This window comes from Dokdonella sp. (genome assembly GCF_051958935.1).
In the GTDB taxonomy this organism is placed as follows: domain Bacteria; phylum Pseudomonadota; class Gammaproteobacteria; order Xanthomonadales; family Rhodanobacteraceae; genus Dokdonella_A.
Map to the genome: position 1 here is coordinate 1 of NZ_JBQCFP010000197.1, position 55472 is coordinate 55472.

Below are 55472 nucleotides of genomic sequence, written 5' to 3' on the forward strand. Positions count from 1 at the left end.
ATCCGGCAACGGCCACCTCGCGGGCGGCACGCTCGCGGCGGACGTCGATTCTTCGTGGAGCCCGAGCGTGACGCTCGAATACTCGGTGACGGGGAACCTCGGCATCGAGGTGCTCGCGGCGCTGCCGTTCGAGCACGACGTCAAGCTCAACGGCGCCAAGGCGGCGACGGTCAAGCAGCTGCCGCCGACGGTGTCGCTGCAGTGGCACTTCATGCCGGACGCAAAAGTGAGCCCGTTCGTCGGCATCGGCGTCAACTACACGCGCTTCTTCTCGGTCGACGAAGCCGGGCCGCTCGCCGGCGCGAAGCTCGATCTCGGCGACTCGTGGGGTCTCGCGGCACACGCAGGCCTGGACTTCGCGCTCGCGCCGCGCTGGTCGCTCACCGTCGACGCGCGCTGGATCGACATCGACACCGACGCCAAGGTCAACGGCGCGAAGGTCGGCTCGGTCGCGATCGACCCACTCGTGTACGGCGTCGCGCTCGGCTATCGCTTCTGAGATGGACGGCGGCCACGACGCGCGGCCGATCGTCACCGACGCGGTGATCGTCGGCGCCGGTCCGGTCGGCCTGTTCCAGGTGTTCGAGCTCGGTCTGCTCGGCCTCGGTGCCCACGTCATCGACGCGATGCCGCAGGCCGGCGGTCAATGCGCCGAGCTCTATCCGGACAAGCCGATCTACGACATTCCCGCGCTGCCGCGCTGCGGCGCGCGCGAACTCGTCGGGCGGTTGCTGGAGCAGGCGGCTCCGTTCGCGCCCGAGTTCCACTTCGGGCACGTCGCGAGCGGGCTCCAACGCCAATCCAATGGCCGCTGGCGCGTGAGCACGCACAACGGCCTCGTGTTCGATGCCGGCGTCGTCATCCTCGCCGCCGGCCTCGGCGCGTTCATGCCGCGCAAACTCGACCTCGACGAGGCGCGTCGGCTCGAAGGCGTCGCAGTGCACTACAAGGTCGCCGACGTGCGCGCGTTCGCCGGGCGCGAACTCGTGGTCGCCGGCGGCGGCGACGCGGCGCTCGACTGGGCGATGGAACTCGCAGGGCTCGGCGCGTCGGTCGTGCTCGTCCACCGCAGTGCGAAGTTCCGCGCCGCGCCCGCGAGCGTCGCGCGCATGCACGCGCTCTGCGACGAGGCGCGCATGCAGTTCCTCGAAGGCGACATCGTCGGCCTCGACGCCGATGTGGACGGCGATCGCGAAGCACTCCGCGCGGTACGCGTGCGTGCCCGCAGCGGCGTCGTGCAGCGCGTGGGCGCGGAACAGCTGCTGGTGTTCTGGGGCCTGCATCCGGCGCTCGGACCGATCGCCGACTGGGGGCTCGATCTCGAGAAGAACCAGGTCGTCGTCGACACCGCGACGTTCGGCACGGGCGTGCCCGGCGTGTATGCGGTCGGCGACATCAACACGTACCCCGGCAAGAAGAAGCTCATCCTCAGCGGCTTCCACGAGGCGGCGCTCGCCGCGTTCGCGGCCAAGGAATACTTGAGCCCCGGCCAGAAGGTGCCGCTGCAGTACACGACGACGAGCCCGGCGATGCACCGGCGGCTCGGCGTCAGTCCGGATCTCTCCGATATCGCCTGAAGCGCGCCCGCGCGTCCCGCTCGCGATTCACGCGGCCGCCACGCAGTCGGCTGCCGTCGCCAACACGAAGCGCGGCTCGCCGAGCCCGAGCAGCACGGCCTGCGCGCGCGCGCGGTCGATCTCGTCCGGCGTGGGCAGGCGCGCCACGCGCACGGCGCAATCGATCGGCGCATCGAGCCACGGCTGCAGCGCGCCGCGTAGCGCGAGTTGGGCGGAGATCGGAATGCCATCGAGCGTTTCGCTGGCCGGCAGCGCGCTTCCGGTCACGCGCAGCACCGCGCGGGCGCAGCCGTCCGAGCGGACGATGCGCCCGTCGGGCGGGAAGCGCACGGCGCGGCCGGCGCCGGCGATCGGGTCGAGGGCGTCGGCAATGCCGTTGGCGAGCAGGGCGAGGCGCGGATGCGCCACGAGCGCGAGCGGGCTCGCGTGCCGCAGGCCGTGGCGTTCCGCATCGGCGATGAGTTCGGGCGCGATGCCGCGCGCGCTTGCGCGACTGCGCAGCGCGCCGGCCAATGCGACGCGCGCGCCGCCGTCGCGTGCGAGCGACACATTTGCGCGCCAGCAGCCCTCCGCGAGCCATCGGCCGAGGTTGCGCACGAACGCACGCGCCGGCGCACCGTCGTAACGCAGGCCGAGCAGGGCGAGCGCGTCGGCGACGCCGGTCACTCCGAGGGTGGGTCGCGGCGTGGCGAGCGGCGTCGCCGGACCAGGGACCGCGTCGAGCGCGCGCAGGGCGAGGCCGGCGCATTCGGCGAAACGCACGCCATCGAAGCGCGCACCGGGCAGGCCTGCATCCTCGACGAAGCGCGCGGCGTTGACGACCGCACCGGGGTCGATCGGCCACTGCGGCGACGCGTTGCCCGCGCATGCGACGATGCGCTCGCCGAGAAGGATGCGCCACGACGACAGCGCCGCGAGCAGTTCCTGGCGCAGCGACGCGTTGCCTGCGCCGAGCGCGTCGGCGACACGCCGCCACGTGCAGTCGACGGTCATGTCGCGCAGCCGCGCGCCGTCGCGCTGGCGAAACCACGCGTCCCATGCCTCGACCGCCGCGGCATCGATGAAGGTCGTTCTACGCTGCATGCCGATCCTGGCGGCGGACCCGCCGCTACGCCGGCGAGTATCCGCGGGCAGCGCGCGCGCGACTTGCGACAGATCAACTCGCACGTGTTACACGCTGTTACCGAGCGTGTCCGTCACGTCGTCGTCCCGTGCAGGTGGCTGCCTAGACTTTGCGCCAACGAACACGGTGGAGCAGCAGATGTACGCAATCGAAACGGTCGGCACGGGTAACGGAGCGAAGGCACCGGCATTCGAAGCGCGCGACGACATCGGCATCGAAGAGCTGCGCGCGCACGTACAGGTCCTGCGCCGCAAGGTCGCCGCCGGCCAGCACGTATACCGCGCCGGCCAGCCGTTCCACTCGCTGTTCCTCGTCAACTTCGGCTGCCTCAAGACGAGCGAACTCGCCGACGATGGCCGCGAACAGGTGACCGGATTCCGCATGCGTGGCGACCTGCTCGGCGTCGAATCGATCGGCCTCGCGCGTTACGCCTGCGACGTGGTCGCGCTCGAGGATTCGGAGGTGTGGGAACTGCCGTACCCGCCCATGCTCACCGCCTGCCTGCGCGTGCCGGCGCTGCAGGCGCGCCTGACCGAGTCGCTCGCGGCCGAGATCCGCCGCGACCGCCAGTGGATGCTCACCCTCGGTACGCTCGGTGCCGAAAGCCGCGTCGCCGCATTCCTGCTCGATCTCGCCGACCGCCATGCGCGCATCGGCCTCGACCCGCACCGCTTCGTGCTGCGCATGTGCCGCATCGACATGGCCAACTACCTCGCGCTGAAGCACGAGACGGTCAGCCGCGTGCTGTCGCACCTCGCCGACCGCGGCTTCATCGACGTTCGCCGCCGCGACGTGACGATCCTCGACGCGGACGCCCTCACGCGCGTCGCCTCCGACCGGGCGACCTTGAACTAGTCGACAGCGGGTTCTTTGCGCCAGGGCGAAGCGGAGCAGAAGCTTGAAGCACCAAGCGCACGAAGAAAAGCAACTCGGAGAGTGAGAAACGAGGACACCGAGCGCACGGAGGCAGGGCGATCGCCTGCCCTCCTGCGTGCACTCGGTGCTCGCGCTTGCTCACCGTTTCAGTCCTGAAGCTTGCTCTCGCCTTCGTGCGGTGAGCGTGTTTCGTGTTCCGGCTTTTCTGTTTTCCACCGAGAGCACGACTCACGTCCGCACGTCGCGGTCGAACAGGCTATCGATTGCCTCGGCGAGCGCCTCGCGGCGGTAGGGTTTGCGCAGCAGCGGCAGGCGCGGGTCGTCGAGGTCCTCGCCGGTGCGTTCGTAGCCGGAGGTGAGGAGGACCGGCAGGCCGGGTCGCAATTGCCGCGCCTCGCGCGCGAGCTCGATGCCGTTGATGCCGCCGCCGAGCACGACATCGGTGAAGAGGAATTCGATCGACGGGTCCTCGCGCAGCAGGGCGAGCGCGTCTTCGCCGTTGTCGGCGACGCGCGTCGCGTGGCCGAGCGCGCGCATGAAGGCGACGGCGATGCCGCGCACTTCCGGCTCGTCCTCCACCACCAGCACGACCTTGCCGCCGCGCGCCGTGGTTGCGGCGAGCGCGGGCGTGGGGCTCACGCCGTGGCTCGCCACCGGCAGGTAGAGCGCGACCCGCGTGCCGTAGCCGAGCTCGCTCGCGATCGTCATCGAGCCGCCCGACTGGCGCGCGAAGCCGTACACCATGCTGAGGCCGAGGCCGCTGCCGCGGCCCGCGTCCTTGGTCGTGAAGAACGGCTCGAGCGCGCGGGCGAGCACGTCGGCCGGCATGCCCGTGCCGGTGTCGGCGACGCTGACGATGACGTAATGACCCGCGGCGAGGTCGGCGACGTCGCCGTCCGCATCGATGCGCAGCTCGTCGGCCTCGATCTCGAGGTTGCCGCCGCGCGGCATCGCGTCGCGCGCGTTGAGGGCGAGGTTGACCAGCGCCGCGTCGAGTTCGCCGGGGTCGGCATAGACGGCGGGTATCGCGGCGGGGCAGCGGATCGACACCGTGATGCCCTCGCCGAGCGTGCGGCGCAGCAGCGCGTGCAGGTCGGCGAGCCATTCGGCCAGCGCGATCGTGCGCGGCGTCAGGCGCTGCCGCCGTGCGAACGCGAGCAGCTTGCGCGTGAGCGCGGCACCGTTCGCGACCGCGCGCATCGCACCCTGCACGATCTGCTCGCGCTCGGCCCCTTCGAACCCGTCCTGCAACAATTGCAGGTTGCCCGAGATGACCGTGAGCAGGTTGTTGAAATCGTGCGCGACGCCGCCGGTGAGCTGGCCGATCGCTTCGAGCCGTTGCGCATGGGCGAGCTGTTCTTCGCTGTGGCGCCGCTGCAGCGCTGCACTCAGGAGGTTCGAGATCGACTGCAGGAAGTGCAGCTGGTCGCGATCGAACGCGGACGATTCGGCCGCGAACGCGAGCAGCACGCCGTCGGCACCGTAGCGGCCGTGCAGCGGCACCGACGCGGTGCGATGCAGGCCGGCCGCAACGGCCGCGGCGCGCAGTGCCTGGCCTTCGTCGTCGCGCGCGAGCAGGTCGGGCAGGGCGTCCTGCAGCGCCGCCGGCACGCCGAGTGCGGCCTGCACCTGCAAGCCTGCGCGCTGCTGAGCCGACAGCAGCACGGCGGCGCCGTCGATGCCGAGCGCCCCGGCGACCATGCCCGGGATCGACGGCAGCAGCGACTCGACTGCGCGCGATTCGAGCGCAATCCGGCCGGCTTCCGCGACCGCCGCGTCGTAGCGCGCGCGGGCGAGCGCCTGCCGCGCGCGCCGCGTTTCGGAGATGTCGCGGATCGACGCCGCGTACAACGGGTTCGCGCCCGCCTGCACCGGACTCAGGCTGATCTCGACCGGGAACTCGCTGCCGTCGAGGCGCTGGCCGACGAGTTCGAAGCCCGCGCCCATCGGCCGCAGGCGCGGATTGGCCATGTAGCGTTCGCGGTGCGCGACGTGTCCGCCGCGCAGCGCCGTGGGCAGCAGCACCTCCACCGGTTCGCCCGCGAGGCTGCCTGGGCTGCGACCGAACAAAGCTTCCGCCTGCGCATTGGCGAGCACGATGCGCCCGCTGCGGTCGACCACGATCGTCGCATCCGGCGCGGTCTCGAACAGCGTGCGGAAAAGATCGCCTTGAGCGGTGGCGTCGTTCATGCGCGTTCGACCTTCGCCGCGAACAGGTACCCCGCGCCGCGCACGGATTTGATGATCTGCGGATCGGCCGGATCGGCTTCGATCTTGCGGCGCAGCCGCCCGACCTGCATGTCGATCGACCGATCGTAGGGGCCGGCTTCTCGCCCGTGCAGCGCGCCGATGAGTTCGTCACGCGACAGCACCTGGTTGGGGCGCGCGACGAACGCGGTGAGCAGGTCGAACTCGCCGGTGGTCAGCGCCACCGCCTGGCCGTCGCCGTCGCGCACGAGCGTGCGCGACGCGGAGTCGAGCGCAAAGCCGGCGAAACGCGCGACCGCGCCAGCGGGGCGCGCCACGCTCCGCTCCGGACTGCGGCGCAGCACGCTGCGCACGCGCGCGAGCAGTTCGCGCAGGTCGAACGGCTTGGTCACGTAGTCGTCGGCGCCGAGTTCGAGGCCGACGATGCGATCGACGGTGTCGCCGCGGCCGCTCACGATGACGACCGGGCCGCTCCAGTTCGCGCGAAGGTACCGCGTCAGTTCGAGGCCGTCCTCGCCGGGGAGGCCGAGGTCGAGCAGCACGATGTCGACCGGCGACGACGTCAGCGCGCTGCGCATCGCGGCGCCGTGCGCCGCTGCCACGACGCGGAAGCCGTGCAGGCCGAAATAGCGCTGCACGAGTTCGACGATGGCGTCGTCGTCGTCGACGACGAGCAGGGTGGGCGTGGCGTCGGCGGCGGACCTCGCGGGAGTCGGTCGAAGGCGCGTGGATGCGCATCGTAGCACCGGCGCCGCGGGCGCACGCCCGCTCCGCTCACCGACGCGCGGAGCCGTCGGTACGCGCGGCCGCGTCGTCATCGACGAGCGGGGCGAGCGCGGGCGTGTCGAGGTCGTCGTACTGCGCGTCGTCGACGGCCCAGAAGAACGCCGCGACGGCGAGGCCGAGCAGGACGAGGCTGACCGGGATGAGGGCGAGGATGATGTTCATGCGGGTTGCGTCCGGGACAGCGGCGGCGCCGACGCGGCGATGCACGGCCGCCCTGCCTCGCCGCGCGCGCGGCCGATCGCGAACGTGTTCGCGACGACGATCAGCGAGCTCGCCGACATGCCGATCGCGGCGAGCCAGGGTGGCACGAAGCCGAGCGCGGCGAGCGGGATCGCCAGGAGGTTGTAGGCGAGCGTCCAGCGCAGGTTGCGCCGGATGACCGCGAGCATGCCGCGGGCGACCTCGCGTGCCTCGACCAGGCTGCCGAGATCGGTGCCGGTGAGGACGAGGCCGCTCGCGGCCTGCGCGAGCGCGGCGCCGTCGCCGAGCGCGACGGCGACGTCGGCGCCGCCGAGCACCGGTCCGTCATTGACGCCGTCGCCGACCGCGGCGACCGCCTCGCCGCGCGCGCGTAGCCAGGCGAGATGCGCGAGTTTGTCCGCGGGCGTGGCGCGTGCCCGCCACTCGGCAACGCCGAGCGCGGCCGCGACCTGCCGCACGCGCCCGGCATGATCACCGCTGACGATCTCGCAGGCGATGCCCGCCGCGCGCAGCGCGTCGATCGCCGCGTGCGCGCCGGCGCGTACGCGTTCGGTGACCGGGAAGCGCGCGATTTCGCCGTCGTCGTCGGCGAGCACGAGCGCATCGCCGTCGTCGCCCGCGGCGAGCGCGAAATCCGCGCGGCCGAGTCGCAGCGAGCGGCCGTCGAGCCGGCCGAGCACGCCGCCGCCCGCCTCGCGCACATCGGCGATCGCGGGCCGGGTGATGCCGTGTGCGGCGTCGCGTAGCGCGCGCGCGAGCGGGTGCGTGCTCGCCTGCTCGAGCGCCGCGGCCGCGGCGAGCGCCGCCTCGCGCGAGCCGCGGGTGACGCGCATGCGCGCGATGTCGATCGCGGGTTCGGTCAGCGTGCCCGTCTTGTCGAATACGATGCGGTCGACGCGGGCAAGCGCTTCGAGCGCATCCGCGTCGACGACCATGACGCCGCGCCCCGCGAGCACGCCGACCGCGCGCGTCAGCGCCGACGGCGCGGCGAGCGCGAACGCGCAGGGACAGCTGATCACGAGCACCGCGATGGCGCTCGCGAACGCGCGCGCCGGATCGAAGATCATCCAGGCCAGCGCGACCAGCCCGGTCGCTGCGAGTACGCGCACGACGAAGCGCGCCGCCGCCGCATCGGCAAGGCGGGCGACGCGCGGTCGCGCCGCTGCGGCGCGTTCTACCATGCGCGCGAGCGTCGACAGCACGGTATCGGGTCCAACCCGCCGCACCTCGACGTCGACCGGGCCGTCGAGGGCGACACTGCCGGCGACGACCTCGTCGCCGGTCTCGCGCACGCAGGCGGCGGATTCGCCGGTGAGCAGCGATTCGTCGACGCGGCAGCGCGCGGTGCGTAGCACGCCATCGACGGGAATGGTCGCGCCGGCGCCGACGCGTACGATCTCGCCGGGTTCGAGCTCGTGCACGCCGACCGTCTCGCAGGTGCCGTCGACCGAGCGTTCGGCGGTCGCCGGCTGCAGGCGCACGAGCGCGTCGGCGACCTCGCCGGCGCGCTGGCGGGCGCGCAGTTCCACGTAGCGCCCGAGCAGCAGCAGGAACACGAACATGCTGACCGAGTCGAAATAGACGTCGCCTTCGCCGAGCACGGCGGCGGCGACGCTGCCGGCGTAGATCGCGCCGATCGCGAGCGCGACCGGCGTGTCCATCGACAGGCGCCGCGCGCGCCATTCGCGCAGCGCGCCGGCGAAGAACGGTCGCGCCGCATAGAGCACGACCGGCGTCGCGACGAGCATGCCCATCCAGCGCATGAAGGCATGCACGGTAGAATCGATACCGTCGAAGGCGCCCGCGTACAGCGCGACCGCGTACATCATCGCCTGCATCGCGCCGAAGCCGGCGACGACGAGGCGCTTCATCGCTGCGCGCCGTTCGGCCGTGCGCAGCGCGTCGACGCGATCGCCCTCTAGCGGGTGCGGGCGATAGCCGAGCCGCGCGAGCGACGCGAGCAGCATGGACAGGCGCGCGCGACGCGGATCGAAGACGATGCGCACGCGCTGCACCAGCGGCGACACCGTCGCCTCGAGCACGCCGTCGCGGCCGGCGAGGGCGCGCTCGATCAGCCAGGCGCAGGCCGAACAACGCATGCCCTCGACGAGCACGGTCGCCTCGGCGCGATCCGCGACGATGTCACGCACGTGCCGACGCGCGAGCCGAGGGCGGTCCCATTCGGCGAAATCGTCCGCGGGCGTCGCACGCTCGCCGACGCCCTCGCGCAAACGGTAGTAGTCGGCGAGCCCGAGCCCATCGATCCATTCCACCGCGGCGCGGCATCCGATGCAACAGACCGGTTTCGTATCCGTTCCGATCGAGGCGAGCAGCGGTGCGCCGTCGCCGATCGCCTCGCCGCAGTGGAAGCAGCGGTCGGCCATCGCCTTCAGGGCCTCGCCGTCGCGGCCGTCGCAGGACGCGCGGGCGGCTGGTGGCTCGGACGCGGCGCGTCGTTCGGCACGACGACATGGGCGTCGGGGTGGCGAACCGCGGTGACGACGAGCGACAGGGAACCCACGACGGTCGCGCCGAGCAACACGAGCATGAGCCAGACCTCGCCGACGCGGTACCAGCGCATCGGCGTGGCGGAGGTGGATTCGGTCGTGCGATTCATGGGGCCTCCGGGGCGAAGAATTGCGCCTTCGCGCGGGCGAGCTCGCTGCCGTCGGCGGCGACGACGACGATCGTCACCGGTTTGCGCCCGCGCACCGAGCCGCGATCGGCGCGCAGGGTCAGCGGCAGCGAGAACACTTCGCCCGCGTCGAGCGACACGCTCGCGCTGCCGATCGTGCGCAGCGGCAGCGTCGTGTCGGTGCGCAGGCTCAGTGCGACCGCGTGGTCGGACTTGTTGGCGAGCTTGACCGCGTAACTGTTCTCGATCGCGCCCGCCGCGACGGTGCGGAACAGCGCATTGCGATCGTGCAGCACTTCGGCGATCAGCGGCGCGCGCGCGGCGACACCCCACGAGAACGCGGCGACCAGCGCGCACAGCACGCCCGCGTAAAGGAACACGCGCGGGCGCAGGATGTGGCGCGGCCTGCCGCCGAGTTCGTTCTCGGTCGTGTAGCGGATGAGGCCGCGCGCGAGGCCGACCTTGTCCATGACCGCGTCGCAGGCGTCGATGCATGCGGCGCACGCGATGCAGTCGATCTGCAGGCCGTCGCGGATGTCGATGCCGGTCGGGCAGACCTGCACGCAGGCGCGGCAGTCGATGCAATCGCCGAGCGCCTTCGCCGCCGGTACCGAGACCGCCGCGTCGACGCTGCGCAGCTGCGCGCGCGAGCGGTGCCCGCGCGGCTCGCCGCGCGCGACGTCGTAGCTGATCACGAGCGTGTCGCGGTCGAACATCGCGCTCTGGAAGCGCGCGTACGGGCACATGTACTTGCACACCTGCTCCCGCAGCATGCCCGCGTTGCCCCAGGTCGCGAACGAATAGAACAGGATCCAGAAACTCTCCCAGCCGCCAAGGCGCAGCTGCAGGACCTCGGCACCGAGTTCGCGGATCGGCGTGAAGAAGCCGACGAAGGTGAAGCCGGTCCACAGCGCGAAAACGACCCAGGCGACGTGCTTGGCCGCCTTGCGCACGACCTTGGCGCGGCCCCACGGCTCCTTGTCGAGCCGCATGCGCGCGTTGCGGTCGCCCTCGATGCGCCGTTCGATCCAGAGGAACACCTCGGTCCACACCGTCTGCGGGCAGGCGTAGCCGCACCAGAGCCGGCCCGCGAGTGCGGTGAAGAAGAACAGGCTCAGCGCCGCGATGATGAGCAGCAGGGTGAGCAGGTAGAAGTCCTGCGGCCAGAAGGTGAGGCCGAACACGTGGAATCGGCGCGCGGGCAGGTCGAACAGCACGAGCTGCTGCCCGCCGATGCTGATCCACGGGAATGCGTAGAACATGCCGAGCAGCCAGAACACCGCGGCGATGCGCAGGCGCTGGAAGCGACCGTCGATCTCGCGCGGGTAGACCTTCGGCTGCTTCGCGTAGAGCGCGCCGCCGCCGTCGACGACGCGCACGTCGATCTTGCGCGAGCCCGCGTTCATCGCCGCGCTGCGCCTTGCGCGGGCGCGCGCAGCAGCAGCGCGGTGAACGTGCTCGCCGACGCGGTGCAGAGCCAGAACATGAAGAAGCCGACCGTGTAGCCGAGTTCGCGCGACAACGCGATGCGCGGCCAGGTGATCGTCGCGAGATCGAGCGGGTCGACGACGCCGAAAAACACCATCGTCGCGACGCCCGCGGCGAAAAACGACGGCCAGAGGATCGCACCGAACCAGTGGATGCTCGCGCCGCGCATCGTCATTGCGCTCCGCCCGCGGGCGCGGCGGCCGGAGCCGTCGCGTCGTGCGGGTTCTGCGACAGCAGCCAGGCGACCGCGAGGCGTGCGCGGTCCTCGCCGAGCACGGCGCCCCATGCGGGCATCGTGCCGCACCGCCCCTCGACGATCGCGTTGCGCACCGCGGCGACGTCGCCGCCGCCATGCAGCCAGATGTCGTCGGTGAGGTTCGGCGCGCCGAGCGCGTGGTTGCCCTTGCCGTCCTTGCCATGGCATGCGGCGCAGATCGTCTCGAAGCGCGGCTTGCCGACTTCGGCGAGGCGCGCGTCGTGCGGCCGGCCGGACAGGCCCATGACGTAGTTCGCGACCTGCTCGACGCCGCCGTCGGGCAAGGTCGCCGCGAGCGGCGGCATGACGCCGTGGCGGCCGCGAAGCACGCTCGCGAGCATCGTGTCGCCGTCGCTGCCGTAGAGCGCGTCGTCGTCGACGAGGTTGGGGTAGCCGACCGCGCCGCGCGCGTCCGAACCGTGGCACGCGGCGCAGGTGTTGGCGAACACGTTGCGACCGATCTTCACCGCCTTCGGGTCCTGCGCGAGCTCGGCGAGCGGACGTCCGCGGAAGGTGGCGTAGAGCGCCTCGAGTTTCGCATTCGTGTCCTTGAGTTCGTCGGTGACGGCGCCGGTCGATGTCCAGCCGAGCCGGCCGGCGAAATTGCCCATGCCCGGGTACAGCACGAGGTAGCCGATCGCGAAGATCACGGTCAACACGAACAGGCCGAACCACCAGCGCGGCAGCGGGTTGTTGAGTTCCTCGAGGTCGTCGTCCCAGACGTGGCCGGTGGTCGCGCGCGCGTCACCTTCGCCGGCCCGCCGGCGCGCGGTCGCGAACAGCAGCACGACGAGGCCGACGATGTTGACCACGACGATGGCGATGATGAACCAGCTCCAGAACGCACTCATCGGCGATTCTCCGCATGCAGGGGGGCGGCCGCGTGCTCGAGCGCGAGCGCCGCGGCTTCGTCGAAGGCTTCGCGCCGGCGCGTGCTCCAGGCCCACGCGAACAGCGCGGGGAACAGCACGAGCATCAGGGCAATGAGGATTCCCGAGATCATTTCGCGGCCTCCGGTGCGGGTGCCTGCACGTTCGTGCCGAGCCCTTGCAGGTAGGCAACGAGCGCATCCATTTCGGTCTGGCCGGTGACGGTATCGCGCACGCTCGCGAAGTCGGCATCCGTGTACGGCGTGCCGAGCAGCTTCAGCGCGTGCATCTTCTTGGTGACGAGATCCGGATCGACGAGCGCCTGCGACAGCCACGGGTAGCCCGGCATGTTCGATTCGGGCACGACGTTGCGCGGGTTCTTGAGGTGCACGCGGTGCCAGTCGTCCGAATAGCGGCCGCCGACGCGCGCGAGATCGGGTCCGGTGCGCTTCGAGCCCCACTGGAACGGGCGGTCGTACACCGACTCGCCCGCGGCCGAGTACGGCCCGTAGCGCAGCGTCTCGGACGCGAGCGTGCGGATCATCTGCGAATGGCAGCCGTAGCAGCCCTCGCGCACGTAGACGTCGCGGCCCGCGAGCCGCAGCGGTGAATAGGGCTTCACGCCCGGCGCCGGCTCGACCGCCTGCGCCTGGTACATCAGCGGCACGATCTCGGCGAGACCGCCGCTCAGGATCGCGACGAGGATGAGCACGGCCATGAGGCCGACGTTCTTTTCGATGAAGGCATGCAGCATGGCGGCGACCTCAGGCGTGGACCGGCAGGGGAACGGCGACGACCGGCACGGCCCGGCGCGGCAGGCACGTCTTCCACGCGTTCCAGCACATGATCAGCATGCCGCTGAGGAACAGCAGGCCGCCGAGCGCGCGCGTGACGTAGAACGGATAGGTCTGGCGCAGCGACTCGACGAACGTGTAGGTGAGCGTTCCGTCCGGGTTCGTGGCGCGCCACATGAGGCCCTGCATCACGCCCGCGATCCACATCGCGGCGATGTAGAGCACGACGCCGATCGTCGCGACCCAGAAGTGCACGTCGACCGCGCGCGTCGAATGCATGCGTTCGGCGCCGAACAGCTTCGGCAGCATGCTGTACACCGCGCCGATCGTCACGAACGCGACCCAGCCGAGCGCGCCGGAGTGCACGTGGCCGATGGTCCAGTCGGTATAGTGCGACAGCGAATTGACCGTCTTGATCGACATCATCGGCCCTTCGAAGGTCGACATGCCGTAGAACGACAGCGAGACGATCATGAACTTGAGGATCGGGTCGGTGCGCAGTTTGTGCCACGCGCCGGACAGCGTCATCATGCCGTTGATCATGCCGCCCCAGCTCGGCGCGAGCAGGATCAGCGAGAACACCATGCCGAGCGACTGCGCCCAGTCCGGCAGCGCGGTGTAGTGCAGGTGGTGCGGGCCGGCCCACATGTAGACCGCGATCAGCGCCCAGAAATGCACGACCGACAGGCGGTACGAGTAGATCGGCCGCTGCGCCTGCTTGGGCACGTAGTAGTACATGATCCCGAGGAAGCCCGCGGTCAGGAAGAAGCCGACCGCGTTGTGGCCGTACCACCACTGCACCATCGCGTCGACCGCGCCCGAATAGACCGGGTAGGAATCGGTCAGCGTCACCGGGATCGCGAGGCTGTTGACGATGTGCAGCACGGCCACGGTGAGGATGTATGCGCCGAAGAACCAGTTGGCGACGTAGATGTGCTTGACCTTGCGCTTGACGATCGTGCCGAAGAACACGACCGCGTAGACGACCCAGACGACGGCGATGAGCACGTCGATCGGCCAGATCAGCTCGGCGTACTCCTTGCTCTGCGTGTAGCCGAGCGGCAGGGTGATCGCGGCAAGCACGATCACCGCCTGCCAGCCCCAGAATGTGAACGCGGCGAGGCGGTCGCCGAACAGGCGCGCCTGGCAGGTGCGTTGGACGACGTAATAGGACGTCGCGAACAGGCCGCAACCGCCGAACGCGAAGATCACCGCGTTCGTGTGCAGCGGCCGCAGGCGGCTGTAGGTGAGCCAGGGAATGTCGAAGTTGAGCGCTGGCCACGCCAGCTGCGCCGCGATCAGCAGGCCGACCGCCATGCCGACGACGCCCCAGACGATCGTCGCGATCGTGAACTGGCGCACGACCCTGTCGTTGTACGTTTCCACGTTCTGCATAGAAAACCCCTGGGCTTGATTGCGCGCGCAGTGTCGGCGGGCGACGCTTCGGACACTTGATCGAAGTCAAATCGGGGACCGGCCGCGCGCCGCTGCGGCATTTCGTCACGGCCGCCGTGTGCGCGCGCCAACGGCGCGTGCGTGCGAGGCGACGGCGGACCGGTCACAGTCTCAGCGAGTGGATCACCTGGCTCGCATCGAGCGGATCGGCACGCCGCGCGAAGCCGAGGTACGCAGCGAGCTCGCGCATCTGGGGATTGTCGGCCGCGTCGAGCGAAACCATCTCGTGGATGCCGCGCGCGCGGGCGACCGCGATCAGGTGGCGCATCAGCAGCGTGCCGAGGCCCTTGTGCTGCCATTCGTCGGCGACGGTGACCGCGCATTCGCACGACTTGCGGTCCGCGCCGAGGCTGAAGCGGCTGACGCCGATCAGGTGCTTCCCGCCTTCGCGCGCGATGAGCGCGGCGAAAGCGACCTCGCGGCGGAAGTCGAGCTGCGTCAGCTGGCGCACCAGCGCGTCGCTCGGCGAACCGATCAGGCCGAGGAAGCGCAGCCGCTTCGAACGCGCCGACAGATGTTCGATGAACTCGCGCTCGAGCGCCGCGTCGTCCGCGTGCAGAGGGCGGATCAGGACGCGCGTGCCGTCGAGCAACTCGTCGTGCCAGTGCTGCTGCTGTTCGTCGGTGCCTGCGGCCACGCTCGACGGTTCGATACCCGGTTGCGGTTGCATGGGGCGTACTCCACTGCTGGGGGACACGCCTCGATCCTGCGCCAGCCGCACGCACTCGCATTGATCTGGATCACGCCGGAGGAGAAGGGCGCCCGATTGATCCCCGTCAAGCCGTCGCCGGGCGGGCGGCGCTAGGGTGGTATCCGTTGGCGGCAACGGAGGCGACCATGCAGCACCCGATCACAGGACCTGCAGTGCCCGATGTCGCGGCGAGCGCCGCGGGCGGGGACTTGCTGCGCAACGTCGTGGGTGTCGATGCGGTCCTGCTCGAGATCGCCGCGCGCCGCTGGCGTCGCAATCTCGAGGTGTTCATGCGCCTGGCGACGTGCGGTTCGCCGCTCGCGTTCGCTCAGGTGTCGATCGAAGCCGCGACCGAGGCGATGCTGGATGGCTTCGCATTCACGCAGCGGCTGTGCGGCCTGTTCGACCCCGACGTCGCCGACAGCAGCCTTGCCGTGTCCTGATCCGACGGAGCCGAACATGCGCGACATCATGGTCCATACCGGGCGCCACGACGCCTGGAACAGCGGCGTCGAATACGCCGCCGATCTCGCCGCGCGCCTCGACGGCAGGCTCACCGGCGTCTTCGTGCATCCCTCGCCGCTCTACATGATGCCGCCGTACGTATCCGGCGACGTCATCCAGGCGGTGTTCGAAACTGCGCGCGAGGCGGAGCAGGCCGCTTATGCGGCGCGCGACGCGTTCGCCGCCTGGGCGACGAAGATCGGCGTACGCCAGGCCTTCTGGCAGGTCGCCGAAGGCCCTGCGCCGGAGACGCTCGCGCACGTGGGCAACTGGCACGACCTGCTCGTGCTCGAGCGCAACGCCGGCATGCCCTGGGGCGCACCCACGGACCTGGGTGCGATCGTGCTCGCGTCGCGCATGCCGTGCATCGTCGCGCCGCCCGGCTGCCGCGAAGCCGCGCTCGGTCGCATCGCGATCGCCTGGAACGGTTCCGCCGAAGCCGTGCGTGCGCTGCACTGCGCGCTGCCACTGCTGCACCATGCGGCGACCGTCGTGCTGCTCGACGGCGCGCGCCGCGCGCCCGACACCGAAGCCGGCTGGCTGCCGCCGTTCGACGTGCAGGCGTACCTCGCGCGGCACGACATTCGCGTGACGACGAAGCCGATCCTCGTCGCCGACGACGGCGCGGGCGAGGCGATCCTCGCCGCCGCCAGCGAGATCGGCGCGGACCTGCTCGTCATGGGGGCATACGGCCGTTCGCGCTTCAGCGAATGGGCGTTCGGCGGCGCCACCCGCACCATCCTGCACGAGGCGACCCTGCCCGTGCTCATGCGCAACTGAGGGGGAGCGCCATGGATCACCCGAACGCCGTCCTGCTGCTCATCGCCGCCCTCGTCGCCGTGCCCTCGCTCGTCGCGGGCACGATGTACTGGACGCATCGGCGCGGCGTCGGCATGGTCAAGGGCTGGGGCGGCGCGCTGTTCATCCTGCTCTGCTGGACCGCCGCGCTCGGGCTGATCCTCTACCGCACGGCGCACTGACGAGCGCACGCCTGCATCGGCGGCGCTCGTCGCGACACTCAGCGCAGGTCGAACACGATGCGGCCGTCGACCCGGCCGGACTTGAGCTGCGAGAACACCGCGTTGACGTCTTCGAGCCGCGCCGAGTGCACGCGCGTGCGCACCTTGCCTTCGGCGGCGAACGCGAGCGCCTCGGCCAGGTCGCGGCGCGTGCCGACGATCGAGCCGCGCAGCGTGATGCGCTTGAGCACGACGTCGAATACCGGCGTCGGGAAGTGTCCGGGAGGCAGGCCGACGAGGCTGATCGTGCCGCGCCGGCGCACGACCGCGAGCGCCTGTTCGAACGCGGGCAGCGAGACGGCCGTGACGAGCACCCCGTGCGCGCCACCGGCGGTCGCCTGCAGCGTGCGGGCGACCGCGTCGGACGCGCTCGCGTCGAGCGCGAGGTCCGCGCCGCAGTCGAGCGCGAGGGACAGTTTGTCCGCGGCGACGTCGAGTGCGACTACGTGCAGGCCCATCGCCTTCGCATACTGGATCGCGACGTGGCCGAGTCCGCCCACGCCGTAGATCGCGAGCCACTCGCCCGGCCGCGCCTCGGTTTCGCGGATGCCCTTGTAGGTGGTGACGCCCGCGCAGAGGATCGGCGCGATCGACAGCGCATCGACGCCGGCTGGCAGCGGCGCGGCGTATGCGGCATTCGCGATCACGTACTCGGCGAACGCCCCGTTCACGCCGTAGCCCGTGTTGTGCTGCGCCTCGCACAGCGTCTCCCAGCCGGCGGTGCAGTGCTCGCAGCGTCCGCATGCGTCGTGGAGCCACGGTACGCCGGCGAGATCGCCTTCGCGCAGGTCCTTCACGCCGGGACCGAGGGCGGCGACGATGCCGACGCCTTCGTGACCGGGGATGAACGGCAGCGTCGGCTGCACCGGCCAATCGCCGTCGGCCGCATGCAGGTCGGTATGGCAGACGCCGCTGGTCTGCACCTTGAGCAGCACTTCGCCTGGGCCGGGTACCGGCACCGGCAGGTCTTCGATGAGGAGCGGACGACCGAACGCACGTACGACGGCAGCTTTCATGGGCGACTCCGGCGCGGGGATGAAAGCCGCACCTTATCGCCTGCGATCGCCGCTGCCTTGATCGTCGTCAACCGCGCAGGGCGGTGATTGTCTCCCGATGCAGGCGGCGCGAGGCCTGCGCCGTCTACGCCGTTCCGGTGCGCCCGCCCGCGCGTGTCCGCACGGCGAGCGCGCAGGCGAGCAGGGCGAGCGGCAGCACGGCCGCGAGCGCGAGGATCCCCGGGGGCGGTACTTCGAAGCGGAAGAAGCGCGCGAGCGGCGGCAACGCGAGCGACGAGGCGAGCGCACTGCCCGCACCCGCGACGACGATCCAGAACGTGCGATTGCGGGCTCGCCACAATCCATTACCGCGGTTGAGCGCGATGAGTCCGACGTTGCCGGCGACGAGGGCGACGAAGGCCGCCGCGGCGATGCCCGCGTCGGTGCATCCGCTCGCACGCGCGATCGCGTAGGCGATCGCGCACGCCGCGAACGCGAGCACGCCGTCGCCGATGCTGCCGGCGAGCAGGCGCAGGCCGAGCACGGCGCGGCGCGGGTCGCGTGGCGGGCGCTGCATGACGTCGTCGGCCGCGGCTTCGCGCTCGAACACGAGCGCGCAGGCCGGGTCGATCACGAGTTCGAGGAATACGATGTGGATCGGCCACAGCACGAGCGGCCCGCCGCCGAGCAGCGGCAGCAGCGCCATGCCCATGATCGGCACGTGCACGGCGAGGATGTAGCGCATCGCGCGCACGATGTTGTCGTGGATCGTGCGGCCGCGGCGAATGCCGCGCACGATCGAGACGAAATCGTCGTCGAGCAGCACGAGCGCGGCGGCCTCGCGCGCGACGTCGGTACCCCGCTTGCCCATCGCGATGCCGACGTCGGCGGCCTTGAGCGCAGGCGCGTCGTTGACGCCGTCGCCGGTCATCGCGACGACTTCGCCGCGCGCGCGCAGCGCCTCCACCAGGCGCAGCTTGTGCTGCGGCGTCACGCGCGCGAACACGCGCCGCCGCGCGATCGTGTCGGCGAGCTGCGTGTCGTCGCAGGCGGCGATCGCGGCGCCGCCGAGCGCGCCGTCGCCGACGTCGATGCCCGCCTGCCGCGCGATCGCCTCGGCGGTCTCGGCGAAATCGCCGGTCAGCATGATCACCTCGACGCCCGCCGCGCGCGCCTGCGCGACGGCGCCGGTGACGCCGTTGCGCAGCGGATCGGCGAATGCGACGAGGCCGGCTTCGACGAACGCGAGCTCGTCCTGCCGTTCGGGCAGCGGCAGCGACGCGGGATGTTCGAGTGCGCCCACCGCGATCACGCGCAGGCCCTGGCGCGCGAGCGCGGCGACATCGGCGAGCAGGCGCGCGCGCCGTTCCGGTGCAAGCCGGCACAGGTCCGCGACCGCCTCCGGCGCGCCGCTGCACGCGCCGTCGAGCCCGCCGGGCGCGCGCCATACCTGCGTTCGCGCGAACAGCGCCGGCGTCAGCGGGTACTCGCGCACGCGCGTGCGTTCGCGCGCGTCGGCGGGCGATGGCGCCGCTTCGACGATCGCACGCTCCATCGGGTCGGTCGGATCGACGCGGCAGGCCAGCGCGGCCCGCGCGAGCAGGTCGTCGAGCGGCGCGCCGATCGGCGCGCCGGAAGCGAGGTCCCAGGCCGATGCGCCGCAGCGCAGCGCGGCGACGCGCATGCGGTTCTCGGTGAGCGTGCCGGTCTTGTCCACGCACAGCACGGTGATCGCGCCGAGCGTCTCGATCGCCGGCATGCGCCGCGTGAGCACGTGTTCGCGCGCGAGGCGCCATGCACCGAGCGCGAGGAACACGGTGAGCACGACCGGGAATTCCTCCGGCACGTTGGCGATCGCGAGCGTGATGCCCGCTAGCAGCGCGTCGATCCAGCCGCCGCGCAGCGCCACGTACAGGCCGGCGACCAGCGCGCACAGCGCGAGCCCGATCGCCGCGAACGCGATCACCGCGCGGTCGATCTCCCGCTGCAGCGGGCTGCGCGGCGTCGCCGTGCGCACGAGCGATGCGCCGATGCGACCGGCTTGCGTGCGCGCACCGGTTGCGACGACTTCGGCCAGCGCATGCCCGTGCGCGACGAGCGTGCCCCAGTACACATGGTCGGCGCGGGTCGGCGCGGCGAGGGCATCGCTCGTGGTCGTGCCCACGTGCTTGGGTGCCGGCAGTGCCTCACCGGTCAGCAGCGACTCGTCGACACCGAGTTGCGTCGCGTCGAGGAGGCGCGCGTCGGCCGGGACCCGATCCCCCTCGTCGAGCGCGAGCACGTCGCCGACCACGAGCCGGCGCGCATCGATGCGCAGGCGCGCGCCGTCGCGCAGGACCGATGCCTGCGGCGCGGACAGGTCGCGCAGCGCATCGAGCGCCTTTTGGGACTTGTCCGCCTGGCGCAGCGTGATGCCGATGACGGCGGCGACGGACGCGGCCAGCACGAGCGCTTCGCCGATGTCGCCGAGCACGACGTACAGCGCCGCCGCCGTGCCGAGCAACAGGAACATCGGCTCGGCCAGCACCGCGAGCGTTCGCGCGAGGAGGCCGCGCCGCTCTCCGCGCGGCAGTTCGTTCGCTCCGTCGCGCGCGAGCCGTCGTTCGGCCTCGGTCGTGTCGAGCCCGTGCCGGGCGTGCCCGGCCGACGACGGCTCTGCGACGGTTGCGTCGTCGTTCATTCGGTCCTGCGCCCGTCGCCGCGCGCGTCAGCGCCGCCGGCGGCGCGGCAGCATGCGCCGCAGCGCGTCGTCGCGCAGCAGCCAGTGATGGACGAGCGCGGCGCCGGCATGGCCGCCGACGAGCGCATAGCCCACGGAGGCGGCGCCTTCGTGCCACGCCTGCGCGCGTTGCGCGAGCGCCGGGTCGGGTGGCACGAGCGCGGGCAGCTCGAACGGGCCGAACGCGATGCGCGCGCCTTGCGCGCTCGCGAGCAGCCAGCCGAGCAGCGGCATCGCGACGAGGAACGCGTACAGCAGAACGCACAGCGCGAGCTCGAAGCGCTCGGGCAGCCGGGGCGGCGCCGGAACGATGGGCGGCCGCGGCCCCGCGCGCAGCGCGAGCCGCGCGAACACGGTCACGAACGCGCAAAAGCCGGCAAATGCATGCGCGCAGGCCAGCCAGTCGCGTTGCGGGCTGCCTTGTGCGAACAGATCGCGCGACTCGGCTGTCGCATACGCGGCGACGACGAGCAGCACCATCGCCCAATGCATCGCGATCGATGGCGAGCTGTAGCGGTGCGGATCGTTCTGCCAGCGCATGCGCTCCACCGGAACAGCCTTCACGAGCGTCCACCGACGAGACCGAACTCGATCGGCCATTGCGCATACGCGAGCGCGACGGGTTCGCTGGCGAGCGAATCGACGAGGCGCCGCGCATCGTCCTGCGACAGCAGGAACTCGACGAGCATGGCCTGGCTCCCGGGCAGTTCGCCGAAGCGCGGTTCGTGCCGTCCGCCATGGCGGCCGAATCCGGCGATCGCGCGGAACACCGAGGCGCCCGGCATGCCGATGCTGCGCGCATGCTGCAGCAGCCATTCGTGGGTCGGCCGGCCCGGCTCGGCCGGGTCCTCGCAGAAATGGAATCGCAGGCATACGCCGCGCATTGCAGCGCTCCTCGGCGGGATTTCCGCTTCCGTGGGCATGCATGGATTGTCCGCGCCGCGCCGCGCGACGAGTTGACCCGGGTCAAGTCGGACCGGGGCGCGTGCGGCAGCGCGGGCTTCGCGGCCGCCGTGGGCGGTCGCCACCACCGGGAAACCGGCTTCCGGCTGGCGCGAAGGTGCAGGCAGATGGCGCGCCCGAGAGGATTCGAACCTCCGACCACCGCCTTCGGAGGGCGGTACTCTATCCAGCTGAGCTACGGGCGCATCGTTGTTTCACCGGCGATCGGGCCGCCGGCGGGGCGGCAGTATAGCCGACTGCCGGCGCGGTCCGGGCCGCCGCGCGCAGTGGGTCACGACACCGGCCGGCGGCGCCTTCCGTGCGCCGGGCCGCGCCCGCTATAATCCCGGGACTTTTTGCACGCCGAACGGGCCCATGGCCCGGCGCATCGCGTCCTTTCGAGGTGGATCCGTGACCAATCCCGTTCCCAAGACCGACATGGTCTTCCTCAAGCACTTCGCGCAGCTGATCGCGTTCCTCATGTTCGTCGCGGTGCTGCTCGTCGTGCTCGGCGCGTACATCTATTCCAAGCATCCGCCGGAAGAGAACCCGGACAAGGCGAAGGTCGTGGCCGAGCGCATCGCGCCGGTCGGCGGCGTCTACGCCGGCGACACCGGCCGTGCCGCGATGCAGGCTGCGCAGGACGCCGCGGCGAAGGCCGCCGCCTCGCAGGTCGCCTACGGCGGCACCACTGACGGCAAGACGATCTACGGCAACCTCTGCCACAGCTGCCACGACACGGGCGCCGGCGGCGCGCCGAAGGTCAGCGACAAGGCGGCGTGGGCGCCGCGTGTCGCGCAGGGCCTGGACACGCTCGTCAAGCATGCGATCGACGGCTTCACCGGCTCGGCGGGCGTGATGCCTCCGCGCGGCGGCAACCCGGCGCTCAACGACGAGCAGGTCAAGGCCACCGTCGAGTGGATCGCCGGCCAGGTGAAGTAAGACCCCTGCGTTCCCTGTAGGGCTGATCGAGCCGGTAGGGGCGGGTCGAGCCGCGCGGCGGCGAGTCCCGCCGCGGCGCGCCGCAAGGTTGCGGCAGTACGGGCAATGCACGTACTGCCCGCACAAGAGCATCGCGCCTTCCGGCGCTCGCACAGAGCGCCCCGCGCCCTGCGTCGCTCGGCGACGCGCACGCCTACGGGAAGCCCAGCCGCGCCCGCTCGCGCCCCGCATGCGCGAGCAGATCCGGAAAGAACTCGGCGAAGTCGCCTTCGAGCACGTCCGCGTGCGCCTCGATCACGGGCATCGCCCGCGCGAGCGGGTTCTCGCGCGACAGTCGCTGCGACAGTCCGCGGAACGCGTCGGCGATCATCGCGCGCTCTCGGTAGCGTTCGGGGAGGTCATTGCGGCCGAGGTACTCGACGAAGCGGCGCATGCGCGGCGGCACGTCGTCCGCGCGGCGTTCGAGCAGCGCACGCACGTCGCACGAGTACGTCGCGAGCGGCATGGGCGCCCAGCGCGACCAGTCGCGCGCCAGCAGGTGGTCGAACCAGACGTCGAGCAGGATCCCGGCGTAACGGCGGAACGGCGGCGCGAAGCGCGCCCGCGCCTCGACCACGCGGGGATGCGCGTCGGTATACGCATCGACGCTCCGATGCAGGGCGATGCCCGCGCGCACCCCGGCATCGAGCGCGGGGTCGAGCGCGCCGCGCACGAAATCGCCGATGAGGCTGCCGAAGCGCACGTCGTCGTCGGCGCCCGCGAGCAGCGCGTGTGCGAGCAGGTTCATGCGCCGATCGTCGGCGCGCGCGCCGACTTCGTCAACGCGTCTCAGGGCAAGGCATCGCCGAGGAAGGCGAGGAGCGCGGCGTCGCCGACGGCGCCGGGGTCGGTGAGGTCGAGGACCGCGAGCGCGGCGGGCACCAGCGGCCGCACGAAGCGGAAATAATCGAACTGCGCCTCGAGGTCCGGATCGGCCGGCTGTTGCTCGTCGAGCCACGCATGCTCGATACGCGTGCGGTTGTGCTCTGCATACGGATAGGTCGAAGCGATCGCCTAGTCGGTGTAGACGGTCATGCCGACCTGCAGCGCGAGCGGAAAGTCGTCGCGACGGTAACGCCGGTGCACGAACCACGAAGCGCCGGGGTCGCGCACGAGGAGGCTCAGCGCAGGGCCGATGCGCGCGACGCGCAGTTCCTCCTCGTCGGCCTGCGCCGGCGCGAGCTCGAGGGCCGACACGCTGTGCGTCTCGGGCGGGATCGCCGCGCGCGTGGTCTTCGCCTCGAGCTGGTAGCTGCCCGGCTGGTCGGCGGCGCCGAACGAGAGGAACACGTAGCGTTCCGCACCCGGCTGCCACCACGAGGAATCGCAGCATTCCACGTCCTCGTGCGGCGCGCGCACGAGGATGCCCGCGAGCGAGAACTCCGATCCCGCCGCGCCGCCATGCGTGCTGCCCGGCGCACCGCTGCCGCCCCGTGCGCGCGCGCGCACGCGCGCCGTCGCGACGAAGTCGCCGCTGACGAGCTGGAACGCGAGTTCGCCGACGTAGTCCTCGTACCACGTGCTCGTCCACGGCACGAACGTGATCCAGCCCGCGAGCGACACATCGATGTCGAACTGCTCGAGCGGGTCGCGGCCCCAGTATTCCTCGCGCCAGAGGCGGCGCCAGTTGCCGAGCGTCGCGGACGCATCGAACTCGTCGGAGAACGGCACGATGTCGGCCGACTCGGGGCGCTCGAAGCCGTCGCGCAGCACGAGGTCGGGCAGCGGCAGCTCGCCCGCATGCGCGGTGCCGGCGGCGAGCACGATACCGAGCAGCGCGCAGGGCGGCAGGGCAATGCGTGGATGCGTCACCGTGGACCTCCGGCATCGAGTGCGCGCTGCACGCGCAGGGGCGCGAGTCCCGGCGGCGCGGCGGGCGCCGATGCGGCATCGCGCGCGATCGCGAGCGCGGCGAACAGCCGGTGTTCCGGCGCGAGCTGCGCGGCTGCCTGCGCCTGCGCGGCTGCCAGCAGCGCTAGCATGTGCACCGGCTCGCCGCGCCGCCGCGCGACGAGCGCTTCGCCGAGCGCGACCTCGATCCGGCGCGGGTGGCCGAGCGGTTGCACGCCGTCGAACACGCGCCGCGCGCGCGCGAAATGGCGGGCCGCCGCGATCGCGTCGCCGTGCGCGAGCGCGATGAAGCCGGCGTCGAGCGCGGTGTAGCCGTGGATGAGATGGCCATCCGGCACGCGCCCGCGCAGGTCGGCATCGATGCGTTCGACGCGCCGCGCCGCGTCGTCGTACGCGCCGCGCGCCTCGTCGAGTTCGGCGACGACGCGCTCCCAGTCCGTGACCGCCGGGGACGTCGTACCGAACGCCTGCTCGAGCCGCGCGAACGCGGGTTCGGCCTGCGCGGCGGCCTCGTCGTAGCGGCCGACGTCGAGCAGCAGCCGCGCATAGCCGAGTCGGCTCGCGATCGTGTTCGGATGGGTCTCGCCGTGCGCGGTGAGTTGCGCCGCGATCGCTGCGCGGTAGAGCGCTTCGGCTTCGTCGTAGCGGCCGGCATCACGTCGCACGTCGGCGAGGTTGCGCGCGATCGCGGGCACGAGCGGATCGGCTTCGCCGACGGTCGCGCGCGCGCCGTCGAGCGCGCGTGCGAGCTGCGCGTCCGCTTCGTCGTACCGGCCTCGGCTGTGCAGCAGGTCGCCGTAGGCGTGCCGCGTCGACAATGTCCAGCGCGCCGTCTCGCCGATCGCCGCCACGCGGTCGTCGAGCGCGTCGCGGAACAGCACTTCGGCATCGGCGTAGCGGCCGCTGTAGTGCAGCAGGGTCGCGAGGCTCGCCTTGCTCGCGCCGCGCCACTCGGGCGCGAGGTCGGGCAGGGACGCGTGCAATGCGAGCGCCTCGCGCAGCGGCGGCTCGGCCAGCGCGTACTCGCCGCGCGCCATGTAGACCTCGCCGATCAGGCCGATCACCGCGGCCTGCAGTTCGGGCTGCGCATCGAGGTCGCGCCGCGCATTGGCGAGCCCGTCGGCGAGCATCTGGCTCGCGCGCGGGTCGTTCGACTTCATGTCGCCCGGATCGGCCGCCTGGAACCAGCCGACGAGGTAGTCGCGCAATGCGCGATTGATCGCCGCTTCCTGCGCGAGCCGCTGCGATTGCGACACGACCGCGTACAGCCAGGCGGCGCCCATCGCGGCGACGGCGCCGATGCCGAGCGCGAGCACGCGGTGGCGGCGCAGCCATTGGCGCGCACGCTGCAGCGGCGCGCCACGGCGCGCGCGCACAGGCCGGCCGGCGCACCAGTGGGCGACGTCCTCGCGCAGCGCATCGACGGTCGCGTAGCGCTCGCCCGCCGCCTTGGCGAGTGCGCGTCGCACGATCGCGTCGAAGTCACCGCGCAGTCGACGGCCGAGCGCCTTGGGCGTCGCGCCACGCAGGGCCGCGCGTGCGCCCGCGCGGGCGCCGCGCAGGGCGAGCGTCGAGGCCGCCGGCGGCTCGTCCTCGCGGATGCGCCGCTCGCATTCGGCGGCGCTGGTGCCGGCGTTGCGGTACGGCTGCGCGCCCGTCGCGAGCTCGAGCAGCAGCAGGCCCAGCTGGTACACATCGCTCGCGGTCGTGACCGCGTCGCCGCGCAACTGCTCCGGGCTCGCGTACTCGCGGGTGAGCGCGCGTGCGTCCGCGAGCGTCGCCGGTGCCGCGTGCGGGAAGCCTTCCGGATCGAGCAGCTTGGCGATGCCGAAATCGAGCAGCTTGACTGCACCGTCGCGGCTGACCAGCACGTTCGCGGGCTTGAGGTCGCGGTGGATGATCAGTTGCCGGTGTGCGGCGGCCACGGCCGCAGCCGCGTCGGACCAGAGCGCGAGGCGTGCGGCGAGGGCGAGGCGGCGTTCGTCGCAGTGCGTCGTGATCGCCGTGCCGTCGACGTACTCGAGCGCAAGCCACGGCGTGCCGTCGCCGCGCACGCCGCCGTCGAGCAGGCGCGCGATGCGCGCATCCTCGAGGCGGGCGAGGATCTGCCGCTCCTGCTCGAACCGCGCCGCGAGCCCGGCCGCGATGCCCGGCCACGGGCATTTGATCGCGGCGAGCTGCTGGAACGCACCGTCGGCGCGCTCGGCGAGCAGCACGCGCGCCATGCCGCCGTGCGCGAGCGTGCCGAGCGCACGCCAGGCGCCGAAGCGTTCGCCCGCGGCTAAGTCGTCGGCAAGGCCGCGCCAGATACGCGCGTCGAGCGCATCGGCGAGTGCATCATGCGGTGCCTCCGCCGCGGCGAGGAGCCGCGCGACCCTCGCCGCGCTCGGTGGATCGAGCCCGGAGAGGAAGTGCGTGCGCGCTTCGCCGGCGAGCTCGAGCGCGTGCCGCAGCAGCGCATCGACGCGTCCGAAGCATTCGGCGTCCCAGTGCGCGCTCATGGCGCCATCCACTCGGCCATCCAGGCCTTCGCGCGCTTGAGTTCGCGCTGCACGGTGCGCAGCGAGAGGCCGGTGAGCTCGACCAGCTCGTCGCTGTCGAGGCCGATGAACCAATGCTGCTCGATCAGGCGCAGCAGGCGCGGGTCGACACGCTCGAGCAGCGCGAGCGCCTCGTCGAGCGCGAGCAATGCCTCGTCAATGTTGCCGTCATGCCCATCCGCCGGTGCGAATTCCACCGGCACGCCGCCGCCGCCGCGCTTCGCGCTCGCGCGGGCGCGTGCATGGTCGATCACGATCTGGCGCATCACGCGTGCCGACAGCGCGAGGAAGTGCTCGCGCGTGAGGCGCGCATCGGTACCGTTCGCGGCGACGCGCGCGTACGCCTCGTGCACGAGCACGGTCGTCGACAGCGTCGCACCGGGGATGCGGCGGAACAACTGGCGGTGCGCGATGCGCTTGAGCTCGGCGTATACCTCCGGCAGCAGCGCGCGCAGGTCGCGCGCGTCACCGTAGCCGGCTTGCGCGAGACGCTCGGCGAGTTCGGCGTCGCTCGTCCCCATCGCTGGCCCCGCGCCCCGCCGCGGTACGGCGGGCACGCTGGCGATTGTGGCGCGGGCGGTCGCGCTGCGCACGCGCGGGCTCAGATGCGATCGAACGGGTCGAAGAAGATCAGGTCACCCTGCAGCTCGACCGCACCGATGTCGCACAGCGCCGCGCCGTTGCCATCGAAGTCGACCGGGCGGTCGTTCAGCGACTGGTCGTCGTCCTCGCAGCCGGTCGCGCTGAAGAGCGGATGGCCATGATCGATCGCGATGCTGGACGGTGCCGGCCAGATCGTCCGCGTCGGCCCGCCATGGTCGGCGAGCGGCGTGAGCTGCGGATCGACGCCGACGCGGTTGGTTGCGCCGCCGGACAGGCCACAGGAATCGTCCGAGTCGAGGTTGTAGCGGTTCGTGTCGGTGTCGACCACGGCGGCGATCGAGCAGTCGGCGAGCGCGTTGCGTGCGATCATCGTGTTGTGCAGCAGCACGCTGCCGTCGTCCATCGCGAGCCCCACTTCGCTGTTGCCGGCGAGCGTCGTGCTCGACAGCTCGAGGTCGCCGCCGTCGACGTGGATCGCGGTGCCCGTGTTGCCCGAAAGCGTCGAGTTGGCGATGCGCACCTCGCCGCTGCCGGCGCCGAGCGGCTCGCTGTCGATCGCGTTCGCGGTCGGCGTGAACGTGCCCGCCGGCGCGTCGATCGCGGTGATCGGCACGCCGCTGTTGTCGTGGAACACGCTGTAGGCGACGTCGAGATTGCCGCGGTTGCGGATCGCGCTGCCGGACGGGGTCGCGCTGCTGTCGCCGCGGAAGATGTTGCTGCGAAAGGTCGATGCGCTCATGCGCGTGTCGCTGCCGCTGTTGTAGAGGCCGCCGCCGAGTTCGGCGGTGTTGTTCCTGACCTGCATGAGGACGAGGTTGACGGTGCCCGCGCCGGAGCGCACCAGCAGGCCGCCACCCGAGGTCGCCGCCGCGCTCGTCGCCACGCCGCCGACGATGTCGAAGCCGAGCAGGGTGACGTTGCCCGAGATCACGTCGAACACCCGGTCGATGCCGTGCGCATGGACGACCGGCCGCTCGCCCGAGGCGAAGAAGCGGATCGGGAGGTCGTCGTTGATGTCCAGGTCGCCGACCGCGGCGGTGTCGTCGCCCCGGCCCTCGCGATCGAGGTCGTAATGGAAGCCCGCGAGCAGGTCGACCGTATCGGCGCCGGCGAACGCGTTCGCCTCCATGATCGCCGCTCGAAGCGTGCATGGCACCGCGCCGGGCTGAGGGAACACATTGCAGAAGCCGTTGCCCGGGATGAGGTCGGGCAGGTCCGCTTCCTGGTTGGCGGTGAAAGTCGCGGCCTGCGCGGCCACGCAGGCGGTAAAGAGGGCGGCGGCGGCGATCGGCGGGTAGACGTGCATGGCGGATGCTCCTCGGTGGGCATCCGGTACTACGCAAATGGATGGCGCAAACGCCATCCACGTATCATTCGCGCATGAACGACACCCCTGCCGCCGCTCCGGCGTTTCCTCCCGAATCATCCAGCCTGCTGCTGGCGGGCCCCGCCGGCGCGATCGAGCTCGCCTGCGCGCTGCCGATCGCGGCGCCGCCGCGGCGCGGGATCGCGATCATCGCGCACCCGCATCCGCTTCAGGGCGGCACGATGCACAACAAGGTGGTCACGATCACCGAGCGCGCGCTGCTCGAACTCGGCCTCGCGACCGTGCGCTTCAATTTCCGCGGCGTCGGGCGCAGCGAAGGCGTGCACGACGAAGGCCATGGCGAAACCGACGACCTGGTCGCGATCGCGCAGTGGCTGCGCGCGCAGCGCCCGGGCGATGCGCTCTGGCTCGCCGGCTTTTCGTTCGGCAGCTATGTCACCTTGCGCGCGGCGGCGCGGCTCGATGCCGCGCAGCTGGTCCTGATCGCGCCGCCGGTCGGGCGCTGGGATTTCTCGATGGTCGGCGAGGCGACCTGTCCGTGGCTGATCGTGCAGGGTGAGGACGACGAAGTCGTCGACGCGCGCGCGGTGTTCGCCTGGGCGCAAGGCCTGCAGCCGCCGCCGCAGCTCATCCGCATGCCGGAGACCGGCCATTTCTTCCACCGCCGCCTGATGGACTTGCGAGGCGCGCTGAAGAACGCGCTCGCCGCGAACCTGCCGCCCGCGCGCGCATGAGCGCAGCCGCGACCGATGCCGGTGCCGACGCGCCGGGCGCGCGTTACCGCCGCGGCGTCGACGCGGGCGACTGGCAGGCCGATCCCGCGCAGCTCGCGGTGCTGCCGGCATTCGATCGCCTCGCCGGCGAGCTCGCGCGACCCGCCGGGCGCTCGCTCTGGCAGCGCCTGCGCGGCGAGCGGCCGCCGGCGCCGCGCGGCATCTACCTGTGGGGCCGCGTCGGCCGCGGCAAGACGTTCCTGACGGAACTGTTCTGCTCCGCGCTGCCGACCACGCGCAAGCGGCGCGTGCATTTCCATCGTTTCATGCAGGACGTGCACGCCGAACTGCGCACGCTCGAGGGCCGCAGCGATCCGCTGGTCGAGGTCGCCGCGCGCCTCGCTGCCGGGCTCGACGTGCTCGTGCTCGACGAGTTCTTCGTCGGCGACATCGGCGACGCGATGATCCTCGGCAATCTGCTGCGCGCATTGTTCGAGCGCGGCGTCGTGCTCGTCACCACCTCGAACACACCGCCGCAAGGGCTCTACAGGGACGGCCTGCAGCGCGAGCGATTCCTGCCCGCGATCGCCCTGCTCGAGCGGCAGTGCGAGGTGATCGAACTCGTCTCGCCGACCGACTGGCGGCTGCGCGCTCTCAAGCAGGCACCGGTCTACTACACGCCGCCCGGCGCGCCCGCCGAACGCGCGCTGCAGTCGGCGTTCCAGCGCGTCGCGCGCGGCGAGGTGCGGCGCGACTTCGAACTCGTGCTCAACGACCGCGCGGTGCCGGTGCGCGCGGAAGCGGACGGCGCGATCTGGTTCGAGTTCGCCGTGTTGTGCGAGGGACCGCGCGGCGTTGCCGACTACATCGAGCTCGCGCGCGCCTACCACACGCTGCTCGTCTCCAATGTCCCGCAGTTCACGCCGCAGACCGACGATGCCGCACGCCGATTCATCGAGCTCGTCGACGAGGTGTACGATCGCGGCGTCAATCTCGTGTTGTCCGCGGCGGCGCCGATCGTCGACCTCTACGACGGCGAGCGCCTGCGCGCCGAGTTCGCGCGCACCGAGTCGCGCCTGATCGAGATGCAGAGCGAGGACTACCTCGCGCGGGAGCACCAACCATGACGACGTCGCCACGTTTGCGCGTCCTGCTCGTGGCAATCGCGATCGTGCTGTACGCGTGCCTGCTGCAGGGCGTGCGCCCGCTCTATTCGCCCGACGAAGGGCGCTACACCGATGTCGCACTGATGATGCTCGAGGACGGCGACTGGCTGCACCCGATGTTGCATCCGGAAGTGCCGCACTGGTCGAAGCCGCCGCTGACCTACTGGAGCATCGCCGCGAGCGTCGCCACGTTCGGCCACTCCGAGTTCGCCGCGCGCCTCCCCGGCGCGTTCGCCTTCGCAGCGACGATCCTGCTCCTCGGCCGCCTCGGCCGGCGTTTCGTGCCGGATCAGCCGTGGTTGCCGGCGCTCGTCTACGCGACGTTCGCATTCCCGCCGGCGGCATCCAACCTCGTCACCACCGACAGCCTGCTCGCGCTGTGGGAAACGCTTTGCGTCGTCGCATTCGTCGAGCTCTGGTGGGCCACGGATGCGCGCGCTGCACGCCGCGCACGGCTGCTGCTCGGCCTCGCGCTCGCGCTCGCGTTCCTCACCAAGGGGCCGCCCGGCCTGCTCGCGTTCGCCGCCTGCGTTGGGTTCGCGGCGTGGAGCGAAGGCACGCGCGGCGTCCGGCGCGCGTTCGGCTGGGACGCGTTGCTCGTGTTCCTCGTCGTCGGTGGCGGCTGGTATGCGATCGTCGCATGGCAGGAGCCGGGCGTGATGCGCTATTTCCTCGTCGAGGAAGTCGTCAACCGCGTCGCGAGCGACAGGATGCATCGCAACGCGGAATGGTACGGCGCGTTCAAGGTGTACCTGCCGACCCTGCTGCTCGGCACGCTGCCCTGGTTGCCGCTGCTGCTGCGCGCGGGGTGGCGGAGCCGCAGCGACCTGGTCGCGCGCCTCCGCGCCGACGAGGCATCCCGCCTGCTCGCATGCTGGCTGCTGCTTCCGCTCGCGGTGTTCATGCTCGCGCGCTCACGCCTGCCGTTGTACGTGCTGCCGCTGTTCGCGCCGCTCGCGCTCGTCGTCGCGCGCGAACTCGCGCCGTGGACGCCGCGAAGCCGGGTCGTCGTATTGCTCGGCGCGTGGTGCGTCGCGATGGTGGCCCTGCGCGCGCTGCCGGCGCGGCTCGATGTCGATGCGGACGACCGCGCACTCGCGCAGGCGATCGATCGCGAGCTGTCGCCGCGGCCGGCCGAAGTCGCGTTCGTCGTGGACGCACCGCGCTTCGGCCTGCGTTTCTACCTCGGCAGCGAAAACGCACGACTCGACCTGCCGGACGAGCCGCCGCAGGCGCAGGCCCAGGACCTGCCGAGCGAACTGCTGGAGCGCGAAGGTTGCCGTCTGCTGCTGGTGCGGCCCGCGCGCCGCGTCGAACTCGAGCGCGCGCTCGCCGCCTACGGCGTCACCTGGCGCCGCATCGCCGACGTGCGTGGTTACGCCGCATTGGCCGAGCTCGGCGACGACTGCGCGTGGCGCGCCGACGCGCGCGCTATGCTGCCGCCATGACCACTGCCGACACCCACGGACCGCTCGGCCGCAGCGTCGCTTACGCGAGCCGCTACGACCCCGGCCTGCTGTTTCCGATCGCGCGTTCGATCGGCCGCGCCGAGCTCGGCCTCGATGCATCACTGCCGTTCGTCGGCGTCGATGTCTGGAACGCGTACGAACTGTCCTGGCTCGACGCGCGCGGCAAGCCCGAAGTCGCGCTGGCCGAGTTCCGCGTGCCGGCGACGTCGCCCGCGATCATCGAATCGAAGTCGTTCAAGCTCTACCTCAACAGCTACAACCAGGAACGGCTCGCTTCGATCGACGCACTGCGCGGGCACCTCGTGCATGATCTATCCGCCGCGGCGGGTGCGCCGGTCGAGGTGCTGCTGCTGCCGCCGTCGCGCTTCGCCTCGCTCGCGTTGCGCGAACTCGACGGCGAGTCGATCGATGCCGTCGCGATCGACGTCGATGACTACGGGCCGCCGAACGACGCCTACCTGCACGCGGGCGGCGCGCCGGTCGCCGAGTCGCTCGTGTCGAACCTCCTGAAGTCCAATTGCCCGGTCACCGGGCAACCCGACTGGGCGAGCGTGCAGATCCGCTATCGCGGGCCGCGCATCGACCGCGAAGGGCTGCTGCGTTATCTCGTTTCCTTCCGCGAGCACGCGGGCTTCCACGAGCAGTGCGTCGAGCGCATCTTCGTCGACATCAGCCGCCGTTGCGCACCCGACGCGCTCGAGGTCCATGCACGCTATACGCGCCGCGGTGGCCTCGACATCAATCCGTCGCGAGCGAGCAGCGGCGCCGACGTGGGCAATCCGCGTGGCGCGCGCCAGTAGCGCGCGATGCAATTCGTAACGTCGTCGCGTCACCGGTACTCATTCGCGGTTAAGCGCGATGGGGTGTAATGTGCGGGTCCTGCAACGGAGAGGAGAGCGGACGATGGCCAACGAGCCGAAGAAGCCGGATTTTTCCAACGTGCAGGGCGGCAGCCAGTCGTCCGCGCCGCCGCCGGCACCGAAAGCGGACTTCAGCAACGTGCAATCCGGCGTGGAATCGACCGCGCCCACGGCGAAGTCCGGCGCGCAGACCTACACGGTCGTCAAGGGCGACAGCCTGTCGAAGATCGCCAAGCATTTCTACGGCAGCGCGAATCGCTGGAAGCGTATCTTCGAGGCGAATCGCGACCAGCTCGACGATCCGGACCTGATCAAGCCCGGTCAGGTGCTCAAGATTCCCACCGACAACGATTGAACGCCCGACATCCTGGAGGAACGACGATGATCAAGCCACGCAGCCAGCTCACCCTGATCGCCGCGATCGCCGGCGCGTTCGCGCTGTCCGCCTGCGGCAAGAAGGAAGAACCCGCTCCGGCCCCGGCACCGCCGCCGGCCGCTTCCACTCCGGCTCCGGCGCCCGCGCCGCCGCCGGTCGCCGAGCCCGCACCCGCACCGGTCGCGGTCGCTTCGGTCGACCTCGGTACCGCGGTCGGCCCGGACCAGAAGGTGACGACGCCGACGACGACGTTCTCGCCGAAGGACACGATCTACGCGGCCGTCTCCACGACGGGCACGGCGCCGAATGCGGTGCTCAACGCGAAGTGGACGTTCCAGGATGGCCAGACCGTCAACGAGTCGAGCCAGACGATCGCACCGAACGGCCCGGCCGTGACGAGCTTCCATATCAGCAAGCCGGACGGTTGGCCGGCGGGCAACTACAAGGTCGAGATCTCGCTCAACGGCACGTCCGTCGCGACGAAGGACTTCTCGGTCAAGTAAGCGCAGGATGCGCTTATCCCGTGCAGCACAGATGTGCGCTGGCACGGGAGCCAGAGTCGAAAAAGGGCGCGAGCCATCGCGCCCTTTTTCTTTTTCACCGGCAATGTCCGGTGCCCGTGCGTACGCGCAACATGTCGGCGTCATTCCCGCGAAGGCGGGTATCCGTTTTCGCTGTGGAGGACGCGCAAGAGCACATGGAGTACCGCTTTCGCGGAATGTCAGGGTAGCCCGCCCGGGCGTATCAAGGCGCATCCGCGGCTTCGCGGCCGATCCAGCCTACTTGCAGCGTCAGCTGCCGAACTCATGCTCCGGCGAAGCAAAACCGATCGTGACCGCGCCGGTGCCGACGTTGACCATGCCGGTCACGCTCATCGGCGCCTCGTACACCTCGACGCCGTGCTCGGCGCAGGTCTGCTTGAGCGACGCGTAGCCGGGCAGGGTGTCGAGTTCGTCGAGCTTGCCGCCGTAGCTCACGCATACCGTCGGCGTGAGCAGCCCCGCGCGCACGCGCCTGGCGATGTAGGCGAACAGCGTCTCGGCGCCGTGGTCGAAACCACGCACCTTCGCCACCGGAGCAGTCGTGTTGCGGTAGCCGCGCAGCAGCGGCTTGATGTCGAGCGCGGTGCCGAGCGCGGCGCTGAACCAGCCGACGCTGCGATCGCCCTTTTTCTGCGCGCGGGCGCGCATGTAGTAGAGGTCGCGCACGATCATGTAGCCGAACGTGTTGTGCGCGATGTACTCGAGGCGCTCGCGCATCTGGCCCGGATTCATGCCGCTTTCGCGCAGGCGCACGGCTTCGACCGCGGTCACGCCGGTCGCGGCGAACAGGTTCTCCGAGTCGATCACGCGCATGAGGAACGGGCCGGGCACGCCGGCGTCGCGGCGGATCGGCCGGTAGTCGGTGAGGATCGCGAAGCTCGCCTTGCTCGCATTGGCGTGGATGCCGCTGCGTGAGGAAGCGATCGTGATGCAGAACACGCAGTCGTAGTCGACGACGAGGCGGCGCAGGAACAGGTCGCGGATCTCCTCGACGCCGAACGGCTCGGTCTCCGCCGCGTGCGCGCGCGTGCCGAGATCCTCGTCGAGGAAGCGCTGGCGCACCGCCGGGTCGCGATCGTCGACGAGGGTCGCCTCGTCGATGCGCGTGGTGATCGGTAGGATCGTGAAGCCGTGCCGGTGCAGGTAGTCGCCGGGCAGGTCGCAGGCCGAGTCCACCACGAAGCCGATGCGCATAGCAGGTCCTCCACGGCATTGCCGTGCGCCCTATCGCCGATCGACCGATCGGCGGCGCGCGGAGCCGCGCTCCAAACTTAGCATGGCGATGCCCATGCAAGGATCATGCAGCGCAGCGTGAAAATCCCTCGTTTTCGCGGCCGCGCCGGAGGCATGGCCTTTCCGGACGGCATCGTATGGTCGGCCGCGGTCGCGCCAGCGGCTTCATCGCCGCGGCCGAACGCGCGACAATGGGCGGCTTGCCGCCCCGCAACCGCGTCCGACGCGCCCGGCGGCATTCCCGCATCCCGACATTCGCGCGTGCCGTTGCCCGGCGCGACGCCCACGACGAGGTTGATCCGCCCCATGTCCGACAGTCCGAAGATCATCTACACGCTTACCGACGAAGCGCCGTGGCTCGCCACGCAGTCCCTGCTGCCGATCGTGCAGGCGTTCGCGCGCACGGCGGGCATTGCCGTCGAGACGCGCGACATCTCCCTCGCCGCGCGCTTCCTCGCGCAGTTCCCCGATCTCCTCGGCGAGCGCAAGGTCGCCGACGACCTCGCCGAGCTCGGTCGCCTCGCGACCTTGCCCGAAGCGAACATCATCAAGCTGCCCAACATCAGCGCGTCCGTCCCGCAGCTCAAAGCCGCGATCAGGGAATTGCAGGCGCAGGGCTGGCCGCTGCCCGACTACCCGGACGAGCCGAAGGACGCGCAGGAGAAGGACGCCAAGGCGCGCTACGACAAGGTCAAGGGCAGCGCGGTCAACCCGGTGCTGCGCGAAGGCAATTCGGATCGCCGCGCGCCGCTGTCGGTGAAGAACTACGCGCGCAGGCACCCGCACCGGATGGGCGCGTGGAGCGCCGATTCGAAGACGCACGTCGCGCACATGGACGCCGGCGACTTCTACGGCAGCGAGAAATCGACCACCGTCGCCGCGCCGACCACGGTGAAGATCGAATGGGTCGGCAAGGACGGCGCGAGCGCCGTGCTCAAGGAGAAGACCGTGCTCAGGGCCGGCGAGATCATCGACGCCGCGGTGATGAGCCGCAAGGCGCTCGCCGCGTTCGTGCGCGCGCAGATCGCCGAGGCGAAGGCGCAGGGCGTGCTGTTCTCGCTGCACCTCAAGGCGACCATGATGAAGGTGTCCGACCCGATCATGTTCGGTGTCGTGGTCGGAGAATTCTACGCCGACGTGCTCGCCAGGCATGCCGATGTGCTCAAGCAGGCGGGGTTCGATGCGAACAACGGCATCGGCGACCTCGATGCGCGCATCGCCACGCTGCCGGCGGAGCAGCGCGCCGCGATCGAGGCGGACCTGCGCGCGCAGTACGCGAGCCGCCCGGCGATCGCAATGGTCAACTCGGACAAGGGCATCACCAACCTGCACGTGCCGAGCGACGTCATCGTCGACGCCTCGATGCCGGCGATGATCCGCGACTCCGGCCGCATGTGGAACGCCGAAGGCAAGCTGCAGGACACGAAGGCGGTGATCCCCGACCGCTGCTACGCCGGCATCTACGAGGCGGTGATCGAGGACTGCAAGGCGCACGGCGCGTTCGATCCCGCGACGATGGGGAGCGTGCCGAACGTCGGACTCATGGCGCAGGCAGCCGAGGAATACGGTTCGCACGACAAGACCTTCCAGGTCGCCGGCGACGGCGTCGTTCGCGTCGTCGACGAAGCGGGCACGGTGCTGCTCGAGCAGCCGGTCGAGGCGGGCGACATCTTCCGCATGTGCCAGACCAAGGACGCGCCGGTGCAGGACTGGGTCAAGCTCGCGGTGTCGCGCGCGCGGCTCAGTGGCACGCCCGCGGTGTTCTGGCTCGATGCGAACCGCGCGCACGACGCGCAGCTGATCGCCAAGGTCGAGAAGTACCTGAAGGACCACGACACGAGCGGCCTGGACATCAGCATCAAGGCGCCGGTCGAGGCGATGCGGCATTCGCTCGCACGCATCCGCAAGGGCGAGGACACGATCTCGGTTACCGGCAACGTGCTGCGCGACTACCTCACCGACCTGTTCCCGATCATGGAACTCGGCACGAGCGCGAAGATGCTGTCGATCGTGCCGCTGATGGCCGGCGGCGGCCTGTTCGAGACCGGCGCCGGCGGTTCCGCGCCGAAGCACGTGCAGCAGTTCCTCGAGGAGGACTACCTGCGCTGGGATTCGCTCGGCGAGTTCCTCGCGCTCGCCGCATCGTTCGAGCACCTCGCGCAGCGCTACGGCAACGCGGGCGCCGGCGTGCTCGCGCGCACGCTCGACCAGGCGAACGGGCGCATCCTCGACGAGAACCGCTCGCCCGCGCGCAAGGTCGGCGAACTGGACAACCGCGGCAGCCATTTCTACCTCGCGCTGTACTGGGCGCAGGCGCTCGCCGCTCAGGACGACGACGCGGGGCTGAAGGCGAGGTTCGCGCCGCTCGCGCAGGCGCTCGCGGCCGCGGAAACGCGCATCGTCGGCGAGCTCAACGGCCCCCAGGGCAAGCCGGTCGACATCGGCGGCTACTACCACGCCGACCTCGACAAGGCTGGACGTGCGATGCGCCCGAGCGCGACGTTCAACGCGGCACTCGCAGCGCTCTGAACCACGCGCCCCGGAGCCATGGCTGCGCAGGGCGCCAGCACTGCCGTGCTGCAGCCCCTGCGCGACGTCATTGCCGCGCAAACGGGGCATCCCCTCCGGTCCGGCGAAACAGCAGAATGGATGCCCGCTTTCGCGGGCATGACGTCGCTGGGACGGTTCGACGCTGCCGCGCAACGAGCGGCGCGTGTCACGGCTCCCGCGTCATTCCGAATCCGCGTGGCGGCAAGGCATGCGTTCCGGCGGGCACCCGTGCTGCGGCCTCGCGCGACGTCATTCCCGCGCATGCGGGAACCGCCTTTTCGGTCCGCCGGGAAGGGCGAGACGCATGCGCGCATTCGCGGGGCATGAGACCGGACGAACATCCGAGCGCAGCAGGAGGGCAGGCGCCCATGCCGTGCATCGACGTTGCCCATGCCCGTCCTTCACCGCGCAGGCTCGAGTCGCGCCGTCGGCGCGACGCGATGGGCAATCGTGCGCCGGACGATCGAGCGCGCGGGAATGCCCGCCGTCAGTCGAATCCGTTGCGGAACCCCACGTCGGGCAGCACGCCTCCGGGAACGGTGTAGCGCGCGATGACCCGGGCGCCGCTTTGCAGTTCGTAGGCGCCGTAAACGGCGCCGTCGTCGAGCATGCGCAACGCGTATGCACTCGCGTCGGTGCCCGCGTAAAAGCGCGCTCGGTCGGCCAATGTCTGCGGATCGAGCAGCAGCGGCCTGATGGTTTCCGCGGAAGCGAACTCGTCCATCAGGAAGCCGAGGGGCGCCGCCTGCTGGAAATAGCCGTAGGGGGCATCGTAGCGGATGACCTCGACGTGGCCCGTCGAGTCGATCAGGCGATAGATGAACTGGCCGGCGTCTTCGATCCTCGCAGTCGTGTCCAACAACCAACGCCCGTCGGACGTCGCGACGAGCTGCCACGGCTGCTCGTACGGGACGAGTTCGGCGAGGCCGATGTCATCGTCGGCCTGGCCATCGGCGTCGATGACGCGCATTCGCAAGCCATCGGGCGACGTCGCCGGCAACACGGCCGCGGTACGGCCTCCGGCATCCTGCGCGACCGCGATCGCGCTCGCATCGGGTTCCGGGAAGGTGTAACGCCATACCTGCGTGCCGTTCGCCGCAAGCCTCAGCAGCGTCAGATGCGTCGGGATACAACCCACCGTGCAGCCGCCGACGCCCTTCACCGCCACGAGCGTGTCGCCGTCGGGAAGGCGGCGCGCACTCTCGATGACGTAGTTGCCGTCGGGAAGCGCGTGATCATGTATGCCCGTGTCGGAGCCGTCATCTCCTACGCGTTGCCATTTCAGCGGGGCAAACGCACCGGTGCGCAGGACGACAACGTCGCCGTCGCCGGGCAGCAGGCGGAACGGGTCGAAGTCCGACCCGGCGGCGCCCGATGCCACCTCGAAAGCAAGGTCGCCGTTCGCATCGAAGCGTTGGATGTGCGTGCTGCCGCCCGGCAGCGTGAGCGACGGACGATCCCATCGAACCGCCCACGCCCCGCCATCGGCGGCGAGTACGGCGGACGGCCACAGGCTTGCATCGGTGTAGTCGGCACACCAGGTGCACGCGTGCACGCGCCAGCGCAGATCGCCGTTCGGCGAGTACAGGGCCAGATGCGCATACGTGTCGACGAGAACGCCCGTATCCGTGCGCGCATCGAGTCCGGCCACCGAGGCCGGCACTTCGACGCCCCGGCAGGGCCGATCGAACCACGTCGCTTGGCCGGTGTCGTCGAGGTGTGCGACGCGCGGGTAGATCGCGCACGGATCGTCGGATGCAGCGGTGTCGCGCACGAGCAGCGATACCACGCCGTCGTCGTCGCGGCGTGCGCGGCTCGCATCGCCATTCGCCGCAGCGAGCGGCACGCTCCAGCGGCCGGTGCCGTTCGCATCGATGGCGATCGCTTCGATGCCGGCGACGCTTTTGCGGATCGCCACGACACCCTCGTCGAGCGCGACGAAGTCGCCGCCCGGCACCGACCACAGCGTCGATCCGGTCGCGGGATCGATGCGACGGACGATCGCGTCGTTGTCATAGCCGGCGAGCGCGTAGACGGCGCCACCACCGTCATGACCGACCTGGCGGTATTCGGTCACATCGGCGGCCGACCAGTACAGCAGGTGGCCGAGCGCGTCGTAACGCGCGTAGAAACCCAGGTTGCCGAAATTGCCGACCACGCGAACGCCGCCCGTACCTGGTACGTCGATGTCGGCCAGCTCCGCGGCGCCGCAGCCATGGCATGTAGACACGTCGGAAGACAGGAGCAGGCCACCGAAATCCAGTCGTGTGAGCGTCGCGGTCCCGTCGAGCCAACCGCCGCCGGAGCTGGCCACCCAGATCGCCTCGTCGGCAACGGCAAGATCGCCGCGGACGAAGGCGCTCGTCGCCGTTGGATCGGCCCAGGTCCAGCTGACCGAGCCATCGGCTTCGACGCGCGTCACCCGGTACCCTTGCATCGCGACGACCGAATCGTCGTCGAGCAGCGCCAGGCGCAGGCAGCTGCCTTGCACCAGGCAGCTCGATGCGGTCGGCAGCGAGAGCTTCCAGGAACGTTGCAGATCGGCGTCGAAGCGCATGACGACGGCCTCGCCCTGCGATCCGCCCGCGAGGACGTAGAACCCCGCGTCGTGGGCGGCGCGCACGGCCACCTCGGGAGTCTCCTGCGAAAGGGCGTCCTCGAGCCGTGTATCCAGTACGTGGCCGTCCGCTGCATACCGGCGCAGCACGATCCGGCCCGGCGCTGCGGTGACGGCCACTTCACCACCGTCGGCGAGGCGCAGCGCGACCGGATCGCCGGATCCCGGCAGTCCATCGTACGCAAGCGCCTGTTCGGACAACGTCGTCGTCCACAGCGGCTGCAGCAGCGGCACGTCGCCCGCATGCAACGGGCCCGCAGCGAGCAGCAGCGCGACCCCTGCGGTCGACACGCGTGCCATGCGCATGGAGGCCTCCTTAATTCCGTCGAGCGTGCCACGAGAATATCAGGAGGCCAGCGCTTCCACGCCACCGTCACGCCGCCCGAGGGCGGCCTCGTATCCGATTCCACATCGATACCATGGGCCCGGAGCGGCTGCAGCGCGGATCAGGATCCGTGGTCGTGCGCGAGCCCGAGCAGCGTCTCGTTCGCTTTCGCGGCCACCGTGTCGGCGGCGCCAGCCGCGCCGAGCCCCTCCACCGCCGTCCGCAGCAGCGGCTCGGCGGCGGCACGATCGCCGCGCCGGGCGAGCGCGAGGCCACGCAGCGCGTCGAGGCGGAATTTCCACCATCCGTCCGCCGCGCCAGCCTCCAGTGCCTTTGCGTCGAGCGTGCCGAGGCCTCGCATCGCGTCGTCGACGCGTCCGAGTTCGATCTCGGCCGCGGCGAGCCAGAACGCGGCAACCTGGCTTTGTGGATTGTCCGCGCCGAGTTGCGCGGCGAGCTTGGCCGCGGCCTCGCGCAACTTCGGCTCGGCGTCGCGCGTATCGCCCGACTCGTACAGGGCCTGGCCCCAGTTCGCGAGCGTGACCGCGGTGACGTTGTGCCCCGGGCCGAACAGCTTCCGAAATCCCTCGTGCACGCGCCGTGCGTAGTCGAGCGCGTGCGGCCAGTCTCGTCGCTTCATCGCGACGTCGAACAGGTCGCTCAGCACCATGAGATTGCGCGTGTGATCTTCGCCGAGGCGCTCGACGATCGTCTTCTGCGCCGCGAGCAGTCGTTCCTCGGCCTTCGCCGGATCGCCGCCCTGCGTCCAGGTGCGGGCGATCGCGGCCTGCGCGAAGGCGATCACGAGGGCGTTGTCGTCCGGGCGCGAACGCGCTTCGGCGATGAGGTCCTCGCCTTCCGCACGTGCCTCGTCGAGATGGCCGGTCTGGGTGAGGGCCCCGATGAGGTCCATGCGCATCGAGTCGCGCAAGGTGAAATTGCCGGGGTCGGTAGCGCGCAGCAGCGGGATCGCGGTGCGGTACTCCGGTAGCGCCCTGGCGTAGTCGCCGCGGTTCATCGCGTCGAGGCCCCACGCCGACGCGCGCAGGAAGCGCAGGCGGGGATCGGTCGAATCGCCGATCAGGCGATCGAGTGCGTGCAGGTGCTCGAGGGACTCGTCGAACTTGCCCGTGCGCGTGAGCAGGCGCGCGAGCAGGGTGCGCGCCTCGAGTGCATCGCGGCTCGCCTCGCCTTCCTCGCGCACGTACAGCGCGAGCGCGCGCCGTGCCTCGTCTTCGGCTTCGGGCAGCCGATCGATCATGTTGAGCAGCATCGCAAGGCTCGTGCGGATCGACGCTTCGGCGAGCGGCTGCGCGGCGAAGCGCGTCGCGATGCGCGCGCGCGCGCCGAGCAGCACGTCCTTGAGCGACGCATCGCCACCCTTTGACAGCACGAGCGGATTGGATCGCCCGATGAGGTCCTCGTTGAGGAAGCGATTGATCGCGTTCGCGCGCCCGAGCTCGCGCCGCGCGTCGTCGCGCGCACGCGTGGCCGCGATCCACAGGCCGAGCGCAAGGGCGAGACCGGCGATGAGCGCACCGACGAGCGCGATCACGTACGGCCGGCGCGCGCGGCTGCGTGCGACGGCCTCGCGCGCTTCGCGCGCACGCTGCTCGGACAGTGCGCCGGCCGCGCGCGCCTCGCGCCGCGCTTCGAGGCTGCGCAGGCGTGCGGCGAGTGTGGCCGCGCTCGCGAGGCGTCTTTGCGGCTCGCCGTCCGTCGCCAGGCGGATGTCTTCGCGCAGCAGCTCGTCGTCGACGTCGCGCTCCCAGCCGGACGCCATCGGCCGGGCGAGGTCGCCGGCGACGAGCTGGTACAGCATGACGCCGAGCGCATAGACGTCGCTGCGCACGGTCGGTGCCTGCCCGGCGAACAGCTCGGGCGCGACGTAGAGCGCGGTGCCCGCGGTCGAGTCGGTCGCGACATCGCGCGCGGTCGCGGGCCCGAGCCGCGTGATGCCGAGTTCGGCGAGGCGCTCGGGGTCGACGAGATGGCCGCTGCCGAAGTCGGTCAGGCGAACGTGCGGCGTGCCGCCGCGACCATCGACGAGCACGTTCGCGGGCTTCAGGTCCTTGTGGAGCACGCCGACGCCGTGGGCAGCCGCGACCGCATCGACGATCTGCAGGAACAGCGCGAGGCGCGCCTCGGTGCCGGTCGCGGCAAGCGACGCACCCGCCCACTCGAGCAGGTTGTCGCCACCGTATTCGCATTCGAGGAAGAACGGCGGCTGTTCGAAGTTCCAGTCGATGATGTCGACGAAGTGGCCGCCCTCGTCGAGGCTCTCGCGCAGCACGCGGGCGAGCGTCGCCTCGCGCTTGAGCGCGCGCAGGCGCTCGCCGTCGGCGCCGAACTTGTAGACGCGCAGCACGTGCGTCTTCGCCTGTTCGGCGAGCCAGACCTCGCTGCCGCGATTCACGCCGAGCGCGCGCCGCAGGGTGAAATTCGGTCGCCCGGGGACGGGCCGGCCGGCTGCGAGTTCGAGCCGGCTGTCGATGCGCCGGCCGACCGCGACGCGCGCGACCTCGCCGTCGAGGCGGTAGCCGACGCGTGCCTGCGTCACCAGGCGCTCCGCGTTCGCCTCGCCGAGCGCGCGCCGGAGCTTGGCGATCGCATTGGGCAGCACCTTGTCGACGGTCACGCGACCGGCCCACACCTCGCGCAGCAGTTCTTCCTTGGTCACCACCTCGCCCGCATGGCGCAGCAGGTAGGCGAGCACGTCAAGCGCGCGTCGCTCGACCTCGACCGGCAGGTCGGCCACGCGCAGTTCGAAGCGCGCCTCGTCGAACTCGGCGCTGCCGAAACGATAGCGGTAAGCATGCGGCTCGCGCAGGTCGGAAGCGTCGGTCATGTGGAAATTTCGAAGCGGGGCATCTGTTTGCGCAAGGGTGGCGCAGCCGTGCGAGGGCCGCGTTACCCAATCGTTACCGCGGCGATGACGAAACGGGCCGCCTGCACGCGACCCCCTACGCTAGCATGATCCACGCGCGCACTACGCGCCTCCTCGTACCACTAAATGAACCGGCTGCCCTGCATCCGGCGAGGTGGCTGTGCGCGTCCGCAAAACCCCTGAGCCGAGGAATGGAACCATGTCGATCAAACCATCCGCCGTCGCCGCCGCCGTCGCGTGCGCCCTCGTCCATGCTTCACCCGCCGCTGCACAGGCCGTGGCGTGGCGCGCGGTAGCCGGGCAATCCGGCAGCGTCGCCGTCGCGAACCTGCCCCCGGGCGTGGACCGCTCGTACTCGGACGTCTCGATCGGCAGCGCCGGTGCGGGGATGGTCGGGATGCGCGTGAGTTCGCCGAGCGCGAGCAGCGGCTACTGGGCGCGGCGCAACGGCGTGCTCTCACGCTACGTGCAGGCGGGCGTCACCGGCCCGCTCGGCCCCGGACGTGGCGCCGGCGAAACCCAGCACGTGTTCCTCTCATACCAGGGCGGCTGGAGCGAAGCAGGCCCCGATGGGCAGCGCGTGTTCGCCGCGCGTGCGGGCGACCCCGCGCTCGGCGACGCACAGGCGAGCTGGGGTCTGTGGCGATGGGACGGGACGAAGAACGTCGAGATCGCGCGCGTGCTCACCGACGGCGCGCTCGGCCCCGGCCTCGGCGCGGGATGGCGCTTCCAGAACTCGCCCGAGTTCGCGGGCGCGCGCATGGTTGGCGGCGGGCGCGCGCTGCTCGTTGGCACGGTGACGACGCCGTCCACTGCGACGCGCGACGTGGTCGTACTGCATGACCCGGGCACGGGCAACGTACCGTGCGCGCTCGAGGACTCGACCGATCCCACATTGGCGCCGGGCCTCGTCGCCGGCGACTCGTTCCCTGCCGACTGGAACGGTTCGCTCAGCGTATTCGCGGTAAGCGCCGAGGGCGCCATCTACGCGCGCCTGCAGACGAGCAATTCGCGCGGTGGCATCTGGCAGCTGTGCGACGGCGCGCCGCGCGCACTCGTCGCCGACGACGACACCGGCGCGCTCGGGCCGGAACTCGGCGTCGAGACCGCGTACTTCTCCTCCGTCTACGGGCCACCCAAGCCGGCCGACGCCGGTCGCGTGTTCTTCGTCGCGACGGGACGCGTCGCCGTGGGCGGCGCGAGCTTCGGGGGCCTGTTCCACCACGATGCGAACGGCAACTGGCCGCTCGCGCTCAATGGCGACACCGGTGCGTATTCGCCGCACTGGCTCGACGCGACCTTCACCTCCGTCGACGAGTCCACGCTGACCGCAGCGGGCGAATGGGCCGCGTTCGAGGCCACCCTGCATACCGGCGACGGTGCCTCGCCGGTGGGCCTGTTCCGCGTGCGGCCGGGCGAGGCACCCGAGCCCGTCGCAATCATCGGTGCCGACGTACCGTATGCGCCCGAGCCCAATCGCATCTGGTCCAGCCTGCGCGCGAGCGCGGTGCTGGCGAACGGCGACATCGTGCTGGAAGCCTACACGAACCCGGACAATGAATACGCGCTGTGGCTCCTCAAGCGCGGCGAAGCGCCGCGCCGCGTGTTGCGCGCCGGCGATGTCGCATGGGTACCGACCGCGGCGGGCAACGTACAGGCGGCCATCACGAGCTTCACCCCGGCGGGAGGCGCGGGCGTGGCGCAATACGACCGCGGTGGCGATTCGTGGATCGGCGCGGACGGCACGATCCTCGTCTCGGCGTCAGTCAATGGCTACGGCTCGGTGCTGCTGATGGCGACGCCGTCGAATCCGATCGATCTGATCTTCCGCAACGGGTACGACGGCTAGGCGTCGTCGTCGATCAGGGTCGCCGCATCGCGGGCGGCCGCCTCGTCATTTTGCGGCGGCGCAGGTGCCTGCGCCGCCGCTGTCAGCGGTGCTAGACGCCCGGACCGCGGCGACCCATGACCAACGACACGACGAACAGGACGAGGAACACGAGGAACAGGATCTTCGCGATCGACGCCGCGGTGCCGGCAATGACGCCGAAGCCGAGCACGCCTGCGATGAGCGCGATCACCAGAAAAACGATGGCGTAGTGGAGCATGCGATTCTCCTTGCAGTGGATTCCGTGCGATCGCTGCTGCAAGCGCAGGCGCGCATCGCAGGTCCAAGGTGGCGCGATGCGGGTGAATGCGTAGTGACCCGTGCGGCGCACCATTCAGCGCGCGGATGGCCGTGGCTGCAGGGAGCGCTGTGTTACCCTCGCGCCCCCGAGAAATCGCGTACCACCGACCCGAGGAACGCCATGAAAAAGCTCGCCTGCCTGCTTCCGCTCGCACTCGCCCTCGCCGCCTGCGGCGCGAACGAATCGTCCGCGCCGGTTGCGACGGCGCCGCATCCGGCCATGCCGGCCAAGACGCCCGCACCTGCACCCGCCGACCAGCCGGCGCAGCCGACGCCGCCGCAGAGCGCGAACGAGCTGCTCGGCGCGAAGCTCGACGGCATCCTCGCCGGTGACTGGCGCTCGGCCGCGAACAAGGCACGCGACCAGTACCGCCATCCGAAGCAGACGCTCGAGTTCTTCGGCCTCAAGGCGGGCGACACGGTGATCGAAATCACGCCGGGCGGCGGCTGGTACACCGAGATCCTCGCGCCGCTCATGAAGGGCAACGGCACCTACATCGCGGCCGTGGCCAAGCCGACGCGTCCGGACGGCGAGGCGGCGACCGACAAGGCCAAGCTCGAGCAGCGTTTCGCCGCCGACGCCGAGCGTTATGGCGAGGCGAAGACGGTCGAGTTCGACGGCAAGGCGCCGGTGTTCGGCGAGCCGAATTCGGCCGACGTCGTCGTCACGTTCCGCAACGTGCACAACTGGGCCGTCGGCGGCACCGCCGAGGCGAAGTTCAAGGCGTTCTTCGACGTGCTCAAGCCGGGCGGCGTGCTCGGCGTGACCGACCATCGCGCGGCGCCGGACGCGGATTTCGAGAAGATCAAGAATTCCGGCTACCTGCCGCAGGAGATGGTCGTGAAGTTCGCGACCGATGCGGGCTTCAGGCTGGTCCAGACGAGCGAGATCAACGCCAATCCGAAGGACACCAAGGATTACGAGAAGGGCGTGTGGACGCTGCCGCCGACGCTCGAACTCGGTGACAAGGACAAGGACAAGTACCTCGCGATCGGCGAGTCGGACCGCATGACGCTGAAGTTCGTCAAGCCGGGCCCGGACACGATCTTCCGCCAGCCGGACCAGGCGCAGAAGCACTGACGCGATACCGGCGCGTTCGCCGCGTGCGAACGCGTCGCCCGCGGCGCGCATGCTCGTCCTGCTCAACAAGCCGTACGGCGTGCTGTGCCAGTTCACCGATCGCAGCGTGCCGCCGCGGCGCACGCTGGCCGAGTTCGTCGACGTGCCGGACGTCTATCCGGCCGGGCGCCTCGATCACGACAGCGAAGGCCTGCTGCTCCTCACCGACGACGGCGCGCTCGCGCATCGCCTGACCAATCCGCGGCACAAGCAACCCAAGACGTATCTCGTGCAGGTCGAGGGCACGCCGACACCGGCCGCCCTCGACGCCTTGCGGCGCGGCGTCGTGCTCGCCGACGGCCCGACCCTGCCGGCCGAGGTCGACGCACTCGATGCGCCGCCCGCCTGGCTGTGGCCGCGCGACCCGCCCGTGCGCTACCGCAAGAGCGTGCCCGATGCCTGGCTCCTGCTGACGGTCCGCGAAGGCCGCAACCGCCAGGTGCGGCGCATGACCGCCGCGGTCGCCTTGCCGACGTTGCGCCTCGTGCGCACGCGCATCGGGCCGTATGGACTGGATGGGCTCGCGCCTGGCGGCGTACGCGTGGTGCGCTGAGGCGGCCGGTACAACGGCGCATCTCCCACCCTGTGGGCGACCGCCGCACCGCGATACAATGGAGCGCGACGGTCGCGCACAGGGTGCGCTCCTACGCGGCGTATCGTGTGCCGCGCTTTTCGGCAGCGGCGCAAGCGGCGATGCTCTTGACCTCGCCTGCGCTGCGCACGGGCACGTGTCGCCGATCGGCCGCGCCACCCTTGTGAACGCATGGCCGCCGACACGGCACGCGGTTCCGCTGCTTCTACGAGGAAAGCACATGTCCTTCAAGGACCACTTCTCCGGCCACGCCGGCGCTTACCACGAGGCGCGGCCGACGTATCCCGAAGCGCTGTTCGACTGGCTCGCCGCGCAGGCGCCGTCGCGCGATCTGGTTTGGGACGCGGGGTGCGGCAACGGCCAGGCGAGCGTCGCGCTCGCACGCCGCTTCGTTCGCGTGCATGCGACCGACCCGAGCGCGGCGCAGATCGCCAACGCGGAAGCGCGGCCGAACATCGACTATCGCGTCGAGCCCGCCGAAGCGTGTTCGCTCGCCGACGCCAGCGCGAGTGTCGCCACCGTCGCGCAGGCATTGCACTGGTTCGACCATGCGCGCTACTACGCCGAGGTGCGGCGCGTGCTCGCGCCGGGCGGGCTGGTGGCGGCATGGAGCTACGCCGACTGCACCGTGTCGCCCGCCGTCGACGCGGCGAAGGACCGGCTCTACGTCGATCTCACCGGCCCGTACTGGCCACCGGAGCGGCGCTACATCGACGAGGGTTACCGCACCGTGCCGTTCCCGTTCGAGGAGATCGCGGTGCCGGATTTCGACATGCATGTCGAGTGGACGCTCGCGCAGTTCCTCGCCTACCTGCGTTCATGGTCGGCGACGCAGCGTTACCTCGCCGCGAACGGCGAGGACCCGGTCGCGCTGGTCGAGGACGAGATCGCGCGCGGCTGGGGCGATGCGGGCCAGGCGCGGCGCGTGCGCTGGGATTTCCACCTGCGTGCCGGGCGCGTCTGACGCCTCCGATCGGCTCCATCGAGCGCGCGCGAAGTGGAGCGTGGCAGCGGCCCGCACGTGACTAGACTCGTCGGCGATGCGGGTCGCGCATCGCCACGACGAGGTATCCCATGCGTCGCCATCGGTTCCTTCGCAGTGCATCGGTCGCGACCGTCGCATGCCCCGCGAGCTTCGCCGCATGCGCATCGACATTGCCCGATCCGCCCGGCTACACGACCCTGCGCACCGGCGGCGCGCACGACTTCGAGTACTTCGCGGGTGGCTGGCGCACGACGCAGCACCGGCTCAAGGCGCGCGGCGTCGGCAGCAGCGAATGGGACACGTTCCCGGCCACCTTGTGCATGACGCCGTATCTCGACGGACGCGTCACCGCGGACGAGATCCGCTTCCCGACCAAGGGCTGGGCCGGCTTCACCTTGCGCAGCTACGACCTCGCGAAGAAGCAGTGGTCGATCTGGTGGATCAACAGCACCAGCGGCCGCCTCGAAACACCGGTCGTCGGCGGCTTCGACGGCGCGCGCGGCGAGTTCTACGGCGAGGACGCCGACGACCGCCGGCCGGTCAAGGTGCGCTATCGCTGGGACAAGGTCGACCAGGACCACGCGCGCTGGGAGCAGGCGTTCTCCTACGACGGTCGCGTCTGGGAAACGAACTGGACCGCGGACTTCGTGCGCGCCGACGTCGCGAGTGCGTGTCGTGGCGGCCGGCCGCGCGACTGACGCAACCGCCCTCGGATCGTCGGGCGGCTACAGCCGCATCCAGTCGATGCCGAGCGCGCGCAGGCCGGCGTCGCCGCGCGCACCGAGCGCGAGCGCGCGCGAATCACGCCGCTGCCGCAACCAGCCGCGTTCGAAGAGTTGCTGAGCGAGCCGGTTGCCGAGTGGTCCCGCGAGATGGAACCGCCGTTCGGTCCAGTCGACGCAGCTCTGCCCGGCGAGCGCGAGCCCGTCGTCACCCGGTTCGAACAACCCCGCCTCGCGCAGCCATTGCGCACCGCGCGGGGTAAGCCGGATCGCGTCGTCGCCGAGTTCGAGCGCATCGCGCTCGCGCAGCCGTTCGAACAGCGCGACGCCGAGCCGGCCGGCGAGGTGGCGATAGCACGTGCGTGCACGGCGCAGCGGTGTTTCGGCGGGCGCCGACGTTGCCGGGACCGGTGCGCGCGCGCCGGCGAGCACGAGCGTTTCGACGAGGTGCGCGACATCCTCGCCGGCGAGGCGGAAGTATCGGTGACGCCCCTGCGCATGCACCGCGAGCAGGCCACCCGTGACGAGCCGTTGCAGGTGCGCGCTCGCGGTCGCCGGCGCGACGCCGGCGAGTGCCGCGAGCTCGCCCGCCGGGCGCGCGCTGCCGTCGATGAGCGCGAGCAGGATGCCGGCACGCGCGGGCTCGGCGAGCAGCGCGCCGATCTCGGCGAGGCGATGGCGGCTGGTCGGTGCGGCAGCGCTCATGCGAGGCAGCGTAGCCGATCGGCGCGCGCGTCGTTTAGGCCGTCGCCGAAGCGTCGCGCGCGGCGCGCGGGCATGCTGCGACCGGTCCCATGCGATCCGCGCGAACTGGTCCGCTGCGGGGGCTGGAATTGACCGAAACTGGCCACATGCCAGGACACCCCGCCGCCCTGCGATCGCCGGAGTACCGTGCCATGAACGACACGCTTGCCGCGGCCGCCGCGCCGCGCACCGACTGGTTCACCCCGCTCGAGCTCGTCGCGCTCGGCGCGATCTGGGGTGGCTCGTTCCTGTTCATGCGCGTCGCGGCGCCTGAGTTCGGCCCGTTCGCGCTGGTCGAGGTGCGCATCGTGCTCGGCGCACTGATCCTGCTGCCGTTCCTCTGGCGCGCGCGGGCGTTGCTCGATGCGAAGCGCATCGCGCAGTTCGCGATCGTCGGCGCACTCAATTCCGCGGTTCCGTTTTCGCTGTTCGCCTGGGGCGCCGAACGCGCGCCCGCCGGGGTCGGTGCGATCGCCAACAGCCTCACCGTGCTCTTCACCGCACTCGTCGCGCTGCTCGTCTACGGTGAACGCGTGAGCCTGCGCCGCGCGCTCGCGATGATCGTCGGCTTCGTCGGCGTGGTCGTGCTCATGAGCGGCAAGGTCGCGGGCTCGGACGTGTTTTCGGCCGCACTCGCCGGCACTGCGGCCTCCGCATGCTACGGCTTCGCGGCGAACTTCACCAAGCGCTGGTTCGCCGGCGTGCCGCCGCTCGCGGCGGTCGCCGGTACGCTCGGTTGCGCGGCGATCCTGCTCCTGCCGTTCGCGCTCGCGAGCTGGCCCGCGCACTCGCCGTCGAACGCATCGTGGGGCAGCGCGATCATGCTCGGCGTGCTCTGCACCGGGATCGCCTACGCGTTCTTCTTCCGCCTGATCCAGCGCGTCGGCGCCGCGCGCGCGACCACGTGCACGTATCTCGTGCCGCTGTTCGGCGTGTTCTGGGGCTGGCTGCTGCTTGCCGAAACGCCGACCGCGACGATGCTGATCGCGGGCACGATGATCCTCGGCAGCGTGATCGCGAGCCAGCGCGAGGCGCAAGGGCGGCGCTGAGGCGCCGCTTGAGTGCGTCGTTCTTCTTCTTGAAGAGCAGGGCGCGGTCTCATTCGCGAAGACCGAGCCGCGTCCCTGCGTGTTCGTCCCGCATCCCTGCGGGCCGGGCGCGAAGGATCGCAACCGCAAGCTGATGATGGGACTCGCCGCCGCGCGGCTGCGTCCCACCCTCTTCGACCAAGCCCTTCCGTCGAACCCGGTGGGACTCACGGTCGCGCCTCGCCGCATCCTGCGCGCTTGCGCGCCGCTGCGCCCCATCCTACGAGAACGACGAGGCGCGCGGGTGACAAAACGAACCGACCCGATACTCACGTCCCGCGCGGCTTCGCGCGATGCGTCGGCACCGCGGTCCAAGGATCGTCCGGCCATGGATGCTTCGGATAACGGCCCTTGAGCTCCTTCTTCACCTCCGGATACGTGCGCTCCCAGAAGCTGCGCAGGTCCTGCGTGACCTGCACCGGTTTGCCGCCCGGCGAGAGCAGGTGCAGGGTCAACGGCACGCGGCCGCCGCCGATGCGCGGCGTGTCGGCGAGGCCGAACAGTTCCTGCAGCTTCACCGCGAGCACCGGTGCCGCGCCGTCGGCGTAAGCGATGCGGCGTTCCATCCCGCTCGGCACGCGCAGTGCGACCGGCGCCTGTTCGTCGAGCGCGCGACGCTGCGTGAAATCGATGCGCGCGGCGAGCGCTTCGGAAAGTTCCGCCGCCTGCAGCGCGTCGAGCCGGCGCTTGCCGGCGAGATACGGCGCGAGCCATTCCTCGAGCGAGGCGAGCAGGGCCGCGTCGGAGAAATCCGGCAGGCCGAGTTCGGGACACCAGCCGCGCAGTGCGTTCACGCGCAGGCGCAGCTCGCGCGCGTGTTCGCTCCAGGGCAGCGCGTCGAGACCGAGTTCGCGCACCGCGGCGAGCAATGCAGGCACGGCGTCCTCGGGTCGCGCGGGCACGCTGCGGCGCTCGAGCACGATCGCGTCGAAGTGGCGCTGCTCGAACGCGTCGACCGCGCGCGTGTCGCGGTTCCATCGCACGCTGCGTTCGCGCACGAGGCGATCGGCGAAATCACGCTCGAGCAGTGCCGGATCGAACGGCGCGGCGGCGTAGACGAGGCTGTCGCGGTCCTCCTGCCGCAGGTCGACGACGACGAGCCAAGGTTCGCCGTACAACGCGCTGTCGTCGGCGAGGCGCGCGCCGCGGCCGTTGGCGAGCGTGTAGCGGCGCGGATTGGCGGGGTCCTGTTTGGCGATGCGATCGGGGAATGCGTGCACGAGCACGTCGCCGACGGCGGTCGTGGATGCGACGGCATCGCGGTTGAGGTCGATGCCACGATCGCGTGGATCGCCGCTGCGACGACGCCAGGCGTCGGCGGCTTGAGCGACGCTCGCGAGTGCACCGGCATCGGCCCCGCCGGCGCGCGCGGCATCGCGATCGCGCCCGCGCCACGCCTGCAGTGCGGCGACACGCGCGCGGAAATCGTCGTTGCGCGCGGCGTCACCGCGCAGCGGATTGCGCGCTTCGACCAGCGCGACGACGTCGCAGGCGAGCGCGGCGTGGGTCGGGTCCGCGCGCAACACCGCGGCGGCGAGGCGCGGCGTCGCACCGAAATCGAGCATGCGCCGGCCGAGCGGCGCGAGGCGGCCTTCGGCATCGAGCGCGCCGAGCCGGCGCAGCAGATCTCGCGCCTGCGCGAGCGCGCCTGCGGGCGGTGCATCCAGCCAGTGCAACGCGTCGCTGCCCCAGGCGGCGAGTTCGAGCGCGAGCTGCGACAGCTCGACCTGCGCGATCTCGGGCGTGCGCTCGGCCTCGAGCCGGCGGCTCTGCGGCCACAGCCGGTATGCATGCCCCGGGCCGAGGCGCCCGGCGCGACCGGCGCGCTGGTCTGCCGATGCCTGCGAGACCGCTGCGGTGTCCAGCCGGGTGAAACCGCTGTTCGGGTCGAACCGTGGCTCGCGCGCGAGGCCGAGATCGACCACCGCGCGCACGCCGGGCAGGGTCAGGCTCGATTCCGCGACATTCGTCGCGAGCACGACGCGGCGGCGCCCCGTGGCCGCGCCGGCGAGCGCGGCGTGCTGCTCGGCGAGCGCGAGGTCGCCGTGCAGCGGCACCCGCTCGACGTCGCCCGGGAGATCGGCAAGGCTCGCGCGCACGCGCTCGATCTCGCGCTTGCCCGGCAGGAACACGAGCACGTCACCGTCGCTGTCGGCGAGTGCCGATTCGATCGCCCGGCGCACACCGAACGGCCAGCCGCGTTCGGGCCATGCCTCGCCGCTGCGCGCGGGTGGATGCACGATGCGCACCGGATGACTACGCCCTTCGCTCGCGAGGCGTGGCGCATCGAACCAGCGCGCGACGCGCTCGCCGTCGAGCGTCGCCGACATGATCACGAGGCGCAGGTCCGGGCGCAGGTTCGCCTGCACGTCCAGCGCGAGCGCGGCGCCGAGGTCGCCGTGCAGGTGGCGCTCGTGGAACTCGTCGAACAGGATCGCGCCGACGCCGGTGAGCTCCGGGTCGTCCTGGATCATGCGAGTGAGGATGCCCTCGGTGACGACCTCGATGCGCGTCGCCGCCGACACGCGGCTTTCGAAACGGATGCGATAGCCGACGCGTTCGCCGACGCGCTGTCCGGCCTGTGCGGCCATGAACTCGGCCGCCGCGCGCGCGGCGATGCGGCGCGGCTCGAGCAACAGCACCTTGCGGCCACCGAGCCAGTCCGCGTCGAGCAGCGCCGGCGGCACGCGCGTGGTCTTGCCTGCACCGGGCGGTGCCTCGAGCACGAGGCGCGTGCGTGCCGCGAGCGTCGCGAGCAGCTCGGGCAGGACCGCGTCGATCGGTTGCGGCGAAGCAGGGGGCATGGTGGCCGTGATGCACGCGCTGGGCGCGCATTGTAGGCGGCAGCGCAAAGAAAACGGCGCGGCCGTCTCCGGCCGCGCCGTTGCAGGAACCCCGAGTGGGCTTACTCGCAGGTCATGCCGTTGGGCGTGAACAGGCGCTCGTAGGTGGTGACGCCGCTGATCGTCGGGATCGGGTTCGGCAGGTTCGCGTTCGGCGTGAACGTGACGTCGAGGTGGTTGCAGTCGGCGACTTCGAATTTCGCCTTGCCATACGGCAGCTGTTCGAGGCCGTTGCCGAGATAGTTGACGTTGACGTTGATGCTGGTCTGGCCGACCGCGAAAGGCGCGTTGCCGACGAGCCAGAGCGGATCGCCGTTGAGGTCTTCGGTCAGCAGGTCGAATACGAGCTGGCGCACCGTCGAGCCGTTCGACTGCGGCTGTTCGGTCATCTGCACGAGCAGGCCTTCGTTGAACTCGGTGTTGATCCACTGCGCGGCTGAGTAGCCGTCGAGCGGCAGCGGCGCGAACGCATCCGGGTAGGTGCCCTGCGCGGGCAGGTAGGCCGGCACGTTGAATTCGACGATGTCGCCGTTGCTGCCGGTGTACGGATTGATCTGCAGCTTGTACGCGTAGCTGTAGAAGTGCTGGTAGTCGGCATCGAAGTTGTAGTTCTCGAGCACGAACGTGGTGCTCGAGAACACCGGCGTGTCGAACAGGAAGTCGGACATGTACGTGTTCGGCTCGGTCGCCGAGCGCACGTAGCTCTCCGGATCGTCGTACGCGGTGTTGCCCTGTTGGATGCGCAGCGACGGGTAGGTCGGGAAGTAGTCGGTATGGCCTTCATTGGCGCTGTCGCGGTCGATGCGCAGCAACGTCATCGAGTTGTAGCCGCCGTCGGTGTTGTACGGCGTCTCCGAGCCCGAGCTGCTGCAGGCGATGCGCCACAGCGTCATCGTCACGGTTTCCGGATTGAGCACCTGGCCGGCCGAATTGCGCGTGTACAGCCTGACGCGTGCCGTCTGGGTCGGGCCGCTCGCCTTGTTCGGCAGCGGCCATGCGGCGCAGCTCGGCGGATAGGCGCGGAACTCGTTCGCCAGCGGGGTCCCCGGGTAGATGTCGTTGCCCATCGCCTTGGCGCGCTTGGCGGCATTCGCCTTCGCCTCGTTGGCGGCGGAGTCCAGCGCGGCGCGGATCTGGGTCGCCGCCGCGTCGTGGGCGGCGCGGACGTCGTCCGGCGTCGCAGTGGCTGCGAGCGCGGGCAGGGTGGCGACGCCTGCGGCCAGGGTGAGCATCAGGCGGAGCGTGCTTTTCATGGTGGTTCCCCAAGTTGGACCGCGCGAGCTTCCCCGGGCGGCAATGAATTCGCGGTGAACCGCACCGGATGCGAGCCCGGCGCAGAGTGCGCATAATCGCGCGTTTGCATCGCCGGATGAAGAGCCACCCGACATGAAGGACGCCGCCCTCGCGCTGATCGACATCGGCGCGAACCTCACGCACGAGTCGTTCCGCCCCGATTTCGACGCCGTGCTGGAACGCGCACGCGCGCATGGCGTTGACCAGGTCGTCGTCACGGGCGCCAGCGCCGGCAGCAGCCGCGCCGCGCACGCGCTCGCGCAGGCGCATCCGGGGTTCCTGCACGCGACCGCGGGCGTGCACCCGCACCACGCGCACGAGTACGACGATGCAACGGACGAACTGCTGCGCCAACTCGTCGCAACCCCGGAAGTGAAGGCGGTCGGCGAGACCGGCCTCGACTACTACCGCAACTATTCGCCGCACGCGGCTCAGGTCGCTGCGTTCGAGCGCCAGCTCGCGATCGCCCTCGACTGCGGCAAGCCGCTGTTCCTGCACCAGCGCGACGCGCACGCGGATTTCCTCGCGTGCCTGGATGCCGTGCGCGGCCGCATCGCTCGGGCGGTGGTGCACTGCTTCACCGGCGAGCGCGCCGAACTCGTCGATTACCTCGACCGCGACTGCTACATCGGCATCACCGGCTGGATCTGCGACGAGCGGCGCGGCCAGCACCTGCGTGAACTCGTGCGCCTGGTGCCGGCCGACCGCCTCATGATCGA

At 70.9% G+C, this 55472-nt stretch carries 51 protein-coding genes and 1 tRNA gene (1 of these 52 running past the window's edge); 21 read left to right on the forward strand and 31 right to left on the reverse strand.

The features are described from left to right. Both ACTHK2_RS18405 and ACTHK2_RS18410 read left to right on the forward strand, forming a co-directional pair. A partial coding sequence (locus ACTHK2_RS18405) for an OmpW/AlkL family protein (protein ID WP_440247190.1) occupies positions 1-499 on the forward strand: 499 nt, incomplete at its 5' end. A 1-nt stretch (position 500) separates the two neighbouring features. Further along, positions 501-1577: an NAD(P)/FAD-dependent oxidoreductase gene (locus ACTHK2_RS18410; protein WP_440247191.1), complete on the forward strand. Its 1077-nt coding sequence runs from the start codon at positions 501-503 to the stop codon at positions 1575-1577. A gap of 27 nt (positions 1578-1604) precedes the next feature. On the opposite strand, the gene ACTHK2_RS18415 is transcribed toward ACTHK2_RS18410, so the two are convergent. Further along, positions 1605-2660, reverse strand: coding sequence for a hypothetical protein (locus ACTHK2_RS18415; RefSeq protein ID WP_440247192.1), 1056 nt, complete (start codon positions 2658-2660; stop codon positions 1605-1607). 178 nt (positions 2661-2838) lie between these two features. Here ACTHK2_RS18415 and ACTHK2_RS18420 point away from each other — a divergent pair, with 178 nt between their 5' ends. Continuing rightward, positions 2839-3555, forward strand: coding sequence for a Crp/Fnr family transcriptional regulator (locus ACTHK2_RS18420; protein ID WP_440247193.1), 717 nt, complete (start codon positions 2839-2841; stop codon positions 3553-3555). Positions 3556-3804: 249 nt separating this feature from the next. Here the strand turns inward: ACTHK2_RS18420 and ACTHK2_RS18425 are convergent, their stop codons facing one another. The 12 genes from ACTHK2_RS18425 to ACTHK2_RS18480 all read right to left on the reverse strand — a co-directional run bounded on the left by ACTHK2_RS18425 (position 3805) and on the right by ACTHK2_RS18480 (position 14938). Continuing rightward, positions 3805-5766 (reverse strand): PAS domain S-box protein, encoded by a 1962-nt coding sequence (locus ACTHK2_RS18425; RefSeq protein ID WP_440247194.1) that lies wholly within the window; start codon positions 5764-5766, stop codon positions 3805-3807. Continuing rightward, positions 5763-6530, reverse strand: coding sequence for a response regulator (locus tag ACTHK2_RS18430; RefSeq protein WP_440247195.1), 768 nt, complete (start codon positions 6528-6530; stop codon positions 5763-5765). Before ACTHK2_RS18430 ends, ACTHK2_RS18425 begins: the two co-directional genes overlap by 4 nt. A 28-nt stretch (positions 6531-6558) precedes the next feature. Then, a complete protein-coding gene (gene ccoS / locus ACTHK2_RS18435) occupies positions 6559-6732 on the reverse strand; it encodes a cbb3-type cytochrome oxidase assembly protein CcoS (protein ID WP_440247196.1) in 174 nt (57 codons plus the stop codon). Then, a complete protein-coding gene (locus ACTHK2_RS18440; protein WP_440247197.1) occupies positions 6729-9155 on the reverse strand; it encodes a heavy metal translocating P-type ATPase in 2427 nt (808 codons plus the stop codon). Before ACTHK2_RS18440 ends, ccoS begins: the two co-directional genes overlap by 4 nt. Before the next feature lie 5 nt (positions 9156-9160). Further along, positions 9161-9388, reverse strand: coding sequence for a hypothetical protein (locus tag ACTHK2_RS18445; RefSeq protein ID WP_440247198.1), 228 nt, complete (start codon positions 9386-9388; stop codon positions 9161-9163). After that, complete coding sequence (gene ccoG, locus ACTHK2_RS18450; RefSeq protein WP_440247199.1) at positions 9385-10812, reverse strand: cytochrome c oxidase accessory protein CcoG; 1428 nt, start codon at positions 10810-10812, stop codon at positions 9385-9387. The genes ACTHK2_RS18445 and ccoG overlap by 4 nt, the downstream gene beginning before the upstream one ends. Then, the gene (locus ACTHK2_RS18455; RefSeq protein WP_440247200.1) at positions 10809-11069 is read right to left on the reverse strand and encodes a hypothetical protein; all 261 of its coding nucleotides are present in this window, start codon (positions 11067-11069) and stop codon (positions 10809-10811) included. Before ACTHK2_RS18455 ends, ccoG begins: the two co-directional genes overlap by 4 nt. Next, positions 11066-12001, reverse strand: coding sequence for a cytochrome-c oxidase, cbb3-type subunit III (gene ccoP / locus ACTHK2_RS18460; RefSeq protein ID WP_440247201.1), 936 nt, complete (start codon positions 11999-12001; stop codon positions 11066-11068). The genes ACTHK2_RS18455 and ccoP overlap by 4 nt, the downstream gene beginning before the upstream one ends. Next, complete coding sequence (locus tag ACTHK2_RS18465) at positions 11998-12153, reverse strand: cbb3-type cytochrome c oxidase subunit 3 (RefSeq protein ID WP_440247202.1); 156 nt, start codon at positions 12151-12153, stop codon at positions 11998-12000. Before ACTHK2_RS18465 ends, ccoP begins: the two co-directional genes overlap by 4 nt. Beyond that, on the reverse strand, positions 12150-12773 hold the full coding sequence (ccoO, locus tag ACTHK2_RS18470) for a cytochrome-c oxidase, cbb3-type subunit II (protein ID WP_440247203.1): 624 nt from the start codon (positions 12771-12773) through the stop codon (positions 12150-12152). The genes ACTHK2_RS18465 and ccoO overlap by 4 nt, the downstream gene beginning before the upstream one ends. 10 nt (positions 12774-12783) lie before the next feature. Then, positions 12784-14208, reverse strand: a complete 1425-nt coding sequence (gene ccoN, locus ACTHK2_RS18475; protein WP_440247204.1) for a cytochrome-c oxidase, cbb3-type subunit I — start codon at positions 14206-14208, stop codon at positions 12784-12786. Positions 14209-14371: 163 nt separating this feature from the next. Continuing rightward, positions 14372-14938, reverse strand: coding sequence for an N-acetyltransferase family protein (locus ACTHK2_RS18480; protein WP_440247205.1), 567 nt, complete (start codon positions 14936-14938; stop codon positions 14372-14374). Positions 14939-15105: 167 nt separating this feature from the next. On the opposite strand from ACTHK2_RS18480, the gene ACTHK2_RS18485 reads away from it, so the two are divergent. The 3 genes from ACTHK2_RS18485 to ACTHK2_RS18495 are packed head-to-tail and all read left to right on the forward strand — an operon-like array spanning position 15106 to position 16443. Beyond that, the gene (locus ACTHK2_RS18485) at positions 15106-15402 is read left to right on the forward strand and encodes a hypothetical protein (RefSeq protein ID WP_440247206.1); all 297 of its coding nucleotides are present in this window, start codon (positions 15106-15108) and stop codon (positions 15400-15402) included. 16 nt (positions 15403-15418) lie between these two features. Then, a complete protein-coding gene (locus ACTHK2_RS18490; protein WP_440247207.1) occupies positions 15419-16243 on the forward strand; it encodes a universal stress protein in 825 nt (274 codons plus the stop codon). Positions 16244-16254: 11 nt separating this feature from the next. Beyond that, positions 16255-16443, forward strand: coding sequence for a hypothetical protein (locus tag ACTHK2_RS18495; RefSeq protein ID WP_440247208.1), 189 nt, complete (start codon positions 16255-16257; stop codon positions 16441-16443). A gap of 38 nt (positions 16444-16481) precedes the next feature. Here the strand turns inward: ACTHK2_RS18495 and adhP are convergent, their stop codons facing one another. The 5 genes from adhP to ACTHK2_RS18520 form a co-directional block, all read right to left on the reverse strand. Next, positions 16482-17498 (reverse strand): alcohol dehydrogenase AdhP, encoded by a 1017-nt coding sequence (adhP, locus tag ACTHK2_RS18500; RefSeq protein WP_440247209.1) that lies wholly within the window; start codon positions 17496-17498, stop codon positions 16482-16484. Between the two features lie 124 nt (positions 17499-17622). Beyond that, a complete protein-coding gene (locus tag ACTHK2_RS18505) occupies positions 17623-20157 on the reverse strand; it encodes a cation-translocating P-type ATPase (protein ID WP_440247210.1) in 2535 nt (844 codons plus the stop codon). Positions 20158-20184: 27 nt separating this feature from the next. Beyond that, positions 20185-20736 carry a cytochrome b gene (locus tag ACTHK2_RS18510; RefSeq protein WP_440247211.1) on the reverse strand — a complete coding sequence of 184 codons (552 nt, stop codon included), beginning with the start codon at positions 20734-20736 and terminating at the stop codon, positions 20185-20187. Positions 20737-20756: 20 nt separating this feature from the next. Then, positions 20757-21080 (reverse strand): DUF190 domain-containing protein, encoded by a 324-nt coding sequence (locus tag ACTHK2_RS18515; RefSeq protein WP_440247212.1) that lies wholly within the window; start codon positions 21078-21080, stop codon positions 20757-20759. 187 nt (positions 21081-21267) lie between these two features. Continuing rightward, positions 21268-21344: transfer RNA gene (locus ACTHK2_RS18520), tRNA-Arg, on the reverse strand. Between the two features lie 169 nt (positions 21345-21513). Between ACTHK2_RS18520 and ACTHK2_RS18525 the strand changes: the two genes are divergently transcribed. Beyond that, entirely contained in the window at positions 21514-22080 is a 567-nt protein-coding gene (locus tag ACTHK2_RS18525) for a c-type cytochrome (protein ID WP_440247213.1), read from the forward strand. 193 nt (positions 22081-22273) lie between these two features. Here ACTHK2_RS18525 and ACTHK2_RS18530 read toward each other — a convergent pair whose 3' ends face one another. The 5 genes from ACTHK2_RS18530 to ACTHK2_RS18550 form a co-directional block, all read right to left on the reverse strand. Further along, positions 22274-22867 carry an ACP phosphodiesterase gene (locus ACTHK2_RS18530; RefSeq protein WP_440247214.1) on the reverse strand — a complete coding sequence of 198 codons (594 nt, stop codon included), beginning with the start codon at positions 22865-22867 and terminating at the stop codon, positions 22274-22276. A gap of 266 nt (positions 22868-23133) precedes the next feature. After that, positions 23134-23931 (reverse strand): hypothetical protein, encoded by a 798-nt coding sequence (locus tag ACTHK2_RS18535; protein WP_440247215.1) that lies wholly within the window; start codon positions 23929-23931, stop codon positions 23134-23136. Beyond that, positions 23928-26471 carry a protein kinase domain-containing protein gene (locus ACTHK2_RS18540; protein ID WP_440247216.1) on the reverse strand — a complete coding sequence of 848 codons (2544 nt, stop codon included), beginning with the start codon at positions 26469-26471 and terminating at the stop codon, positions 23928-23930. The genes ACTHK2_RS18535 and ACTHK2_RS18540 overlap by 4 nt, the downstream gene beginning before the upstream one ends. Continuing rightward, positions 26468-27031 carry an ECF-type sigma factor gene (locus ACTHK2_RS18545; RefSeq protein ID WP_440247217.1) on the reverse strand — a complete coding sequence of 188 codons (564 nt, stop codon included), beginning with the start codon at positions 27029-27031 and terminating at the stop codon, positions 26468-26470. The genes ACTHK2_RS18540 and ACTHK2_RS18545 overlap by 4 nt, the downstream gene beginning before the upstream one ends. Before the next feature lie 80 nt (positions 27032-27111). Continuing rightward, positions 27112-28419: a choice-of-anchor Q domain-containing protein gene (locus ACTHK2_RS18550; protein WP_440247218.1), complete on the reverse strand. Its 1308-nt coding sequence runs from the start codon at positions 28417-28419 to the stop codon at positions 27112-27114. 74 nt (positions 28420-28493) lie between these two features. On the opposite strand from ACTHK2_RS18550, the gene ACTHK2_RS18555 reads away from it, so the two are divergent. The 6 genes from ACTHK2_RS18555 (at position 28494) to ACTHK2_RS18580 (ending at position 33527) form a co-directional block, all read left to right on the forward strand. Beyond that, positions 28494-29174 (forward strand): alpha/beta hydrolase, encoded by a 681-nt coding sequence (locus ACTHK2_RS18555; RefSeq protein WP_440247219.1) that lies wholly within the window; start codon positions 28494-28496, stop codon positions 29172-29174. Beyond that, positions 29171-30280: a cell division protein ZapE gene (zapE, locus tag ACTHK2_RS18560; protein WP_440247220.1), complete on the forward strand. Its 1110-nt coding sequence runs from the start codon at positions 29171-29173 to the stop codon at positions 30278-30280. Before ACTHK2_RS18555 ends, zapE begins: the two co-directional genes overlap by 4 nt. Beyond that, positions 30277-31767, forward strand: a complete 1491-nt coding sequence (locus ACTHK2_RS18565; RefSeq protein ID WP_440247221.1) for an ArnT family glycosyltransferase — start codon at positions 30277-30279, stop codon at positions 31765-31767. The genes zapE and ACTHK2_RS18565 overlap by 4 nt, the downstream gene beginning before the upstream one ends. Further along, complete coding sequence (gene queF / locus ACTHK2_RS18570) at positions 31764-32588, forward strand: NADPH-dependent 7-cyano-7-deazaguanine reductase QueF (protein WP_440247222.1); 825 nt, start codon at positions 31764-31766, stop codon at positions 32586-32588. The genes ACTHK2_RS18565 and queF overlap by 4 nt, the downstream gene beginning before the upstream one ends. 103 nt (positions 32589-32691) lie before the next feature. Then, positions 32692-33003 (forward strand): LysM peptidoglycan-binding domain-containing protein, encoded by a 312-nt coding sequence (locus tag ACTHK2_RS18575; protein WP_440247223.1) that lies wholly within the window; start codon positions 32692-32694, stop codon positions 33001-33003. A gap of 26 nt (positions 33004-33029) precedes the next feature. After that, the gene (locus tag ACTHK2_RS18580; RefSeq protein WP_440247224.1) at positions 33030-33527 is read left to right on the forward strand and encodes a hypothetical protein; all 498 of its coding nucleotides are present in this window, start codon (positions 33030-33032) and stop codon (positions 33525-33527) included. A 288-nt stretch (positions 33528-33815) separates the two neighbouring features. On the opposite strand, the gene ACTHK2_RS18585 is transcribed toward ACTHK2_RS18580, so the two are convergent. Both ACTHK2_RS18585 and ACTHK2_RS18590 read right to left on the reverse strand, forming a co-directional pair. Beyond that, on the reverse strand, positions 33816-34760 hold the full coding sequence (locus tag ACTHK2_RS18585; protein ID WP_440247225.1) for a DegV family protein: 945 nt from the start codon (positions 34758-34760) through the stop codon (positions 33816-33818). Between the two features lie 77 nt (positions 34761-34837). Next, a complete protein-coding gene (locus ACTHK2_RS18590; RefSeq protein ID WP_440247226.1) occupies positions 34838-35128 on the reverse strand; it encodes a hypothetical protein in 291 nt (96 codons plus the stop codon). Here ACTHK2_RS18590 and ACTHK2_RS18595 point away from each other — a divergent pair. Continuing rightward, positions 35106-37328 carry an NADP-dependent isocitrate dehydrogenase gene (locus ACTHK2_RS18595; protein ID WP_440247227.1) on the forward strand — a complete coding sequence of 741 codons (2223 nt, stop codon included), beginning with the start codon at positions 35106-35108 and terminating at the stop codon, positions 37326-37328. The two genes, ACTHK2_RS18590 and ACTHK2_RS18595, sit on opposite strands and share 23 nt — an antisense overlap. A 508-nt stretch (positions 37329-37836) precedes the next feature. Here the strand turns inward: ACTHK2_RS18595 and ACTHK2_RS18600 are convergent. Both ACTHK2_RS18600 and ACTHK2_RS18605 read right to left on the reverse strand, forming a co-directional pair. Next, on the reverse strand, positions 37837-40272 hold the full coding sequence (locus ACTHK2_RS18600) for an outer membrane protein assembly factor BamB family protein (RefSeq protein ID WP_440247228.1): 2436 nt from the start codon (positions 40270-40272) through the stop codon (positions 37837-37839). 140 nt (positions 40273-40412) lie between these two features. Next, positions 40413-43139 (reverse strand): protein kinase domain-containing protein, encoded by a 2727-nt coding sequence (locus tag ACTHK2_RS18605; protein WP_440247229.1) that lies wholly within the window; start codon positions 43137-43139, stop codon positions 40413-40415. Positions 43140-43377: 238 nt separating this feature from the next. Here ACTHK2_RS18605 and ACTHK2_RS18610 point away from each other — a divergent pair, with 238 nt between their 5' ends. Further along, positions 43378-45027 carry a hypothetical protein gene (locus tag ACTHK2_RS18610; RefSeq protein ID WP_440247230.1) on the forward strand — a complete coding sequence of 550 codons (1650 nt, stop codon included), beginning with the start codon at positions 43378-43380 and terminating at the stop codon, positions 45025-45027. A gap of 91 nt (positions 45028-45118) precedes the next feature. Here ACTHK2_RS18610 and ACTHK2_RS18615 read toward each other — a convergent pair whose 3' ends face one another. Further along, the gene (locus ACTHK2_RS18615; RefSeq protein ID WP_331647603.1) at positions 45119-45286 is read right to left on the reverse strand and encodes a DUF1328 domain-containing protein; all 168 of its coding nucleotides are present in this window, start codon (positions 45284-45286) and stop codon (positions 45119-45121) included. A gap of 201 nt (positions 45287-45487) precedes the next feature. On the opposite strand from ACTHK2_RS18615, the gene ACTHK2_RS18620 reads away from it, so the two are divergent. The 4 genes from ACTHK2_RS18620 (at position 45488) to ACTHK2_RS18635 (ending at position 48761) form a co-directional block, all read left to right on the forward strand. After that, complete coding sequence (locus tag ACTHK2_RS18620) at positions 45488-46447, forward strand: class I SAM-dependent methyltransferase (protein ID WP_440247231.1); 960 nt, start codon at positions 45488-45490, stop codon at positions 46445-46447. 49 nt (positions 46448-46496) lie between these two features. After that, positions 46497-47039 carry a pseudouridine synthase gene (locus tag ACTHK2_RS18625; RefSeq protein ID WP_440247232.1) on the forward strand — a complete coding sequence of 181 codons (543 nt, stop codon included), beginning with the start codon at positions 46497-46499 and terminating at the stop codon, positions 47037-47039. Positions 47040-47298: 259 nt separating this feature from the next. Further along, on the forward strand, positions 47299-48042 hold the full coding sequence (locus ACTHK2_RS18630) for a class I SAM-dependent methyltransferase (protein ID WP_440247233.1): 744 nt from the start codon (positions 47299-47301) through the stop codon (positions 48040-48042). 110 nt (positions 48043-48152) lie between these two features. Then, on the forward strand, positions 48153-48761 hold the full coding sequence (locus ACTHK2_RS18635) for a hypothetical protein (protein WP_440247234.1): 609 nt from the start codon (positions 48153-48155) through the stop codon (positions 48759-48761). 27 nt (positions 48762-48788) lie between these two features. Here ACTHK2_RS18635 and ACTHK2_RS18640 read toward each other — a convergent pair whose 3' ends face one another. Next, a complete protein-coding gene (locus tag ACTHK2_RS18640) occupies positions 48789-49490 on the reverse strand; it encodes an ArsR/SmtB family transcription factor (RefSeq protein ID WP_440247235.1) in 702 nt (233 codons plus the stop codon). A 191-nt stretch (positions 49491-49681) separates the two neighbouring features. Between ACTHK2_RS18640 and ACTHK2_RS18645 the strand changes: the two genes are divergently transcribed. Beyond that, complete coding sequence (locus ACTHK2_RS18645; protein ID WP_440247236.1) at positions 49682-50578, forward strand: DMT family transporter; 897 nt, start codon at positions 49682-49684, stop codon at positions 50576-50578. A gap of 308 nt (positions 50579-50886) precedes the next feature. On the opposite strand, the gene hrpB is transcribed toward ACTHK2_RS18645, so the two are convergent. Continuing rightward, positions 50887-53421, reverse strand: coding sequence for an ATP-dependent helicase HrpB (gene hrpB, locus ACTHK2_RS18650; RefSeq protein WP_440247237.1), 2535 nt, complete (start codon positions 53419-53421; stop codon positions 50887-50889). 101 nt (positions 53422-53522) lie between these two features. Beyond that, complete coding sequence (locus tag ACTHK2_RS18655; protein WP_440247238.1) at positions 53523-54713, reverse strand: hypothetical protein; 1191 nt, start codon at positions 54711-54713, stop codon at positions 53523-53525. A gap of 133 nt (positions 54714-54846) precedes the next feature. Between ACTHK2_RS18655 and ACTHK2_RS18660 the strand changes: the two genes are divergently transcribed. Next, a protein-coding gene (locus tag ACTHK2_RS18660; RefSeq protein WP_440247239.1) for a TatD family hydrolase crosses the window boundary here: on the forward strand, positions 54847-55472 show its 5' portion. It continues 175 nt past the right edge of the window; 626 of the gene's 801 nt are visible here — the first part of the coding sequence; it begins with the start codon at positions 54847-54849; its stop codon lies beyond the right edge, outside the window.

Bases quoted from the DNA above. Each gene is read 5' to 3' on its own strand.
- ACTHK2_RS18410 (WP_440247191.1), top strand. From the start codon at position 501: ATGGACGGCGGCCACGACGCGCGGCCGATCGTCACCGACGCGGTGATC.
- ACTHK2_RS18415 (WP_440247192.1), bottom strand. From the start codon at position 2,660: ATGCAGCGTAGAACGACCTTCATCGATGCCGCGGCGGTCGAGGCATGG.
- ACTHK2_RS18420 (WP_440247193.1), top strand. From the start codon at position 2,839: ATGTACGCAATCGAAACGGTCGGCACGGGTAACGGAGCGAAGGCACCG.
- ACTHK2_RS18425 (WP_440247194.1), bottom strand. From the start codon at position 5,766: ATGAACGACGCCACCGCTCAAGGCGATCTTTTCCGCACGCTGTTCGAG.
- ccoS (WP_440247196.1), bottom strand. From the start codon at position 6,732: ATGAACATCATCCTCGCCCTCATCCCGGTCAGCCTCGTCCTGCTCGGC.
- ACTHK2_RS18440 (WP_440247197.1), bottom strand. From the start codon at position 9,155: ATGGCCGACCGCTGCTTCCACTGCGGCGAGGCGATCGGCGACGGCGCA.
- ACTHK2_RS18445 (WP_440247198.1), bottom strand. From the start codon at position 9,388: ATGAATCGCACGACCGAATCCACCTCCGCCACGCCGATGCGCTGGTAC.
- ccoG (WP_440247199.1), bottom strand. From the start codon at position 10,812: ATGAACGCGGGCTCGCGCAAGATCGACGTGCGCGTCGTCGACGGCGGC.
- ACTHK2_RS18455 (WP_440247200.1), bottom strand. From the start codon at position 11,069: ATGACGATGCGCGGCGCGAGCATCCACTGGTTCGGTGCGATCCTCTGG.
- ccoP (WP_440247201.1), bottom strand. From the start codon at position 12,001: ATGAGTGCGTTCTGGAGCTGGTTCATCATCGCCATCGTCGTGGTCAAC.
- ACTHK2_RS18465 (WP_440247202.1), bottom strand. From the start codon at position 12,153: ATGATCTCGGGAATCCTCATTGCCCTGATGCTCGTGCTGTTCCCCGCG.
- ccoO (WP_440247203.1), bottom strand. From the start codon at position 12,773: ATGCTGCATGCCTTCATCGAAAAGAACGTCGGCCTCATGGCCGTGCTC.
- ccoN (WP_440247204.1), bottom strand. From the start codon at position 14,208: ATGCAGAACGTGGAAACGTACAACGACAGGGTCGTGCGCCAGTTCACG.
- ACTHK2_RS18480 (WP_440247205.1), bottom strand. From the start codon at position 14,938: ATGCAACCGCAACCGGGTATCGAACCGTCGAGCGTGGCCGCAGGCACC.
- ACTHK2_RS18485 (WP_440247206.1), top strand. From the start codon at position 15,106: ATGCAGCACCCGATCACAGGACCTGCAGTGCCCGATGTCGCGGCGAGC.
- ACTHK2_RS18490 (WP_440247207.1), top strand. From the start codon at position 15,419: ATGCGCGACATCATGGTCCATACCGGGCGCCACGACGCCTGGAACAGC.
- ACTHK2_RS18495 (WP_440247208.1), top strand. From the start codon at position 16,255: ATGGATCACCCGAACGCCGTCCTGCTGCTCATCGCCGCCCTCGTCGCC.
- adhP (WP_440247209.1), bottom strand. From the start codon at position 17,498: ATGAAAGCTGCCGTCGTACGTGCGTTCGGTCGTCCGCTCCTCATCGAA.
- ACTHK2_RS18505 (WP_440247210.1), bottom strand. From the start codon at position 20,157: ATGAACGACGACGCAACCGTCGCAGAGCCGTCGTCGGCCGGGCACGCC.
- ACTHK2_RS18510 (WP_440247211.1), bottom strand. From the start codon at position 20,736: ATGCGCTGGCAGAACGATCCGCACCGCTACAGCTCGCCATCGATCGCG.
- ACTHK2_RS18515 (WP_440247212.1), bottom strand. From the start codon at position 21,080: ATGCGCGGCGTATGCCTGCGATTCCATTTCTGCGAGGACCCGGCCGAG.
- ACTHK2_RS18525 (WP_440247213.1), top strand. From the start codon at position 21,514: ATGGCCCGGCGCATCGCGTCCTTTCGAGGTGGATCCGTGACCAATCCC.
- ACTHK2_RS18530 (WP_440247214.1), bottom strand. From the start codon at position 22,867: ATGAACCTGCTCGCACACGCGCTGCTCGCGGGCGCCGACGACGACGTG.
- ACTHK2_RS18540 (WP_440247216.1), bottom strand. From the start codon at position 26,471: ATGAGCGCGCACTGGGACGCCGAATGCTTCGGACGCGTCGATGCGCTG.
- ACTHK2_RS18545 (WP_440247217.1), bottom strand. From the start codon at position 27,031: ATGGGGACGAGCGACGCCGAACTCGCCGAGCGTCTCGCGCAAGCCGGC.
- ACTHK2_RS18550 (WP_440247218.1), bottom strand. From the start codon at position 28,419: ATGCACGTCTACCCGCCGATCGCCGCCGCCGCCCTCTTTACCGCCTGC.
- ACTHK2_RS18555 (WP_440247219.1), top strand. From the start codon at position 28,494: ATGAACGACACCCCTGCCGCCGCTCCGGCGTTTCCTCCCGAATCATCC.
- zapE (WP_440247220.1), top strand. From the start codon at position 29,171: ATGAGCGCAGCCGCGACCGATGCCGGTGCCGACGCGCCGGGCGCGCGT.
- ACTHK2_RS18565 (WP_440247221.1), top strand. From the start codon at position 30,277: ATGACGACGTCGCCACGTTTGCGCGTCCTGCTCGTGGCAATCGCGATC.
- queF (WP_440247222.1), top strand. From the start codon at position 31,764: ATGACCACTGCCGACACCCACGGACCGCTCGGCCGCAGCGTCGCTTAC.
- ACTHK2_RS18575 (WP_440247223.1), top strand. From the start codon at position 32,692: ATGGCCAACGAGCCGAAGAAGCCGGATTTTTCCAACGTGCAGGGCGGC.
- ACTHK2_RS18580 (WP_440247224.1), top strand. From the start codon at position 33,030: ATGATCAAGCCACGCAGCCAGCTCACCCTGATCGCCGCGATCGCCGGC.
- ACTHK2_RS18585 (WP_440247225.1), bottom strand. From the start codon at position 34,760: ATGCGCATCGGCTTCGTGGTGGACTCGGCCTGCGACCTGCCCGGCGAC.
- ACTHK2_RS18595 (WP_440247227.1), top strand. From the start codon at position 35,106: ATGTCCGACAGTCCGAAGATCATCTACACGCTTACCGACGAAGCGCCG.
- ACTHK2_RS18590 (WP_440247226.1), bottom strand. From the start codon at position 35,128: ATGATCTTCGGACTGTCGGACATGGGGCGGATCAACCTCGTCGTGGGC.
- ACTHK2_RS18600 (WP_440247228.1), bottom strand. From the start codon at position 40,272: ATGCGCATGGCACGCGTGTCGACCGCAGGGGTCGCGCTGCTGCTCGCT.
- ACTHK2_RS18605 (WP_440247229.1), bottom strand. From the start codon at position 43,139: ATGACCGACGCTTCCGACCTGCGCGAGCCGCATGCTTACCGCTATCGT.
- ACTHK2_RS18610 (WP_440247230.1), top strand. From the start codon at position 43,378: ATGTCGATCAAACCATCCGCCGTCGCCGCCGCCGTCGCGTGCGCCCTC.
- ACTHK2_RS18615 (WP_331647603.1), bottom strand. From the start codon at position 45,286: ATGCTCCACTACGCCATCGTTTTTCTGGTGATCGCGCTCATCGCAGGC.
- ACTHK2_RS18620 (WP_440247231.1), top strand. From the start codon at position 45,488: ATGAAAAAGCTCGCCTGCCTGCTTCCGCTCGCACTCGCCCTCGCCGCC.
- ACTHK2_RS18625 (WP_440247232.1), top strand. From the start codon at position 46,497: ATGCTCGTCCTGCTCAACAAGCCGTACGGCGTGCTGTGCCAGTTCACC.
- ACTHK2_RS18630 (WP_440247233.1), top strand. From the start codon at position 47,299: ATGTCCTTCAAGGACCACTTCTCCGGCCACGCCGGCGCTTACCACGAG.
- ACTHK2_RS18635 (WP_440247234.1), top strand. From the start codon at position 48,153: ATGCGTCGCCATCGGTTCCTTCGCAGTGCATCGGTCGCGACCGTCGCA.
- ACTHK2_RS18640 (WP_440247235.1), bottom strand. From the start codon at position 49,490: ATGAGCGCTGCCGCACCGACCAGCCGCCATCGCCTCGCCGAGATCGGC.
- ACTHK2_RS18645 (WP_440247236.1), top strand. From the start codon at position 49,682: ATGAACGACACGCTTGCCGCGGCCGCCGCGCCGCGCACCGACTGGTTC.
- hrpB (WP_440247237.1), bottom strand. From the start codon at position 53,421: ATGCCCCCTGCTTCGCCGCAACCGATCGACGCGGTCCTGCCCGAGCTG.
- ACTHK2_RS18655 (WP_440247238.1), bottom strand. From the start codon at position 54,713: ATGAAAAGCACGCTCCGCCTGATGCTCACCCTGGCCGCAGGCGTCGCC.